48 protein-coding genes and 1 tRNA gene (1 of these 49 running past the window's edge) are annotated in these 57,671 nt (G+C 56.9%); 25 read left to right on the forward strand and 24 right to left on the reverse strand.

Features of this window, described 5'->3' with window-relative positions; translation table 11 throughout:
- On the forward strand, positions 1–227 hold a 227-nt coding region (locus H7F20_RS15830; RefSeq protein WP_221898673.1), incomplete at its 5' end, for a hypothetical protein.
- Between the two features lie 172 nt (positions 228–399).
- Here the strand turns inward: H7F20_RS15830 and H7F20_RS00005 are convergent.
- On the reverse strand, positions 400–2,385 hold the full coding sequence (locus H7F20_RS00005) for a putative porin (RefSeq protein ID WP_185784099.1): 1,986 nt from the start codon (positions 2,383–2,385) through the stop codon (positions 400–402).
- Between the two features lie 166 nt (positions 2,386–2,551).
- Between H7F20_RS00005 and H7F20_RS00010 the strand changes: the two genes are divergently transcribed.
- The 3 genes from H7F20_RS00010 (at position 2,552) to H7F20_RS00020 (ending at position 8,300) form a co-directional block, all read left to right on the forward strand.
- Positions 2,552–6,853: a thrombospondin type 3 repeat-containing protein gene (locus H7F20_RS00010; protein ID WP_185784100.1), complete on the forward strand. Its 4,302-nt coding sequence runs from the start codon at positions 2,552–2,554 to the stop codon at positions 6,851–6,853.
- Entirely contained in the window at positions 6,850–7,566 is a 717-nt protein-coding gene (locus H7F20_RS00015) for a hypothetical protein (protein WP_185784101.1), read from the forward strand. The genes H7F20_RS00010 and H7F20_RS00015 overlap by 4 nt, the downstream gene beginning before the upstream one ends.
- Positions 7,567–7,631: 65 nt before the next feature.
- Positions 7,632–8,300 (forward strand): hypothetical protein, encoded by a 669-nt coding sequence (locus H7F20_RS00020; protein ID WP_185784102.1) that lies wholly within the window; start codon positions 7,632–7,634, stop codon positions 8,298–8,300.
- A 149-nt stretch (positions 8,301–8,449) separates the two neighbouring features.
- Here the strand turns inward: H7F20_RS00020 and H7F20_RS00025 are convergent, their stop codons facing one another.
- From H7F20_RS00025 to H7F20_RS00035, 3 genes are read right to left on the reverse strand one after another with little or no spacing between them, the layout of a single operon-like run.
- Positions 8,450–9,271: a hypothetical protein gene (locus H7F20_RS00025; RefSeq protein ID WP_185784103.1), complete on the reverse strand. Its 822-nt coding sequence runs from the start codon at positions 9,269–9,271 to the stop codon at positions 8,450–8,452.
- Between the two features lie 18 nt (positions 9,272–9,289).
- A complete protein-coding gene (locus H7F20_RS00030) occupies positions 9,290–10,783 on the reverse strand; it encodes a RagB/SusD family nutrient uptake outer membrane protein (protein WP_185784104.1) in 1,494 nt (497 codons plus the stop codon).
- Positions 10,784–10,795: 12 nt separating this feature from the next.
- Positions 10,796–13,765, reverse strand: a complete 2,970-nt coding sequence (locus tag H7F20_RS00035; RefSeq protein ID WP_255443928.1) for a SusC/RagA family TonB-linked outer membrane protein — start codon at positions 13,763–13,765, stop codon at positions 10,796–10,798.
- 269 nt (positions 13,766–14,034) lie between these two features.
- On the opposite strand from H7F20_RS00035, the gene H7F20_RS00040 reads away from it, so the two are divergent.
- From H7F20_RS00040 to H7F20_RS00055, 4 genes are all read left to right on the forward strand, one after another.
- The gene (locus H7F20_RS00040) at positions 14,035–14,628 is read left to right on the forward strand and encodes a ribonuclease HII (protein ID WP_185784106.1); all 594 of its coding nucleotides are present in this window, start codon (positions 14,035–14,037) and stop codon (positions 14,626–14,628) included.
- Between the two features lie 29 nt (positions 14,629–14,657).
- Positions 14,658–17,168: a hypothetical protein gene (locus H7F20_RS00045; RefSeq protein WP_185784107.1), complete on the forward strand. Its 2,511-nt coding sequence runs from the start codon at positions 14,658–14,660 to the stop codon at positions 17,166–17,168.
- Between the two features lie 120 nt (positions 17,169–17,288).
- Positions 17,289–18,635 carry an OmpA family protein gene (locus H7F20_RS00050; protein WP_185784108.1) on the forward strand — a complete coding sequence of 449 codons (1,347 nt, stop codon included), beginning with the start codon at positions 17,289–17,291 and terminating at the stop codon, positions 18,633–18,635.
- Between the two features lie 13 nt (positions 18,636–18,648).
- A complete protein-coding gene (locus tag H7F20_RS00055) occupies positions 18,649–19,362 on the forward strand; it encodes a hypothetical protein (protein WP_185784109.1) in 714 nt (237 codons plus the stop codon).
- On the opposite strand, the gene lipB is transcribed toward H7F20_RS00055, so the two are convergent.
- From lipB to H7F20_RS00070, 3 genes are read right to left on the reverse strand one after another with little or no spacing between them, the layout of a single operon-like run.
- Positions 19,352–20,050, reverse strand: coding sequence for a lipoyl(octanoyl) transferase LipB (gene lipB, locus H7F20_RS00060; protein WP_185784110.1), 699 nt, complete (start codon positions 20,048–20,050; stop codon positions 19,352–19,354). The genes H7F20_RS00055 and lipB overlap by 11 nt on opposite strands.
- A 53-nt stretch (positions 20,051–20,103) precedes the next feature.
- Positions 20,104–20,841, reverse strand: a complete 738-nt coding sequence (locus H7F20_RS00065) for a hypothetical protein (RefSeq protein ID WP_185784111.1) — start codon at positions 20,839–20,841, stop codon at positions 20,104–20,106.
- Between the two features lie 6 nt (positions 20,842–20,847).
- Entirely contained in the window at positions 20,848–21,003 is a 156-nt protein-coding gene (locus tag H7F20_RS00070) for a YqaE/Pmp3 family membrane protein (protein WP_185784112.1), read from the reverse strand.
- A gap of 213 nt (positions 21,004–21,216) precedes the next feature.
- On the opposite strand from H7F20_RS00070, the gene lysS reads away from it, so the two are divergent.
- The 4 genes from lysS to H7F20_RS00090 all read left to right on the forward strand — a co-directional run bounded on the left by lysS (position 21,217) and on the right by H7F20_RS00090 (position 25,615).
- Positions 21,217–22,908, forward strand: a complete 1,692-nt coding sequence (gene lysS / locus H7F20_RS00075; RefSeq protein WP_185784113.1) for a lysine--tRNA ligase — start codon at positions 21,217–21,219, stop codon at positions 22,906–22,908.
- A 133-nt stretch (positions 22,909–23,041) separates the two neighbouring features.
- Positions 23,042–24,472 (forward strand): DASS family sodium-coupled anion symporter, encoded by a 1,431-nt coding sequence (locus tag H7F20_RS00080; protein WP_185784114.1) that lies wholly within the window; start codon positions 23,042–23,044, stop codon positions 24,470–24,472.
- A gap of 447 nt (positions 24,473–24,919) precedes the next feature.
- Positions 24,920–25,081 carry a hypothetical protein gene (locus H7F20_RS00085; RefSeq protein ID WP_185784115.1) on the forward strand — a complete coding sequence of 54 codons (162 nt, stop codon included), beginning with the start codon at positions 24,920–24,922 and terminating at the stop codon, positions 25,079–25,081.
- A gap of 99 nt (positions 25,082–25,180) precedes the next feature.
- Positions 25,181–25,615, forward strand: a complete 435-nt coding sequence (locus H7F20_RS00090) for a hypothetical protein (RefSeq protein WP_185784116.1) — start codon at positions 25,181–25,183, stop codon at positions 25,613–25,615.
- 45 nt (positions 25,616–25,660) lie between these two features.
- Here H7F20_RS00090 and hemL read toward each other — a convergent pair whose 3' ends face one another.
- The 4 genes from hemL to H7F20_RS00110 are packed head-to-tail and all read right to left on the reverse strand — an operon-like array spanning position 25,661 to position 29,005.
- Complete coding sequence (hemL, locus tag H7F20_RS00095; RefSeq protein WP_185784117.1) at positions 25,661–26,944, reverse strand: glutamate-1-semialdehyde 2,1-aminomutase; 1,284 nt, start codon at positions 26,942–26,944, stop codon at positions 25,661–25,663.
- 1 nt (position 26,945) lies between these two features.
- The gene (locus H7F20_RS00100) at positions 26,946–27,764 is read right to left on the reverse strand and encodes a glucosaminidase domain-containing protein (protein WP_185784118.1); all 819 of its coding nucleotides are present in this window, start codon (positions 27,762–27,764) and stop codon (positions 26,946–26,948) included.
- Positions 27,761–28,666, reverse strand: coding sequence for a 1-aminocyclopropane-1-carboxylate deaminase/D-cysteine desulfhydrase (locus tag H7F20_RS00105; RefSeq protein ID WP_185784119.1), 906 nt, complete (start codon positions 28,664–28,666; stop codon positions 27,761–27,763). Before H7F20_RS00105 ends, H7F20_RS00100 begins: the two co-directional genes overlap by 4 nt.
- Positions 28,667–28,669: 3 nt before the next feature.
- Positions 28,670–29,005, reverse strand: a complete 336-nt coding sequence (locus H7F20_RS00110) for a hypothetical protein (RefSeq protein ID WP_185784120.1) — start codon at positions 29,003–29,005, stop codon at positions 28,670–28,672.
- Between the two features lie 193 nt (positions 29,006–29,198).
- On the opposite strand from H7F20_RS00110, the gene H7F20_RS00115 reads away from it, so the two are divergent.
- The 4 genes from H7F20_RS00115 to H7F20_RS00130 all read left to right on the forward strand — a co-directional run bounded on the left by H7F20_RS00115 (position 29,199) and on the right by H7F20_RS00130 (position 34,027).
- Entirely contained in the window at positions 29,199–31,280 is a 2,082-nt protein-coding gene (locus H7F20_RS00115) for a PQQ-dependent dehydrogenase, methanol/ethanol family (RefSeq protein WP_185784121.1), read from the forward strand.
- A 96-nt stretch (positions 31,281–31,376) separates the two neighbouring features.
- On the forward strand, positions 31,377–31,538 hold the full coding sequence (locus H7F20_RS00120) for a DUF5522 domain-containing protein (RefSeq protein WP_185784122.1): 162 nt from the start codon (positions 31,377–31,379) through the stop codon (positions 31,536–31,538).
- 62 nt (positions 31,539–31,600) lie between these two features.
- A complete protein-coding gene (locus H7F20_RS00125) occupies positions 31,601–32,176 on the forward strand; it encodes a DUF4136 domain-containing protein (RefSeq protein ID WP_185784123.1) in 576 nt (191 codons plus the stop codon).
- Between the two features lie 96 nt (positions 32,177–32,272).
- Positions 32,273–34,027 carry an aromatic amino acid hydroxylase gene (locus H7F20_RS00130; RefSeq protein ID WP_185784124.1) on the forward strand — a complete coding sequence of 585 codons (1,755 nt, stop codon included), beginning with the start codon at positions 32,273–32,275 and terminating at the stop codon, positions 34,025–34,027.
- Here H7F20_RS00130 and H7F20_RS00135 read toward each other — a convergent pair.
- From H7F20_RS00135 to alaS, 4 genes are all read right to left on the reverse strand, one after another.
- Positions 34,017–35,729, reverse strand: a complete 1,713-nt coding sequence (locus tag H7F20_RS00135; protein ID WP_185784125.1) for a M1 family aminopeptidase — start codon at positions 35,727–35,729, stop codon at positions 34,017–34,019. The two genes, H7F20_RS00130 and H7F20_RS00135, sit on opposite strands and share 11 nt — an antisense overlap.
- Before the next feature lie 62 nt (positions 35,730–35,791).
- Positions 35,792–36,406: a DUF4230 domain-containing protein gene (locus H7F20_RS00140; RefSeq protein ID WP_185784126.1), complete on the reverse strand. Its 615-nt coding sequence runs from the start codon at positions 36,404–36,406 to the stop codon at positions 35,792–35,794.
- Positions 36,403–37,353: a GSCFA domain-containing protein gene (locus H7F20_RS00145; RefSeq protein ID WP_185784127.1), complete on the reverse strand. Its 951-nt coding sequence runs from the start codon at positions 37,351–37,353 to the stop codon at positions 36,403–36,405. The genes H7F20_RS00140 and H7F20_RS00145 overlap by 4 nt, the downstream gene beginning before the upstream one ends.
- A gap of 18 nt (positions 37,354–37,371) precedes the next feature.
- Complete coding sequence (alaS, locus tag H7F20_RS00150; RefSeq protein WP_185784128.1) at positions 37,372–39,987, reverse strand: alanine--tRNA ligase; 2,616 nt, start codon at positions 39,985–39,987, stop codon at positions 37,372–37,374.
- Between the two features lie 104 nt (positions 39,988–40,091).
- Between alaS and H7F20_RS00155 the strand changes: the two genes are divergently transcribed.
- From H7F20_RS00155 to H7F20_RS00175, 5 genes are read left to right on the forward strand one after another with little or no spacing between them, the layout of a single operon-like run.
- A complete protein-coding gene (locus tag H7F20_RS00155; protein ID WP_185784129.1) occupies positions 40,092–41,069 on the forward strand; it encodes a M23 family metallopeptidase in 978 nt (325 codons plus the stop codon).
- The gene (locus tag H7F20_RS00160) at positions 41,069–41,398 is read left to right on the forward strand and encodes a MerR family transcriptional regulator (RefSeq protein ID WP_185784130.1); all 330 of its coding nucleotides are present in this window, start codon (positions 41,069–41,071) and stop codon (positions 41,396–41,398) included. The genes H7F20_RS00155 and H7F20_RS00160 overlap by 1 nt, the downstream gene beginning before the upstream one ends.
- A 59-nt stretch (positions 41,399–41,457) precedes the next feature.
- A complete protein-coding gene (locus H7F20_RS00165) occupies positions 41,458–42,066 on the forward strand; it encodes a LemA family protein (protein WP_185784131.1) in 609 nt (202 codons plus the stop codon).
- A gap of 3 nt (positions 42,067–42,069) precedes the next feature.
- A complete protein-coding gene (locus tag H7F20_RS00170) occupies positions 42,070–42,507 on the forward strand; it encodes a TPM domain-containing protein (protein WP_185784132.1) in 438 nt (145 codons plus the stop codon).
- Positions 42,488–43,285 carry a YgcG family protein gene (locus H7F20_RS00175; protein WP_185784133.1) on the forward strand — a complete coding sequence of 266 codons (798 nt, stop codon included), beginning with the start codon at positions 42,488–42,490 and terminating at the stop codon, positions 43,283–43,285. The genes H7F20_RS00170 and H7F20_RS00175 overlap by 20 nt, the downstream gene beginning before the upstream one ends.
- Positions 43,286–43,336: 51 nt before the next feature.
- Here the strand turns inward: H7F20_RS00175 and der are convergent, their stop codons facing one another.
- The 4 genes from der to H7F20_RS00195 form a co-directional block, all read right to left on the reverse strand.
- On the reverse strand, positions 43,337–44,638 hold the full coding sequence (gene der, locus H7F20_RS00180) for a ribosome biogenesis GTPase Der (protein ID WP_185784134.1): 1,302 nt from the start codon (positions 44,636–44,638) through the stop codon (positions 43,337–43,339).
- 79 nt (positions 44,639–44,717) lie between these two features.
- Positions 44,718–45,425: an acetyltransferase gene (locus H7F20_RS00185; protein ID WP_185784135.1), complete on the reverse strand. Its 708-nt coding sequence runs from the start codon at positions 45,423–45,425 to the stop codon at positions 44,718–44,720.
- 185 nt (positions 45,426–45,610) lie between these two features.
- Positions 45,611–46,495, reverse strand: coding sequence for a GTPase Era (gene era, locus H7F20_RS00190; RefSeq protein WP_185784136.1), 885 nt, complete (start codon positions 46,493–46,495; stop codon positions 45,611–45,613).
- Complete coding sequence (locus H7F20_RS00195) at positions 46,482–47,846, reverse strand: sodium:alanine symporter family protein (RefSeq protein WP_185784137.1); 1,365 nt, start codon at positions 47,844–47,846, stop codon at positions 46,482–46,484. The genes era and H7F20_RS00195 overlap by 14 nt, the downstream gene beginning before the upstream one ends.
- Before the next feature lie 122 nt (positions 47,847–47,968).
- Between H7F20_RS00195 and H7F20_RS00200 the strand changes: the two genes are divergently transcribed.
- A tRNA-Met gene (locus tag H7F20_RS00200) sits at positions 47,969–48,041 on the forward strand.
- A 321-nt stretch (positions 48,042–48,362) separates the two neighbouring features.
- A complete protein-coding gene (locus H7F20_RS00205; protein WP_185784138.1) occupies positions 48,363–48,554 on the forward strand; it encodes a hypothetical protein in 192 nt (63 codons plus the stop codon).
- Between the two features lie 150 nt (positions 48,555–48,704).
- On the opposite strand, the gene H7F20_RS00210 is transcribed toward H7F20_RS00205, so the two are convergent.
- Genes H7F20_RS00210 through H7F20_RS00220 form a run of 3 tightly spaced genes read right to left on the reverse strand, consistent with a single transcriptional unit; the run spans position 48,705 to position 54,013 of the window.
- Complete coding sequence (locus H7F20_RS00210) at positions 48,705–50,168, reverse strand: c-type cytochrome domain-containing protein (protein WP_185784139.1); 1,464 nt, start codon at positions 50,166–50,168, stop codon at positions 48,705–48,707.
- 42 nt (positions 50,169–50,210) lie between these two features.
- Positions 50,211–51,671, reverse strand: a complete 1,461-nt coding sequence (locus tag H7F20_RS00215; RefSeq protein WP_255443929.1) for a DUF1501 domain-containing protein — start codon at positions 51,669–51,671, stop codon at positions 50,211–50,213.
- The gene (locus H7F20_RS00220) at positions 51,671–54,013 is read right to left on the reverse strand and encodes a PSD1 and planctomycete cytochrome C domain-containing protein (RefSeq protein WP_185784140.1); all 2,343 of its coding nucleotides are present in this window, start codon (positions 54,011–54,013) and stop codon (positions 51,671–51,673) included. Before H7F20_RS00220 ends, H7F20_RS00215 begins: the two co-directional genes overlap by 1 nt.
- Before the next feature lie 303 nt (positions 54,014–54,316).
- Here H7F20_RS00220 and H7F20_RS00225 point away from each other — a divergent pair, with 303 nt between their 5' ends.
- The gene (locus tag H7F20_RS00225) at positions 54,317–55,306 is read left to right on the forward strand and encodes a 6-bladed beta-propeller (protein ID WP_255443930.1); all 990 of its coding nucleotides are present in this window, start codon (positions 54,317–54,319) and stop codon (positions 55,304–55,306) included.
- Between the two features lie 71 nt (positions 55,307–55,377).
- Positions 55,378–56,139: a DUF6090 family protein gene (locus H7F20_RS00230; protein ID WP_185784142.1), complete on the forward strand. Its 762-nt coding sequence runs from the start codon at positions 55,378–55,380 to the stop codon at positions 56,137–56,139.
- Here H7F20_RS00230 and H7F20_RS00235 read toward each other — a convergent pair.
- Entirely contained in the window at positions 56,113–57,447 is a 1,335-nt protein-coding gene (locus H7F20_RS00235; RefSeq protein WP_185784143.1) for a hypothetical protein, read from the reverse strand. The two genes, H7F20_RS00230 and H7F20_RS00235, sit on opposite strands and share 27 nt — an antisense overlap.
- A gap of 98 nt (positions 57,448–57,545) precedes the next feature.
- Positions 57,546–57,671, reverse strand: the final stretch of a protein-coding gene (locus H7F20_RS00240; protein WP_255443932.1) for a sulfatase. 1,302 nt of this gene lie beyond the right edge of the window; the window shows 126 of its 1,428 coding nt (coding positions 1,303–1,428); its start codon lies beyond the right edge, outside the window — the gene reads right to left on this strand; the stop codon is at positions 57,546–57,548.

Genomic DNA, 57,671 nt, shown 5'->3' on the forward strand with positions numbered 1-57,671 from the left:
GTTTATTTATTTTTTGTACAATCACTTCTATCCGTTATCAGGAAATCACGCCTTTCGGCCGACCTCCCCGAACAGAAGCTACGCTGTCTGTCAATATGTCAATGAACTCTCTTTTGCTTATTCGCCCTCAGGTTTACCCCGAAAGCGGGTGCAAATATAGAATGCTTTTTTTGCTTCCACAAACAGGGAGTGAAAAAAATTTGCTTAAAACTTTCCCAATTTCTTAAAGCATTGATATGCTGTGGCTTATAATAAATACTAGCCTAAAAAAATCCTCTTGGGGACAAGTAACCCGGTATCAGCCGGCAGGTGGCTGGACTGCCGGTTGGGTTCCTGCCCGGCAACCCCGGGCGAATCCCTATCCGCAACCCACGGTCAAATCCCGGCTCAAAAGTAACTTCAGGAAAAGAAATTCCAGACCAGCCCGAACCGGATCACAAAATCCCGGTAGGGGTAATTCGGCGCCGAATAGAAGGAATTCCCCGTGAAGGAGGAATTGAAGTGTTCGGCCTTCAGGTAAATGCGGGTTTGCCGCACCTTGGCATTGATAAAAAAGTCCAGCATGGGAAAGCCGCCGAACTCCTCCCGGTCCTGCACGTAGAAGTCGCCCAGCAGCGGGTTGTAGGCATCCATAAAATAGGGTGTAAAATACTTGAGGGTGATCCCCGTCTGTACAAACATCGCCTTCTTGAAAACGTCGCTGGAAAAGTATAGCGTATTCCGGGTGAGCAGCTGCGGGACATTCAGCACCGCGGCATCCTGGTCCACCTCCTGGTATAACAGGGTGTTGTTCAATGCCCATTTCCCCAGGCGGAATTCCTTCTCGTAGCGGACCCGGAGGTGGTTGATCCGGCCCGCCTGCTGAAAAGGCCGGACAAAAGACTGTTCCTCCCCAGCCGCCACCTGCTCGGCATCCGCGATTGAAGCGAAATAGGAGTAGTTATCCGACGAGCTGAACTGGGCGCTGAGGGTGCCCAGCAGGTCCGATCGTACCCGGCCGAAAAGGCTTTGTACCTGTTCGTTTTCGAAAGTGCCGGAATTGTCCCAGTTGTAATTCAGGTAATCCGACTGGTACAGCAAAAAGTTGAAATCGGGTTTCCGGGCGCTGTGGTGGATGCCTGCCGTCAGTTCAAAGCTTTCCCCCAGCGGGAGGGTGACGCTCGCATCCAGGTAGGAGTCGGTCAGGTCACCCCCCAACCCCAGGCCGCCCTCAGCCTCCAGGCGCAGGGAGCCGAAGGATTTCTCCCAGGATGCCCCGGTAACCAGTTCTTGCCCGGACAACTTGTTGGGGATGGTGCCGGCATCGGATTGCAGGATACTGTTGAAGAAATAGGTGTAGTCATACACTGTTACGAATCCTTCCAACCGGCCCAGCCACCGGTTTTCCAATCCCGTGCCCATCCGGTTGTAAAACGTCTTCAGGTAGGCCTGGTCCTTGACCGGGGTCAGGATCAGGTCCCCGAAATAGCCGGAGGAATTGTTGTTTTGAGAATATTGGTACCACTTGGTTTCATAGGCAAAGCGGTGGGTAAGGTAGAGGTTCCCCATACCGGGGATACTGTCCGCACCCCTTCCCAGCAGCCGGAATTCGTGGTCCAGGTAGTACCGTTTCCCGTTGAGTTCATTCTGGACATTGCTGAACCGCACATCGATCCGTGAGCGGTCCTGGAAATCGGGGTTTTCGGACTCGAACTGATCCTCGGCATTGAGCAGGCCACCATTTTCCTGCCCCCGTATGTCCTGGGCGGCCACATGGGCCATAAAGCGGTAGCGGCCATCCCGGGTCACATAGTTGGCTGTAGCCCTGAAATTCCCGGACTGGGCCTCATCCTGCCGGTATTTCCCCAGCGACCGGAACCCTTTGAAGGCAATGGAAAAATTGAGTCGCCGGTTAAAATTGGAGGTAAGCATGGCGTCGAGCAACTGGCCCTGCTCAAAGGTGGTCTTGAAAAACAGGTCCGTCATGGGCGTCGCCACATTGTAATACCGGATGTCGGCTACCTCCAGATAGTTGAAGTGCCGTGCCCTGGCGCCCATCCTGGGGAATATGGATTCCCGGTTCAGGTTTGCCCCCAGCCGGTTATAGGGCTGTCCTACATTCGAAAAGGGCATCAGTTCAAAATCGTCGCGGCGCAGGTAATTGTACCGGTACTCTTTCTGGATGGTCAGGGTGGTGTCCAGGAAGGTGGTGTCCCGGTTGTTCGAAATGATCTTGTAATCCCTGATAGTGATCGCCTCCCCGGGGGTTGCCGGCTTGTTCTTCCGGGCGAGCTCCGCGGCGCGCAACCCGGCCGTATCCTTCTGGCGGACCGGTGGTGCCGGCTTGTCCTGGGCCAGTGCCGGATGCAGCAACAGAGCCGATAAAATCAGCAGGTAGTATCGCATAGGGCTTCGATTCCGGGCAAAGGTACCCTTTTTGTTCCTAAGTAATTGTGAAATTTTGGCAGTGAACGGAGGGGCCGTAGCCCCGTGTAGAACGGAAAAACTGACAGGAATAACCCAAATTTTTGCTACTTTTCAGGGCTTAAGGCATCTTTGTAAAAAAATTGATATGAACCGCTTTTTTGTGATTGCCTGCCTGCTGGCAGCCTGTCCCCTTTTTGCCCAAACCGGGCCTGTCCCTCCCGGATTCGCCCCCCCGGATAGCAGTATGCGAATCACATCCCTGCCCCAGGAAAAACCCCTGAACCTGTTCGAAGCCCGGGAAGCCATTCAGCGCTATGCCGGGCAACGGGACGTCCTTGCCAAAGGCAGCGGTTACAAGCAGCTGAAGCGGTGGGAATACCTCTGGAACCACTTTGCGGACAGCCGGGGCAACCTCCCCACGGCCTCGGAGCTATGGCAGAGCTGGAAAAACAAACAACAGGCCTCGGCCAAGACCCCGAACCCCACCGCCGACTGGAACCCGGTCGGGCCATTGAATGTCGGGGTATATTCCGGGCAACTGCCGGGTACCGGGCGGCTCAATACGGTGGCAGTTGACCCCGTGAACCCCGACATATGGTACGTGGGTGCCCCGGCCGGGGGGATCTGGAAAACCACGGATGCAGGAAGCAACTGGACCAACCTCTTTGACGATTTTCCACAGATCGGGGTCTCCGGAATCGCCATCGACCCGCAAGACCCGAACATCGTTTACATTGCCACGGGCGATGACGATGCAGCCGATTCCTACAGTGTGGGCGTTTTCAAATCGACGGACGGGGGGCTTACCTGGAACGAGACGGGCATCAATCCGGGGAATACGGATGTGAACCTGCTGATGAACGATATCGTCATCGACCCGACGGATTCCCAGGTCCTCTGGGTGGGCTCCAGTGCCGGCCTGTATAAATCCAGCGACGGGGGTTCCTCCTGGAACCTGATGCAGGGAGGGTTTATTTCCGACTTCAAGCTCAAGCCCGGCGACCCGAACACGGTCTACGCCGTGTCCAACGCCCACGTCGGGGGAGGCGGGGGTTCCGCCAGTTATTACAAAACCACCAACGGAAAAGACTTCCAGGCCATTGACAGCCCCGTCCTGCCCGGGACTTCCGGGCGGGTCGTGCTGGGGGTGACCCCGGCCGACCCGGAGGTGCTCTATATCCTGACGGCCAACCGGGCCAGTAGCAACTTTTCCTATCAGGGGCTGTACCGGTCCTCGGATAGCGGCGAAACGTTTACAGAGACTCAGAACAACCAGAACATCATGGAATCGAGCCAGGCCTGGTTTGACCTTGCACTGACCGTGGACCCGGTCAATGCCAATATCCTGTACATGGGGTGCCTGAATATCTGGAAAAGCAACAACGGCGGGGACAGCTGGAGCCGGCTGAACAGCTGGTTCCGGAACAACGCGGCCTACACGCATGCAGACATCCACAGGCTCGAAATCTTTGGCAACCGGCTCTTCGCCTGTACCGACGGGGGCGTGTACGTGTCGGAAAACGGCGGCGGCACCTTCCGGGACTATACAGACGGGATCACCATCGGGCAATTCTACAAACTCTCGGTTTCCGCCCAGGATGCCTCCAAGATGATCGGCGGGCTTCAGGACAACGGGGGGCAGGTGCTCAACCAGGGGCAATGGAACAATTACCACGGGGGAGACGGCATGGACAACGCCGTGGACCCCGTAAACGACAACATCATGTACGGGTTTACCCAGTTCGGAGGGTCCCTGAACATCTCAACCGATTCGGGGCAGTCCATCGCCATCATCGGCCCGCCAACCAACAACCAGGGCAGCCCGGTGCCGGGCAATTGGATTACCCCGATGGCCATTGCCCCGGACGGGAATTTGTACGCGGGTTATGATGCCATCTACCGCCTCAATGGCAACCAATGGGAAAAACGGTATGAAATTCCCAATACGGACGGGCGGATCGAAGACCTGGAGGCAGATCCGAGCAACGCCTCCGTCCTGTATGCGGCCGAGGGCACCTTTGTCTATCGCAGTGCGGACGGAGGAATGAATTTTGCCCCCTTTTTCAACGCCCGGGCAGAAATTACCGATATGGCCGTGAACAGCCGGGACGGATCGGCCATCTACGTGGTTACCTCCAAAAGGGTCGGGATCCCGCAAACCGAACAGCTGCCCGTGGACCGCAAGGTTTTCCGGGTCCCGGTACTACCCAATGGCGACCCGGGCCTGGAAACAGACATTACCTATGACCTTCCCACCGACCAGGCGTTCTTTGCCATCACCCACCAGGGACGGCATACCGAAAACCCGGTTTACCTCGGCACCAACCTCGGGGTATACCGACTGGATGACAACCTGACTTCCTGGGAGGAGTATTTTGCAGGACTGCCCAGTACTGCCGTCAGCGACCTGGAGATCAGCCTGGACGACGAGCGGATCACCGCCTCTACCTACGGGCGCGGAGTCTGGCAATCGCCCATACCGGTACAGGTCCCGGATTCGGACATCCGTCTGCTCTCTCTGAGCCCTGCCAACAGCGCAGTAATCTGCAGCGCGGTGGTCCCCCGGGTCACGGTGGAGAACAACGGCCTGAACCCCATCACCGAAATCGCAATCACTTACTCCCTGAACGCCGGCACACCCGTTGCGCTGAACCAGGTTGTGGACATCCCGGGTGGGGAGACCGCCGAAGTGGAGCTACCCGAACTCACCTCCCTGCAAAAAGGCAAAGCGGTCCTGTCCGTTACCGTAAACGTGGAAGGGGATGCCTTTGAAGACAACAATAGCCAGGAGCACACCTTTTATGTGAATTCCCCGGGGACCAGCGACCAGGTCAATGACTTCGAATCCGGCTCCGCCGACCTGGTTACCTACAACGAGGGGAGTGATACCGAACAATGGGAAAGGGGAACCCCGGCCGGCACCTTGCTGAACCAGGCTGCCTCCGGCTCCCAGGCCTATGCCACCAACCTGGACGGGAACCACGGGGACGGGGTAAAGGCATTCCTGATCAGCGAATGCTACGACTTCTCCACAATCCTTGCACCGGTGCTAAAATTCAATATGGCCTATGACCTGGAACAGGATTTTGATATTGTCTATGTGCAGTTCTCCACGGACGAGGGAAGTACCTGGGAATTGCTCGGATCGGTGGACAGCCAGCCCAACTGGTATACCAGCGACCGCACCAACGAGAGTTCCGGGGAGGCCGATGACTGCCAGAATTGCCCCGGGGCCCAGTGGACGGGGACGAACGCGGAGCTGACCGAATACGCCTACGACTTCGTGCTCAATGCAGCCCTGGGGGAGCGGGACCTGACCGGGGAGCCCAACATCCAGTTCCGCATCGTTTTCCACTCCGACCCCCTGGTGACCCAGGAAGGGGCGGTGGTGGACGACCTCGTGGTTTCCGGGTTTGAGGACGATTTGGATGACGACAACGACGGCATCCCGGACGCGGAGGACAATTGCCCGCTGATCCCCAATCCCGGCCAGGACGACACGGATGGCGACGGCATCGGAAATAGCTGTGACCTGGACGATGACGGGGACGGCATCCCGGATACAACTGACAACTGCCCCCTGACCCCCAATGCGGACCAGGCGGACGCGGATGCGGATGGCATAGGGGATGTGTGTGACGACGACCTGGATAACGACGGGGTGCCCAATGACGCCGATGCCTGCCCAGCGACTCCGGATGGGCAGGTGGTGGGAATTGACGGCTGCCCTGTATTCTCCCTGCCTGCAGCCAACTTCCTGATCCGGACCCGGGGTGAAACCTGCAGTTCAAAGAACGACGGGGCCATTCTGCTGGAGGCGGCAGAGGCCCTGGATTACACAGCTGTGCTCAACGGGGGCACTGTCCTGGATTTCACGGAAACCGCGGAGTTCAGCAACCTGCCGGCAGGAAATTACACCCTGTGCATTACGGTGGCCGGAGAACCGGACTACCGGCAGTGCTACCAGCTGGAAGTGGTCCAGCCACAAGACCTCTCCGTTAGCGGGAAGGTCAATTCCCTGGACAATGCCATCACCCTGGAGCTGGCAGGCGGGGACCAGTACCGGATCCTGCTCAATGGAAAAGACTACCAAACCACATCCTCCAGGATTACCCTTCCCCTGGACCGGCCGGTAAACCAACTGGAAGTCCGCACCGATAAGGACTGCCAGGGCGTTTACCAGCAGGTGATCACCCTTGCCGAATCCCTTACCGTACTTCCAAACCCCGTGGCCGATGGATACTTCGATGTCTTCCTCCCCGGGGACCTGGACGGACGGGTGCAGCTCGGGCTGTTCAATCTGGACGGGCGGCGGATACTGCACAAGGAATACAACGCCATCCAGGGCGAAATCCGCATCCGGATGGACGGCTTTGCCCCCGGCGTCTACCTGCTCAATATCGGGGTGGGCAACCAGTTATTTACCTATAAAATCATTAAGCGATGAGTTACCGTACCTTTTTGAACTTCCTCCTCCCCCTGGGGACCTGCCTCCTGCTGGCAGCCTGCGGGGGCGGGGATAGCGGCGGTGGGGAACCCGAACCCGAACCCGTACCGTCACCCTCGGCAGCCACCCTGGTGTTCCCGGAAAATGATTCCGAATGCACGGAGGGGGAACTACTGAATGAAAACAGGAGCCGGGTATTGTTCCAATGGACGGCATCGGCGGGGACCGACAGCTACCAGGTCAACCTGAAAAACCTCAACACCGGTGGCACAACCATTTCCAACAGTTCGGAAAACCAGATCGAAATTGTCCTGCTCCGGGGCGTTCCCTACGAATGGTTCGTGATTTCCAGGGCAACAGGCACACCGGAGACCGCAAGCAGCCCCGTCTGGCGGTTCTACAATGCGGGCCCTGGGATCGAAAACTACGCCCCCTTCCCCGCCCAGGCCGTATCCCCCGCCAGGGGCATCAACCTCGCCGCAACCCCTTCCGTCACCCTGGAATGGAGCGCCTCGGATATTGACGGCGACATTGCCTCCTATTCGGTTTATTTCGGCACGGACCCGGAACCGCCCCTGTTGGAAGAGGGCCTGACCGAGCCAACCCTCGAGGTGGCAGTTTCGAGCGGGCAAACCTATTACTGGCGGGTGGAAACCATCGATTCGGCCGGGAACGTGACGGTTTCGGAGCTCTTTGAGTTCCGGGTGGAATAGGGGTTCGCTCTGCCTGGTGTTCAGAATGGTTTTTATCCGTATGATATAAATTGAATCCACGAAATATGATCAGAAAATACTTGCTTTTAGGACTCAGCATCTCGGCTGTATCCCTCGTCCAGTCCCAGGTTTCCCTGGAAGTCCCAACAGAATATGTCAATAACAGTACCTCCGGTGGCCTCAATACGCTTCCGCCCAATGTGGAAGGCTCTCCTTACCTCGACGAGGCTTTCAAACCGGGCAGGGTTCACGTGGGGGAAGAACAGGAATATGCCGCCTCCATGCGGTACAATGCCTACAGGGATGAAATCGAAATAAAGGCGGCAGATGGGGTCACCAGCCTGTTCAAGAGGGACTATGTCTGGGCGGACATCGCAGGGGACCTTTTTGTCATTGCCCCTTTCAAGGGCCGGGACGGGATCTCCGAGGGGTACTTTATCCTGCTGAACCAGGGAGATGTCCGGCTGTTGAAGCGGATTACCAAGGAATTCATGGAAAGCCAGCCGGCGGCATCCTCCTACAGCCAGGACCGGCCACCCCGTTTCCTGGAATCCGTGGAATACTACCTCATCGGGGAGGAGGGCCCGGCCAGGGAGGTCCGGTTGCGCAAAAAGGACGTGCTGGAATTCCTGTCGGATTCCGGGGCTGCCGAATCCTTTATAAAGAAAGAAGGGCTCAAGCTGAAATCGGAAGAGGAGGTTATCCGGCTGCTGGGATATTTGAACGGCTCTTAGGAGATATCGCCTGAACGGAGGGAGGGGCTGGAAGGTGCAAAGCCTGACAGGAGATCGGGTTCCTCTAGCCGGATAGTAGTTGCTATAGAGATCAAAACAAAAAAGCCTGCGCTTGGAGCGCAGGCTTTTTTTATGGGTCAGGACCCGGATCACTGTCGGGTCAGGACAAATTCATAGGGGCCGAAGCCTCCAAGGGGTCCAGCCGCCGTGATCGTACGCCCTTCCTCGTTGAAGGATGTCGTCTCAATGGTCATATCCGCAAACAGGGCCACATTGATGGGGTTGGTGGTAAAGCCCACCGTACCCGGGCATGCCTGGAGCTGGATCACCGTGCCGTTCGGCAGGTAGGTATTAAAACCTGCGGTATTGTTGATTACCAGGCGCGTACCAGACGCATCCCCCGGCTGGGCGGAGATTTCCAGCTGGTAGTTCTGCCCGAAGGCGCCGGCTAGGGTTAATCCCTCGTTGGTTCCGGAAGTAAAGACTTCCTCCACACTGAAGGTGCCGATAAAGGCACTCAGGTCTACCGGGCAGTCGTCGTCCACCAGGGTAACGGTTCGGCTGAGGCCTTCGTTGCCCTCGCCACCGATGCCGATCGGCACGCTGCTGCTCGGGAGGAGCTCCAGGACGATATCCATATCCCCGTCCACCTGGAAATTATCAACCGGGGTGATCACGATATCCGCAGAAAACGACCCGGCAGGGATTTCAATGGACCCCCCTGAGGGTTCCACGGTGAAACGGGACGGGTCGGAAGCCGTAATGGTGAAATCCACCGTTACGCCGTTGGGGTTCTCCCCATCGCCCAAAAGAACGGTTGTCACTGAGGGGCCTTCATCGGCTGCTTCCGTGATGGAACCGGACGCGCTCGAAAACTGGACGAATCCCTCCGGGGTATCGTATACAAGCAGGTCTTCCTCACAGGAGGCAAGCAGCCCGAGGCCCATTAATAGGTATATAAACTTTTTCATCTTGATGGGTATTTTGGTTTAGTATCCGGGGTTTTGTTGTTCACGCAGGTCTGGGTTGGCGTTGAACTCCACTATCGGTAGCGGCAACGTGAACCGGTAGTCATCGGCCGGCAGCGTACAGGCCCCGTTAAAGGCGCAATCCACCGGGTCCTTCTCAACCCCCTGCCCGGCGCGCTGCCCAAGGCGTTTCAGGTCGATATACCGATGGCCCTCGAAGGCCAGTTCCACGCGGCGTTCATCCAGGATGGCATCGTAGGCCTCCTGCTGGCTGGAAAAAACAGGCGCCACGGTTGCCGTTCCGAAGCGCGCATCCCGGATCGCCTTGATCAGGGAGGCAGCCTGGTCCAGCTGGTTGTTGGCCACATAAGCCTCGGCCCGGATCAGGTACATCTCGCTCACCCTGAAGACCTTCAGGTCATTCATCAGCGGCTGCCCTTCGGAACCGGGGTATTTCTGGATTACCAGGATATCCCGGGCAGCATTCTGGTTGGTCTCATAGTCCGGGTCGATCACACTGGTAGGCGCGATGTTCACGGTATACCGGATATCCGAGGGGTCCAACAGGTTGAACAGGGACCTTCCCATCTCGAAGTAGGGGGATCCGGTAAGGGTCGCATCCACAAAAGCGAAGCGGGCACCTGCCCATCCCCCGGCAGCCGGGCTGCCTGTAACCCCCTGCCCATCGTAGTTGTCTCCAATGGTCCGTTCCAGTTTAAAGATCACCTCCCCATCGGAAGTATCCAGGAACATCGCTTCGTATTCAGCGCGGTTGGCGAGCGGATAATCGTCGATCAGCTGCTGGCTGAAATTCGCAGCCGCCGTATAGTCTTCACGGTAGGCAGCAATCCGGGCGCGGAGCGCGGTTATAAAATCCTGGTTGATCCGGGTTTTGTCGACGGTGGAGCTACCCAGCAAATTTGCGGCAGTGGCCAGGTCGCCTTCGATCAGGTCGTAAACCTCGCCGTTCGTACTGCGAAGCAACTGCTGGTCGATGGTCGGGACAAAGTCCAGGATGATAACCCCAAGGGCGCTGTCGTCCGAGAGGTCCGTGGAAAAGTACTTGAGCATTTTGTGGTGCCCCCAGGCGCGGAGTGCATACGCCTCCCCGAGGATCTGGTTGTAGAGCGCCTGCTCTTCTGCGTTCTCCGGAATAATGAATTCGGCCGCTTCGATGAGGCGGTTCACAGCGTTCAGGGCGGCATAGCCTCGCACCCAGAAAATCTCCGGAGCGGTACTACCCGCGTTCAGGACAAAACCGTAATCGGCCAGTCCCTGTCCGCCGCTGTCAAACCCGATAGCCAGTTCGTCCGTGAATACAGAACTAAAGGCGATTTCAGGGGTAACGTCAAAATTATCATAGACTCCGAACAGGCCAGCCTCCAGGTCGGATACGTTCTCAAAGGCCGCATCCGCATCCAGACGACCCGGTTGGTCGATCTCGATCGCATCGTTACAAGCCATCAGCCCGAACAATGCTCCAATAATTAAAATAAGTTTATTAAAATTTTTCATCGCTAGTTTTTATTAAAATCCTAATTCAAATCCGACAGAGAGGATCTTCGGTGTCGGATAGATACGAGAGGTATTGTCCTGTGCCTCGGCGTCGAACCCGCGCCATTTGGTAATGGTGAACAGGTTTTCGGCGTTGCCGAAAATCCGCAGGCGGGTCAGCCCGGTGTTTTCCAGGAACCGCGACGGAAAGTTATAACCTACCTGTGCAAACCGCAGCCGCAGGTAATCCGCTTCCGTCAGGTAGCGGTCTGAGGCAAAGGAAGCCCGGTTAAAGGCGTCATAGGCAGGGATATCCGTTACCCGGTTGTCCGGCGTCCAGGCGCGGAGCAGGTCGCGGGAGGTCCGGAACTGACCGATGTTGTTCGGGTTCTGGAAACCGGCCAGGTCGTTGTCGAAACGGTCCACGCCTACCACATAGTTGAACTGGGTAGTCAAGAAGAACCCTTTGTAATCCATATCAAAGCCAAAGCTACCCTGCCAGTCGGGAAAGATGTTCTTGTTGAGCCAAACCCGGTCGGTGTCCGCATTCGGGTTCTCCGTAACATCCCCGTCTGCGGTGTAGAACAACAGGTTTCCATTGGCGGGGTTTACCCCGGCGTAACGGATGGTATAATACTCAAAGATTTTTCCGTCGTTCCGGCCCGTGCCGATGATGACCCCGTCCTCGCTGGGCAGGTTGGACAATTTGGTCTCGTTGAAGTTACCCACACCCTTCAGGGTCAGGTTAAAGCCGTCCGCCACATTGCTGCGGACCACATCGTAGTTGATGGTGAAGTCAAAACCGCGGTTCGACAGGTCCCCGGTATTCGCATTCAGGGCGGTTACCGCATTGATGGCTGAAACCGGCGTATTCTGGAACAGGTCCGTCGTCTTCTTGTCATATACGTCAATGGAACCTCTCAGTCGGCGGTCGAAGACCTCGAAATCCAGGCCGATGTTGGCCGAGGTAACGGTTTCCCACCGCAGCGTGGTATTTGCAATCTGGGAAAGGAAGATGGAGTTGAAGCCCGCATATCCCGCACCAGTTGCGAAGAGGTTTTTGGTGAGGTCCGGGGCCGAGAAATAAGTGGTCCCTGAAATCCGCTGGTTACCAGCCGTCCCGTAGGAGGCCCGCAGCTTCAGCTGATCAAATATCGAGTTGCTCATAAAGGCCTCGTTGTGGATATTCCAGCGTCCGGCCACCGAATAGAAGGTCGCCCATTTGTTACTGCCTGCGAAGCGGTAGGAGGCGTCCCGGCGGATGGTCCCGGTAAGTCCGTACCGGGTATCGTAGTCGTAGTCGGCCTGGCCGAAATACGAAAAGAGCCCTGCATTGAGGATGTTGGCATTTGCCTGGTCCACGAAGAAGTCGTTGGAGGAGTTGTCATCCACAAATCCGGATCCGTCTCCCGGATAGAAGGTTTTCGGATCCAGGCCGTTTGCCCGGAAACCAAAAGTGCGCAGGTGTGCTTTAAAGTACTCCAGATACGCGCCAACATCCACGGAGTGCCTTCCCCAGGCATTCGAGTAATTCAGGGAGGTCACCTGGTTGTAGGTAAACTGCCGCCGGGTCTGCTGGTCGTTGAAACCGGAAGTGGGGTTGGCACCCCCTCCGAATAGCAGGGCATTGAATGAATCAGGCGCTTCTGCCAGGTTCAGGATCTCATTCTGATAGTCGGCGCTCAACACCAGGTTGGCCGTCAGTGCGTCTGTCAGTTTATACGATGCGTTGAAGCTCCCGATAATCTTGACCTCCTCCTCGGTCCGCGTCAGCGTATTGAGGTTGTCCAGTATAAAGAGGGGGGTGTTCGCAAAGAGCAACGGGGACAAAAGGGCCGCACCGTTGGTGTACTCATCCGGAGTAATATAAGGTACGGACTGGTAAGCGGCGAGTACCGGGTTCCGGTTGATCCCCGCAGTCCCGATACCGTTTGGCTCGCCCGAGTTGGAATAGTTGATGGTCAGGTTCGAGGCATAGTTGAAGCGGTCGTTGCCGGAACGGCCCGATACGTTGCTTCGAAGGCTGAAACGCTTCAGGTCGGAGGCCTGCAAAATCCCCTCGGCATTGTAGTAGCCCAGGGAGGTGAACTGCGTGGCATTTTCACTACCGCTCTGCAGGTTCAGGGTATGGTTCTGGGTCAGGGCCGTCCGGAAGAAAAAATCCGCCCAGTCAAAGGTGGGGGCGGCGGCGATTTCTTCATCTGTGAGGCCGTCCCCGCGACCTGCGCCCCTTTGGCGCTCCAGCAGCAACTGCTCCTGGGAATTCATGAGGTCGTAGTCGTTGTCCTGCAGCGTGTTGAAACTCATGATCCCGGTGTAGTTGATCTGTAGGGGGGAGTTGTACTTACCCTGCTTGGTCTTGATCACCACCACCCCGTTGGCACCCCTGTTCCCGTAGATGGCGGTGGCACCGGCATCCTTGAGTACAGAGATGGAAGCGATATCCTGGGGGTTCAGGCTTCGGAAGTTATCCGCATCTACCGGGGTCCCGTCTATAATGAAGAGGGGTTCGACGTTCCCGTTGATGGAGTTCACCCCGCGCAGCCGGACGGTTGAGTTCGCCCCGGGCTGCCCGCTATTGGTGCTGATATCCAGACCGGCCACCTGGCCGGAAAGGGTCTGAACCACGCTGGCATTCGGCCGGTTCTCGATAGTCTCTGCGCTGATGGTCTGGGCTGCGATGCTGGATTTCTCGCGGGCTGCGGTACGATAGCCCTGTACCACCACCTCTTCGAGCGCCTCGGCATCCTCTACCATCTGTACATCGATGGTATTGGACGGACCCACGGTCCGTTCTACGTCCTTAAGGCCCAGGTAAGCGTACCGGAGCACCTCGCCCCGATTAACCTTGATACTGTAGTTTCCGTCAAAATCGGTTTGGACTCCCCGTGACGTCCCTACAACGATCACGGAAACTCCGGGCACCGGCAGGTTGTTCTGATCCACCACGGTACCCGAAACGGTTTTCTCCTGTGCAAAGGAGATAGAAATACTCAACACCATCAATAAAGGTGTTAAGATCCTACGAATTTTCGATCTCATTTAAGTAATTTTTGAATTAGCAGGTTGCAAAAATCTTAATTTCGTATCTATGTGACAAATGAAAAACCCCCTGTTTACGGGGGTTTGTTAAAAAATCGGAAAGAATTATGCTATGTATGCATAATTAATATTTTGGAAAAATATTGTTTAAGTTTTTAACTTATATATTAAACAAAATAATTTTTTTTAAGTTAATTTAAAAGATTATCCGCAAAATTAAACAGAATTTATTGCAGTATTCTTGGTCTGGCCCGAATGAAGCAGGGACAGATGAAGCGGGTCGCGGTTGCCTTGCCGGGCCGGTTACCGCAGCCGCGGTCATCCTCCCGGAAGGGTTTACCCATGCGCTGCTCAACGACAGCAAACAACTCAGCGAGTCGGCCCGGGAAAGCCTTGTTCCGATTATTGAAAAAGAGGCGCTGGCGGTTGGGATCGCCCATGTCCCGCCCGGAGTCATCGACGAGATCAATATTCTCCAGGCTTCCTTCAGGGCCATGCACCTGGCGCTCGACCAACTGGGGACCCGGCCGGAATGCATCGCGGTGGACGGAAACCGCTTTATCCCCTACAGGGATATCCCCCACCAATGCCTCATTAAGGGAGACAGCAGGTTCCTCAATATTGCAGCCGCATCCATTCTGGCTAAAACGGCCCGGGATGCCTATATGGCAGAACTCCACCGGGAATTCCCCCAGTACGGCTGGGACCGCAACAAAGGGTACCCCACAGCCTCCCACCGGGAAGCCATCCGGGAATTCGGCCCCTCCCCCCACCACCGGAAAAGCTTTCGTTTGTTGCCCGAACAATTGAAGTTCCCGTTCTAGATGCTACATTTGCTCCAAAAGGAATCATCTTGAAATCCGCCTGCTGCTTTGCATTGCTTGCCTTTGGTCTGATCGTCCTTGAATCGTGCCGGACAGCTGATGCAGACGAGTTGAGCCCCTGGGACGTGGTCCCCGATTCGGCGGCAATCGTACTGCAGATACACGACCCCGGGCGCTTCCGCTCCGAATTCCGGAACAACAAGCTCATGGAAAACTTCCGGGCAGCGGCACCCGGGAACAAACTCTTCAGGGTACTGGATGAAGCACTCATGCTGGACCCGGCCGGGGAAAGCCTTCTTATCGTACAGGATGCGCCCGAAGATGCCAATTGGTTGTTGGTTTTTCCCGAGAATCGCTACCCGGCCATGGATTCCCTGCCGGAGGTACGTGATGATTCGCCTGCCGGTCCCCGGGCCGATTCCGTTGCAGCAACTTCCTCGATTTCCCTACAGGCCGCTGCCCGGGTGCTGCCGGACTCGTCAAACCTCCTGGAGTCAAGGCGTTCCGGGCTGATTCTCATATCGAATTCCCGGCGCCTGCTTCAGGAGGCAAGTACCCGGGAACCCCTGAAGAACCCGGCCCTGCGACAGGCTGCAAAAACGGCGAACTCCGGGGCATCCGCCTCCCTGTTCCTCCCCCTCGGCCACACCCACCCGCTGGCGGCGTTCCTGCTGGGCTCGTTTTCGGGCAACAGCGGGGACGGCACCGCTTTCTGGTCGGCATTTGACCTGCAGCTCCGATCGGATGCCCTGCTGGTGCAGGGTGTGGAAGTCCGCCCGGACAGCATCTGGGATAACCGGTCCCTCCTGAGGGGCCTGCCTGTGCTGCCCCTGGGTGAGATTGCCCGGATGGCCCCCTCCAATGCCACCGGGCTCTATTCGATTTCCCTCGGGGAGCCGGAAGAATTTTTAAACAACCAGTCGCGCATCCTGGGGAGGCCCGGCAACCGGCCTGTCCTGCTGGAAAGCGTGGAACACCTGGGGGTGTTCACCCTCTCCGGGGAGACCCTGCTGGCTCTGCTGAGCGTGAACCCCCAGGCGGTCCTCGAGGCCCTGAGGCCACAGCTCACGGAACTGCCGGCCTTCCAGGACGCAGCCATATACCGGTTGCAGGAAGACGAGCCTATCCAATCCGCTTTCGCCCCCATGCTGCAGGGCATGGACCCACCCGCGTATATGGGCAATGTGGGCAACTACTTTGTGCTGGGGCCCACGCTCGAAGGGGTACAGAATGTAATCAGCGCCTATAACAGGGAGGACAGCTTCGCGGCAAACGGCACCCTGGGACGCATGGCGCCTTACCTGGCCTCGGAATCCACGGCATTTGTGCTGACGGAGGAGCCCCGGGCGGGAGGATTTACCACCGACAGCCTTTCGGTCCTCAGCATCCCGGAACAGGTGGCCCGGGCCTTGCCCCCTGGGTATTTGTATACGGCCCAGCTAAACAGTTCGGAGTCCTACGACCTGCTGGAGTACCAGTTCCGGAAGACGGAAGACCCTTCGGGGTCGGGGGCTTCGGTCAGCACGGTGTTCACCCGGAAGCTAGAAGGACAGGTCACCGCAGGCCCCTTCATGCTGCGGAACCACCGGACCGGGGGGATGGACCTGGCTGTCCAGGACGACCGGAACCAGCTCTACCTTTTCTCCGCCACCGGCGACCTCTACTGGAAAAAAACGCTGGCCGGGCCCATACAGGGTGGGATCCACCAGGTAGACCTCTTCAAAAACGGCCGGTACCAGATGGCCTTTACCATCCCGGAAGCGCTGGTGGTACTGGACAGGGATGGAAATCCGGTATCGCCTTTTCCGAAGCAGTTCGATGGGGCCAGCCTCGGCCCACTGGCCCTGTTTGATTACGAGGGGAACCGAAACTACCGTCTCGTATTCAATGACGGCCCGAAGATCTACATGTTCGACGGGCAGGGACGGGATGTCCGGGGGTTCAAATACCGGGATGCCGGCAGTCCGCCCATCGGCCCCCCGGACCATATGCGGATCGGGAGCCGGGACTACCTGGTCTTCCGGCTGGAGGACGGTCGGTTGCGCATCCTGAACCGCGTCGGGAATACCCGGATCCGGGTGGATGGCTCATTCGATTTTTCCGGCAACGGGGTTTACCTGTATCGGGATAAGTTTACGTTCACCGAGAAATCCGGCCACCTGGTCACCATTGACACCCAGGGCAAGATCAACCGGACGGCCCTGAACCTGAATGCAGACCACGGTATGCAGGCCACAGCAAACACCCTGGCCCTGATGAACGACAACCTGTTTCAGGTAAAAACCAGCCGGGCCGAGCTTGACCTGGGGGTCTACACGCCTCCCCGTATCTTCTACCTGTACGACATTATCTACGTGGCGGTAACCGACATACAGGGCCAGCAAGTCTACCTTTTTCGCAGTGATGCCTCCTCCATGCCCGGATTCCCGGTCGAGGGCAGCGGCCTGCCGGACATGGCCGATATGGATGGGGACCGCAACCCGGAACTGGGCGTTAAATACCGGGACAGTTCCGTGGCCGTCTACCGGATACAACGGTAAAATTCCTGGCACCAACGATACCCCAATTCCTGCGAACCATACATCTGCTCCCGGGTTGGCAGGCCTGTTTTGTATCTTTAAAAGAATGATCTTAAAACAGAGAACAAAACGATGAACACTATGACGAAATGGTTACGGGTTTGCCTTACGGCAGGGCTTTTCCTGCTGTATTTGCCCTCAGCCAACGGACAGTTTTTAAAGAAATTGGGGAAAAAGGCGCAAAAGGCCGCGGAACGGACCGTGGAGCAGCGCGTGGACGAGGAAGCCTCCAAGACCACCGACCGGGCCCTGGACAGCATCCTCGAGCCCGGCCAGGGCGGTCCTGCCGAAAGCCCGGTACCGCAGGGAGGGGGCGACGATCCCGGCGCGGTTAACGACGGGTCCGCACCCACCACAGGCAACGGCGGGTCTTCCCCCAATGCCGGGGGGGCCGGTAAGGCTTCCGGCAGCAAAAGACTGGAAGTATACAGCAAATTCGATTTTGTCCCCGGGGATGAAACGCTTTTCTACGAAGATTTCGGGGACGACTTCATCGGGGATTTCCCGGCCCGATGGAACACCAACGGCGGGGGTGAGGTGGTCACCTTCGGCGACGACAGCGGCAAGTGGCTGGAACTGGTGTCCGGCAACCGAACCTACTACATCCCGGACCTCAACGACCTGCCGGAGGACTATACCATAGAGTTCGACATGGAGGTTCTGGGCGTGGGCCGGGGGACTTCCTCCTCTGCTACCCTGCGGGTGATCCTGGACGACAACGGGGGTTTCGAAAAAGGCGGCAATAACGTAGTAGCTTATATCCCACTGGTCCAATATACCCCCGGGGGGATCCGCGTGGAAAACCGGATCAACTCGGAGCGGACCATTTCCAATACGGTAAAGCTCGACATACGCGAAAACATCCTGAACAGGCCGCATATATCCATAGCGGTCAACGGGGAGCGCTACCGCATGTACGTGGACGAGAACAAACATATCGACATCCCCCGAATGATCGGTCCCGGCGCCCCGATGACCCATGTGAAGTTCCAGCTGGACGGCGTACAGGACGGAAAGGAAAAAGTGTTTATCTCCAACATAAAAGTGGCTAAAGGAGGGGAGGATCTGAGGCGGAAACTACTCGCTGAGGGATCTATCTCCACCAATGCCATCCTCTTCGATTCCGGGTCGGCCAACCTGCAGCCGACTTCCATGGGGGTGATCCGCCAGATCTCGCAGGTACTCCAGCAGGAGGGTGGCATGAGCCTCCAGATTGTCGGCCACACCGATTCGGACGGGGATGCCGATGCCAATATAGACCTGTCCCAGGCCCGGGCAGAATCCGTAAAAAAAGCCCTGGTTGATATATACGGCATCGACGCCGGGCGCCTGAGTACCCTGGGCAAAGGGGAATCGGAACCCGTGGCCGAAAACAGCAGCCCGGACGGCAAGGCACAAAATCGCCGGGTGGAATTTATCAAACAATAAAAAAACAACACACATGCAGCACACATACCACAAAAACCCAATCGCGATTGCAGTGGCCCTGCTGGGCGCGTTCCTACTACCCGCAACAGTGCAGGCCCAGGAATGCAGCGCCTATTATCCGTTCCGCGAAGGGGTCCGGATGGAATATACCATGTATAACGACAAGGACAAGGTCGAAGGTACGCAGTGGCAGGAAGTAACCGGGGTTTCGGAAACTTCCGAGGGCCTGGAGGCTACCATGAACATGGGCTTCAGCGATGACAAGGGAAAAAACACCTTCGAATCTTCCTACGGCCTGACCTGCACGGGTTCGGCCATCCGCATCGATTACGAATCCCTGATCTCCGGCCCCATGATGGAGCAGTACCAGGATATGGAAATGGATATCAGCGGAACGGATCTGGAGCTGCCCAACAACCTCAGCGAGGGGATGGAGCTGCCGGATGCCAACGTCACCATGAAGATGAAGATGAGCGGCATCAATATGAATATGCAGGTGGATATGACCAACCGGCGCGTAGAGAAAAAGGAAACCGTCAGTACGCCTGCCGGCGATTTTGACTGTTACGTGATCTACAGCGAAAGCCACTCCAAGATGATGATGGCCAACCAGACCTTCCCACAGCGCACCTGGCTGTCCGAAGGGGTGGGCATGGTAAAGACGGAGAGCTACAACAAAAAGGGGAAACTGGTGAGCCGGATGGTGCTGACCTCAATTACGAGGTAACCTCCGCGCCGAACAGTGACTGGAAATGCACCAACAACCGCTCCCTGACTTCTGCGGTGGGGATATGGCGCCCGAGTTCCGCACTCAGTGAAGTCACCGCCTTGTCCCGGATGCCGCAGGGGATCATCAGGTCAAAATAGCCCAGGTCCGTATTCACGTTCAGGGCAAAACCGTGCATGGTCACCCAACGGCTTGCCCGCACCCCCAAGGCGCAGATCTTGCGGGCACGCGGGGTACCCACCTCCAGCCAGACACCGGTTTCCCCAGGGGACCGTTCGGCTTTAAGCCCGTAGTCGGCAAGGGCCAGGATCACCATCTCCTCCAGGAGGCGAAGGTACTTATGGATGTCCGTAAAAAAATTCTCCAGGTCCAGGATGGGATAGCCCACGATCTGCCCCGGCCCGTGGTAGGTGATATCCCCGCCCCGGTTGATGTGGTAGAAGGAAGCGCCCTTCTCGCGCAGGACCGCCTCCCCCACCAGCAGGTTGGATTTGTCCCCGCTTTTTCCCAGGGTATACACATGGGGGTGTTCCACGAACAGGAAATAATTGGGCGTGGGATCGGACGCCCCTTCCCTCCGGTTCCGGATCTTGACATCCAGGACTTGCCTAAACAGCGATTCCTGGTAATCCCAGGTCTCCTTATAGTCCCGGAAACCCAGGTCCTCGAGTAGCACCATCTTGTTCATTGGGCAAAGGTACGCAACCTGTCAGAACCCGCTGGGGCGGTTGCCGTGGGCAGTTACTTTTCGAGCTCCACTTCAAGATCCAGGACACCCGGGTCCCTCAGGTAGTCCATAAAGCCCACCTCGTGGATCAGCGTTTTCCCGTCCATGCTCAGGGTAGCGTTTTGGGCACTGGAGGATTTGACCCTGGAAGGAAAGTGGATTTTCAGCGTGTAGGTGGACCCCGACAGGAACATGGCCGATTGTTCCAGGCTGTCCAGGCGCCGCTGGTGAAGTACCGAATCGGTGATCACCGACTTCCTTCTAAATATACCGTCTTTCAGCGCATAGGAAACCTGGGTGCTTTCATAGATTTCCGGGGCACCGGGCATGGAGGCGGACTCATCGTCCGGGTCCAGGGTCCCGGCCCGCTGGAAGGCATTGAAGGAATCCTCAACCTCCGAGAGGTCGGTGAAATCCCGCTCAAGGGTAAAAAGCATCTCCCCGGCATCCGGGTCGGACTGCATGCGCATCCGGTAGGGCTCCAGATTCCTGAGCCGCTCCTGTTCATCCGCGGGGAGGGTGGCAATGCTGTCCTTTTTCTCCCGCAGGATATCCGAGAAATAAATAACGGAGTCCATCTTCTGTGAGGTGGAATCCGCCAGGCCTTCCGCCATATCCATCATTTCAGAACCGTCAAACTGCAGGGCAATGGATCCCGAGCCGTCGGATTTCAGGTAGATTTCCTCGGTCAGGTTACAGGCAGCAACCCCCGCCAGCAGGCCGAGCATCAGGCAAACGCGTAATGTCTTCAAAAGCGATCAATTTGGATTGTTCAGGATGATCAGGGCCGCGATCACGCCGGGCACCCAACCGCAAAGCGTTAAAAGTAACACAATCAGGAAAGAACCGCAACCCTTTCCGATGACGGCCAGGGGGGGGAAGATGATTGCCAGCAGGACACGTATGAAGCTCATGGTTCGGGTTGATTGATCGATGTATCTATGGGTCGCAAATCCCGCCGGTTTGTTACATGGGACCCGCCGGTTTTTACAATTGGTTGCTCCCGGGTTTTGCTACAGGTGGCTCGCATGTTTCAACTCCGGCGCCGCGGCTAGCTGTTTCCCGCCTACCCGGCATTGGCAGGTTGCACCATTAGGAGTATATTTGCAGGGCTTAAATCCTTGATAATGCAGCTTTCGGAACAAGAAATCGTCCGCCGGGAAAAACTCCGGCAGCTCCGCGAACTGGGAATCGACCCCTACCCGGCCGCCAGGTACCCGGTAAACACCCTAACTGCCGACATACGGGAAAATTACGAGGAAGGGAAGCCGGTGGTTCTGGCCGGCAGGCTTATGTCCCGCCGGATTCAGGGCAAGGCGTCCTTCGCGGAACTCCAGGACAGCACCGGCCGTATCCAGCTGTATTTCAACCGGGACGAGATCTGCCCCGGGGAGGACAAGACCGCCTACAACGAAGTTTACAAGAAACTGCTGGATATCGGGGACATCATTGGGGTCGAAGGCGACCTGTTCCAAACCCAGGTTGGCGAAAAAACGGTACGCGTAAAGGGTTTTACGCTGCTTTCCAAGGCCCTGCGCCCGTTGCCCCTGCCCAAGACCGATGCCGACGGGCAGGTCTTTGACGAATTCAACGACCCGGAGCAACGCTACCGGATGCGCTACGTGGACCTGGTGGTCAACCCCCAGGTACGGGAAACCTTTATCAAGCGCACCAAAATCACCAACAGCATCCGCCGGTTTTTCAATGAAATGGGATACCTGGAGGTAGAAACCCCGATCCTGCAACCCATACCCGGGGGGGCTGCGGCGCGCCCCTTCCAGACCCACCACAATGCCCTGGGCATCCCGCTCTATTTGCGGATTGCCAACGAACTCTACCTGAAAAGGCTCATTGTGGGCGGTTTTGACGGGGTCTACGAATTTGCCAAGGATTTCCGAAACGAGGGGATGGACCGGACCCACAACCCGGAATTTACCGTGATGGAGCTCTACGTGGCCTACAAGGATTACAACTGGATGATGGAAACCACCGAGCAGCTGCTGGAACGGGTGGCCATGGAGGCCAACGGGAGTACGCGTGTCACGGCAAGGGGCAATACCATCGACTTCAGGGCTCCCTATCCCCGCGTCCCCATCCTGGATGCGATTAAGGAGCATACCGGCATCGACGTGGCTGGGATGGACGAAGCCGCCCTCCGGGAGGCTGCAAAAGGTCTCGGCCTGGAAGTGGACGACAGCATGGGTGTCGGGAAACTCATCGACGAGATTTTCGGGGAATGCTGCGAGGACCACTATGTGCAGCCCACCTTCATCATCGATTATCCCAAGGAAATGAGCCCGCTCACCAAGGCGCACCGTTCCAAACCGGGCCTGACCGAGCGCTTTGAGCTGTTGGTAAACGGCAAGGAAATCGCCAACGCATATTCAGAGCTCAATGACCCCATCGACCAGCGGGAGCGCTTTGAGGAGCAGTTGAAACTTTCCGAAAAAGGCGATGACGAAGCCATGTTTATCGACCGGGATTTCCTCAGGGCCCTGGAGTTCGGGATGCCGCCCACTTCGGGGATCGGGATCGGGATCGACCGGCTGGTGATGCTGCTGACGGACAATGCCTCCATTCAGGAAGTATTGTTCTTCCCCCAGATGAAGCCGGAGAAAAAACCCCTCGACCTGAACGAGGAGGAAAAAGCGGTAATGGACCTGCTGCGGACCGTTGGGGAAATGGAATTGTCGGCCCTCAGGGAAAAAGTGGGCCTCAGCAACAAGAAATGGGATAAGGCGACCAAATCCCTTAGCAAAAAAGGGCTGTTCGAAGTCAGTAAGGCCGATGGGGTACTGCTGGCCAGGAGCAAGGCCTGATTGCCGCTGCTCCCGCCACAGGCTGCAACCTATCCGGGCAAGCATCGGTAGGCCGGTCTAACTGACGATCGCATGGGGCCCGTGTCCCGCATTTCCAAAAAAATCCTAGCTTAGGGGGCGCGAAGAAGCCCTTATGAACCGAACCCGTCAGATCGGCCTGCTGGCCGGCCCCGTGATTTTCATCCTCCTCACCTCTTTTTCAGGCAGTCTGATTTCAGATGCCGGCGACAAGGTAATCGCTGTTGCTGCCTGGATGATCCTCTGGTGGATCACCGAAGCGGTTTCCATCTCCGTTACGGCCCTGCTCCCCCTGCTGGTCTTCCCGCTCCTGGGGGTGATGGATCTGGCCGATGTGGGCGCCAACTACGGCAGCCCGATCATCTTCCTCTTCTTCGGCGGTTTTGTCCTGGCGCTGGCACTGGAAAAAGTCAACCTGCACAAACGCATCGCCCTGAGCATCATCCACCGTACCGGGACCAGCCCGGACCGGGTGATCCTGGGGTTTATGATCGCCACGGCTTCCCTGAGTATGTGGATCAGCAACACGGCCAGTACCGTGGTGATGCTGCCCATCGCCATGTCCGTGATCGGCCTTTTGATCAGCGACCCGGACGGGTTTACTCCGAAAGACCAGAATTTTGCGCTCAGCGTCATGCTGGGGATCGCCTTTTCGGCCAATGCGGGGGGGATTGCCACTGTAATCGGCACCCCGCCGAATTCCGTGCTTATCGGTCTGCTGGAAAACGAATACAACACAGAAATATCCTTCCTGAAATGGATGACCCTCGGGCTGCCCGTTTCGATAATCCTAATCGCCATTTCGTACTGGGTGCTGGTTAAATGGATGTTCCCCTGCAAGGGCCTGTCTTTTGGCACTTCCCGGGATGTGATCCGGATCGAACTCGAAAAGCTGGGCCCGGCGAGCGGGCGGGAAAAAATGGTCCTGGTGATTTTCGGCATCACGGTCTTCCTGTGGATATTCCGCACGGTGATCAACGGCCTGCTGCCCGCCCTGGATCTGACCGACACCGCCATCAGCATGTTCGGTGCCCTGGCACTCTTCTGCGTACCGTACAGTTTTAAAAAGGGCTCCTTTATCCTTAAATGGGAGGACACCTCCCGCCTGGCGTGGGGGATCCTGATCCTTTTCGGCGGCGGGCTGGCGCTGGCCCGCGCCATGTCTGCCAGCGGCCTGGTCGACCTGGTTTCGGGCGCCATTGCCGGCAGCCAGATCGGGGTGCTTTTTACGGCATTCCTGTTGATTGCACTGATGCTGTTCATGACCGAACTCATGAGCAACGTGGCCCTGGTGGCGGTGCTGGCGCCGGTGGTTGCCGGTATCGCCATCGGCCTGGATATCCCCATCCTGCACCTGCTCATCCCGGTTACCATTGCCAGCAGCTGCGCCTTTATGTTGCCAATGGCGACCCCTCCCAATGCGATTGTATTTGCCAGCGGCTATATACGGGTACACCAGATGGCCCGGGTGGGCTTTATCCTGAACTGTATTTCCGTGGTATTGCTGGTGCTGCTTTTCCAGTTCGTCGTCCCCTACCTTTTCTGAACCCGCTCCTATTGAGCTAATCACCCCGGCCTGGGTTTTCGGGGTCCCAAAAAAATTAAGCCCCCGCTCTGGCGGGGGCTTAACAGCTGACTAATTCAAATAATTGACAGAAAATGAGATTATTCTATCATCTTCAAAAGCGCCTTGCGTTAAAGGGCCTTCTGAATAAATAGACGTCAGAACCACCCGAATGTTACATAATTTTCACTGTTTAATGCCTTCTTAACCTTCTTTTGGCATTTTTTTAATTCATGCAGAACAGGTTTGTCCGACCAACTGTCAGTTTTTGCCGATAACCGGTAAAGCAACTTCAAAATCGGGCAGGGAGCGAGGCGTATTCCCAACACAATTGGGGCATTTCACATCAAAAAGCGGCAAGCTGACAACATCGGGGCAGCACGCCCGGGGAGATATGCTAACTTTGATAGTAACCAAATCCCCTGCATCATGTCCTACAAAATCAAAAGCCTGCTTTATTTCCTCGCCTTTGTGGCCAGTGCGCTGATCTATTACAACATGGATCATTCGGCCACGGACCCCCAACCCGCCAGCTCCTACGAAATCGCTGCCGATGACGGCGCCCAGGAGCTCCCTGCGGACACTTTCTGAACCGGGTGCCTCCTGTTAAATAAATTGCAATCTTTTCCTGGGAATTAAACCAACCCTTGGGTTCCTGTTCTAATAGGCAGAACCCAAAAACTTCTTCGCATGAAAAAATTGATGATTGCAGGACTCCTGCTGATCGGGATAGGCCTCAGCGCCCAAAAGGGCCCGGCACACCACCGGGGCCTTGCCCCCGGGTCATCCCTTACCGATGAACAGATCGCCACACTGCAAAGTAAAAGGCTCACCCTGGCGCTTGACCTGAGTGAAGGGCAGCAAAGCCAGGTTCAGGCCCTGCTGGAGGAACAGGTAGCCACCAGGCGGGAACAATTTAGGACCCGGGAGGGTTCCCCGGATTCCACACTTGCCCGGGGAAACCGGATGGATTACAGTAGACTGGATGAACGGCTGGATGTGCAAATCGCATTTCAGCGTCGGATGCAGCAAATACTCAGCGAGGAGCAATACCTGCTCTGGAAGAAGCTGAGGCGGGAAAGAAAGCCCCAGAGAGGCGGGCGCCGCATGCACGGTAAACGCTAGGAAGGCCTTCGCGGAGGCAAAAGGAAGGCCTGAAGTCGCTCCCGTTCAGGCACCCAGAGCCGCCGCTGCAGCTTCCACGGCCAGGTCCAGGTCTTCTTCGGTGAGGGCATCGTTCAGGAAATAGCTCTCAAAAGCGCTTGGTGGCAGGTATACCCCCCGGTCCAGCATGCCGTGGAAGTACTTCCGGAAGTGCTCGTTGTTCCCGGTGGCAGCCGATTCAAAATCCCGTACATCCCGGTCGGTGAAATGCACCGAAATCATGGATCCAAACAGGTTGATCCGGTAGGGTTGGCCCGTGGATTTCAATACCTCGTCGAGCCCCTTGTGCAGGTAGGCCGTTTTCGCCGACAACCTGTTGAAAACCCCCGGATCCCTTTCGATGGCCTGCAACATGGCCAGCCCGGCCCCCATGGCCAAAGGGTTTCCGCTCAGGGTCCCTGCCTGGTAAACCGGCCCTTCAGGTGCCAGGTGCGCCATGATTTCGGCCGGGCCCCCAAAGGCACCTACCGGGAGGCCTCCCCCGATCACCTTGCCAAAGGCTACCAGGTCCGCACGGATCCCCAGAGCCTGCTGGGCCCCGCCGGCAGCAAGCCGGAAACCGGTCATCACCTCGTCGAAAATCAACAGGGCACCCGATGTGGTGCACAGCTCCCGGACCCCTTCCAGGAAGCCCGCTTCAGGCGGAATGCACCCCATATTGCCGGCTACCGGTTCCAGGATAACGGCGGCCACTTCCCCGGGGTTGGCATCCAGCAGTTCCTTTACGCTTTCCAGGTCGTTGTACCGGGCCATAAGCGTATCCCTGGCCGTGCCGCGGGTCACGCCCGGGCTGTTCGGGCTCCCGAAGGTTACCGCACCACTCCCCGCTTCGATCAGGAAGGCATCCGCATGCCCGTGGTAGCAACCGGCAAATTTGATGATTTTCTCCCGACCGGTATAGCCCCTGGCCAGACGGACCACAGACATGCATGCTTCCGTGCCGCTGTTTACGAAACGGATTTTTTCAATATGCGGAACCATGGAGACCGCCAGTTCGGCTACCTCGGTTTCCAGGGCGGTGGGCATCCCGAACGAGGTCCCCTTGCGGGTGCGTTCGATCACCGCATCGAGTACCGGGGGAAAAGCGTGACCGAAAAGCAACGGCCCCCAGGAGGATATGAAGTCGATGTACTGGTTGCCGTCTTCGTCCGTAAAACGGGAGCCCCTGGCTTCGCTGACGAAAACCGGGGTGCCACCGACAGACTTGAAGGCACGGACGGGGGAATTGACCCCTCCGGGCAATACCCGGTTGGCCTGCCGGAACAGTTCGCTGCTGCGTTTGTATCGCATCTTATTTGTTGTTGGAATCGATCCTGACTTTGAGCAATTGCCCGATGGCCAGGGCACTGCTGCTCAACCGATTGATTTTCATGAGTTCGTCCACCGACATCCCGTACCTGCGGGAGAGGGCATAAAGGGTATCCCCTGCCTGAACGCGGTGGGTGTTGTAAATCCCTTCGGACAGCGTTACCGGTGCTTCCCGGCGTATGGGGGTGCCCAACACCTCGGAATCGTACTTCTGCAGGCCATAGCGCTCGATGAGTTCGATCAGTTTATGGGGATACCTGCGGTCCGTGGCATATCCGGCTGCCTTGAGCCCCCGGGCCCATCCGCGGTAGTCGTCCGGTTCCAGGGAAAATAGGGATCCGTACCTCGACCGGCTGGAGAGGAAGATACTGTGGTCCCGGAAGGAGTGCATGGGGTGGTTGTATTTCCGGAAACATTCCCCGCGGGCATCGTCGTCATGGTGGGCATAATCCCCCTCCCAGCCCGTATGGCACTTAATTCCGAAATGGTTGTTGGTTTTACGCGTAAGTTCCCCCATGCCAAAGCCGCTTTCAAGCAACCCCTGCGCCAGGGTGATGCTGGCGGGTATCCGGTAGGCCTGCATTTCGCGCTGGGCGATAGGAGCAAAGGTCCGGATGTATTCCTCGGGGGAGGAGATGGCAAAAAAAATGAATTCCCCGGTATCTTCAGGCAGGTCACCGGTGGCAGTGGAAGCTGTTTTTACCCCGGTGGGAACCGGGTCGGGACGCGAAGCCCGTTTCTTGCTCCCGCATCCCGCCAACAGCATTCCGGCCAGGCACGCACAAAACAATATCCCTCTCATAGTTGGAGCAAAGGTAAGTTCTTTTTCCGCAAATTCAGATTCATCCCCCGGATTCCCTGCAACCCCCCTGTATGGATGGCCAGGATCCGGCTCCCCTTTTCAAAGGTTCCCCGACCGACTTCATCGAGGATTCCGTAGAGCATTTTCCCGGTGTAGACCGGGTCCAGCGGAATCCCGGTGTCTGCAAAAAACTGGTTGATAAACCGGACCAGGGATGCATCGATACGCGCGTAGCCGCCAAAATGGAAGGCCGTACACAGGTCCCAGTTGTCGCCCGGGACGAGCGCTTTCAGCGACTCCGACAGATCATCGGCTTTCAGGGCGGAATACCCCCGGATGCGCTGGCCGGGAAAAGATCCCGCAACCAGGCCCGCCAGGGTCCCCCCGGTCCCAACGGGACAACACACCCAATTGAAGGCGGCATCTTCGGGGCCCAGGATTTCCGCACACCCGCGTATGGCTTCCCGGTTCGTCCCCCCTTCCGGGAGCAGGTAGGCTGGGCCATACCGGTCCAGCAATTCCACCTGAAAACCGGGATCTCCACGCCGGGCATACGCCTCCCGGGAAACAAAATGCAGTTCCATCCCTGCTGCCCGGGCATCGGCCAGGGTCGGGTTCAGGGGCCGGCCATCCAGTTCCTCTCCCCGGATGATCCCGATCGTGCGGAAACCGAACTCTTTCCCTGCGGCGGCCGTGGCGTGGATATGGTTGGAATAGGCGCCCCCAAAGGTGACGAGGGTTTTCAGCCCTGCGGCCTGCATCTGCTGCAGGTTATAGTTGAGTTTGCGGAATTTGTTCCCGGAAAGCCCCGGGTGCAGGAGATCTTCGCGCCTGATATGCAGTTCGACACGCCGCCGGGACAGGACGGGCAGCCGTATTTCCTGGGTAGGGGCCGGCTCCATGGATCAGGCGCTCCTGAAAAGGTAGTTGAGGAAGTTGTACGGCTTCCTCCTTGCCAGATAGTCCAGGTCTTTTTCGCAGGCATAGGCCTCCCGTTCAAAACTGATATTCTGGTAGGCCCTGTAGGCGTCCAGGTACCAGAAGGTGCGGAACAGCCATTCCGCCAGGTACCAGGCATAGAAAAATACCAGCAGGAGCTCCGCCTGTTGCCTGAGGTGGATCCGTTCGTGGTTGATGAGGACCCGGTCCTTCCTCAGGGCGGGATTGCGCAGGATGATAAAGGGCCAGAGGGAGAGGCCCACGTAGTTCCGGTAGAAAAAGTGTTTGATGACCAGGATCATACCTTATCCGTAACGAATACCTGTAAAGATAATTGTTAAAATCAGATAATCGGTATCCGGAGGGCTCAAATGCCCCCCGGTTCCGGCCACCCCGCCCCGCAAAATGGCTGGCAGAATTTCCACGGGGGAACGAAAAATTCAATACATTTAATTCATTCCCCGTCCATTAAACCAACCCATCAAACCCAACCAAATGAAATCTGTATTCACAATTGCGATTACGGCCGGTATCGCCCTGGTGCTTTCCGGTTGTGCCGAAACCACCGGGCCGGAAAGCGGCCTGGTCAGCGAGGAACGCCTGTTGCAGGCCAGCGAATCCCCGGGAGAATGGCTCATGTACGGCCGGGACTATTCGGAAACCCGCTTCAGCCCGCTGGAACAGATCAACGCTTCCAACGTGGACAGCCTCGGTCTGGCCTGGAGCCTCAACCTGGGTATCAAGAGGGGTATTGAAGCCACCCCGGTGGTGGCAAACGGCATCATGTACTTCACGGGTTCCTGGAGCCGGGTCTATGCCGTGGATGCCCGGACCGGTGACATGGTCTGGACATATGACCCGGAGGTGCCCAAATCCTGGGGGGAACGGGCCTGTTGCGACGTGGTGAACCGGGGGGTGGCCTTATTCGGGAAACGGCTATATTTCGGGTCCCTGGACGGCAGGCTCATTGCTTTGGATGCGCGTACGGGGGAAAAGGAATGGGAAGTGTTCACCATCGATCCGGAAAAAGCCTATACGATTACAGGGGCCCCTAGGGTCGTCAAAGGCAAGGTGATCATCGGAAACGGAGGGGCGGAATACGGGGTGCGCGGTTATATTTCGGCCTATGACGCCGACTCCGGACAACTGGACTGGCGTTTCTATACCGTACCCGGCAACCCGGCAGACGGTTTCGAAAACAAAGCCATGGAAGCAGCTGCCCGGACCTGGACCGGGGAATGGTGGAAATTCGGGGGAGGTGGCACGGCCTGGGATGCCATGGCCTTTGATCCGGAACTGGACCTGCTCTATGTCGGGACCGGCAACGGGGCCCCCTGGAACCGGGATATCCGCAGCCCGGGAGGCGGGGACAACCTGTACCTCTCTTCCATCCTGGCTCTGGACCCGGACACCGGAGAACTGGCCTGGCACTATCAGACAACCCCGGGGGATACCTGGGACTATACGGCTACCCAACACATTATTCTGGCAGATCTGGAAATCGGCGGCAGCGTCCGCAAAGTATTGATGCAGGCTCCGAAAAATGGTTTCTTCTATGTCCTCGACCGGACAGACGGCTCGCTGATATCGGCCGAAAATTATGTCTACACGAACTGGGCTACCGGGATTGACCCGGACACGGGCCGGCCTGTAGAAACCGAATTTTCAAGATATCCGGAATCCAATACGCAAATCGCCCCCGGGCCCGGGGGTGGCCATAATTGGCAACCCATGGCCTATAATCCGGAAACCGGCCTGGTTTATATACCTGCACGCGAGGATTTCTTCTTTTACGGACAACCATCGGAATGGGAGTTCAATGCCGATCCGCGGGCCTGGAATACGGCCGCCTTTGCCAATCCCGCCCTGGAATCGCGGATAGATACCCTGGCCAACCGGAACCAGGGGGTCCTGCTGGCCTGGGATCCCGTAAAACAGGAAACAGTTTGGCAGGTACGGGAGGCGTTTCCCTGGAACTCCGGCCTGCTGAGCCTCAAAGATTTGATATTCAAGGGAAACGCAGAAGGTGAATTTGCGGCTTTTGATGCCCGGACCGGGGAAAAGCGCTGGAGCACCCCCCTGAATACCGGCATCATCGCTTCGCCCATCACCTATGAGTTGGACGGGACCCAATACATAACCATCCTGGTGGGTTGGGGGGGCGTTTTTGGGAGATGGCTGAGCCTGACGGAGCAGGTCAACCCCGGGACGGTCTACACTTTTGCCCTTGGCGGCAAGGCCCCGCATCCCGAATTTCCAGTGTCACCGGCAAAGGAACTGATCGACCTCCCCTTTGCCGATGATCCCGCCACGTTGGCCCTTGGGGCATCCCTGTATGACACCCATTGCTCTCATTGCCATGGCTATAATGGAGGGCTCGGAGGAGGGGGCATACCGGATCTCAGGTATTCGTCCCCCGAGGTATTCGGGTCCTACGAAGGAATCGTGGGGTACGGCGCCTACCTGGACAAAGGCATGCCCAATTTCGGGGACCGGCTTTCGGGAGGGGATATCGAGGCAATCCGCAATTATATCCTGGCCATGGCCCAACAGGCCCGATCCGCCGCCGGTCCGTAAATGGGCGTTTGAGCATTGGAAACCCGCTCCGTTGGATCTCCCTTAATTCCCGCAAATAGGGTATCTTAGGGGTAAGTTGTTATTTTATTGTCAGGAATGGCGGATAAGCCCCCGTTGGAAAAGGAAGACTATTACTGGTCGGAAGAAGGATATCGCGTTTTTACCGAACGCTACCACCTGAAAAGGGGCTATTGCTGCGAAAGCGGGTGTCGCCATTGTCCGTATGGTTATAATCCGAGAACGAATACCCGGAAATAGACGGGTTTCGGCATGGTATTTGTGCTTTTTGTACTAAAAATTGCTGATTAAAACGACTGTTTATGAGATCCCTATTCAAACTTTCATTCACGCTGGCGGCGCTGTTGCTGCTGGCAAGCTGCAGTTCGGTCCGGGTTGCCTCCGACTATGACCGGGGTGCCGACTTTTCAGGATACAAATCCTATGCCTTTTACAAAACCGGCATAGATAAGGCAATGATCTCCGATCTGGACAAGAAGCGGATCCTTCGGGCCATTGACGGGGAATTAAACGGCAGGGGCTTTGTCAAATCGGAAAACCCCGACCTGCTCATCAGCATCTTCACCACCGAAAAAGACCGGGTGGACATTTACGCCAACTCCTTTGGATGGGGTTGGGGCTGGGGCTGGGGTTGGGGCTACAATCCCTGGTTCTGGGGCCCGGGCGCCTGGAACTATGGCCCGGCGGTGACCACTAACACCGAAGGCACCCTGTATATCGACCTGATCGATGCAGCTACCCGGGAGCTCGTATGGCAGGGAAAAGGCACGGGCATCCTGGGAAACAACCAGAATATGGAAAAGAAGGAGGAGCGGATCCAGGATTTTGTATCCCGTATCCTCGAGCGATACCCGCCTGAGGGCATCGCCCTGAAATAACCCTTTACAACCCTGCAAACGCAGGGTTTTCTTTTGTGTACCCATTTGAGGGGCTTCCCCCATTTTTGTACCTTTAGGAAAGATGAAACCCTTGCTATGAGCTACGAAAGCAACCCCATCCTCGACCGGCTGCCCCGGCATCTGAGGCAATACATCAAACCCCAGAACTACGAGGAATACACCCCTGTTGACCAGGCGGTCTGGCGGTATGTCATGCGCAAAAATGTAGATTACCTGAGCCGGGTGGCACACCCCTCCTATTTGCCCGGCCTTAAAAAAACGGGCATTACCGAAGACCATATACCCAATATGTACGGGATGAACCGGATCCTGAAGGAAATCGGGTGGGCAGCCGTGGCGGTGGACGGCTTTATCCCGCCGGCGGCTTTCATGGAATTCCAGGCCTATAATGTGCTGGTGATCGCCTCCGATATCCGCCAGCTCGACCATATCGAATATACGCCTGCCCCCGACATCATCCACGAGGGCGCCGGCCATGCGCCTATTATCGCAAACCCCGAATACGCGGAGTACCTCAGGCGCTTCGGGGAAATCGGCTGCAAGGCCATCTCCAGTGCCCACGACTACGAGGTGTACGAGGCGGTGCGCCACCTGTCCATCATCAAGGAGGCCCCGGGTACCGACCCGGCGGAAATCGAAAAGGCAGAAGCCCGGATCGATGCGCTCCAAACCCGGGAGGTGGCCCCCAGTGAGATGTCCCTTATCCGGAACCTGCACTGGTGGACCGTGGAATACGGGCTCATCGGCACGCCGGAAGACCCGAAGATCTACGGGGCCGGCCTGCTGTCCTCCATTGGGGAAAGCAGCTGGTGCATGACTGACAAGGTGAAAAAAATACCCTATTCCATCGAAGCGGTGCGGACCTCCTTCGATATCACCAAACCGCAGCCCCAGCTCTTTGTAACCCCGGATTTCGCCTTCCTCAGCCAGGTGCTGGAGGAATTTGCCGGGACTATGGCGCTCCGGCGCGGCGGCCTGGACGGCATCGAAAAACTGATCCGTTCCAATGCCCTGGGTACGGCGGAGCTGAGCACCGGCCTGCAGATCTCCGGCACCTTTTCCGAGGTGATAGCCCACGACGGCAAACCCGTCTACATCAAAACGGCGGGGCCCACCGCCCTCGCCTACCGGGAAAAGGAACTCATCGGGCATTCCACGGCCCACCACAAGGATGGTTTCGGCTCCCCCATCGGGAAACTGAAGGGGATCAACCTGGCCATCGAGGACATGAGCCCCCGGGACCTTAAAGCCTACAATATTTACGAGGGGGAACGGGTGCGCCTGGAGTTCGAGGGACAGGTCGTTCTGGAAGGCGACATCGTGACCGGAACCCGTAACCTGCAGGGCGAAATCATCCTGATCACCTTTGAGAATTGCCTGGTAACCCATAAGGACACCGTCCTGTACGAACCGGAATGGGGGCTCTACCACATGGCTGTGGGCGAAAAAGTGGTCTCGGCCTTTAACGGCCCGGCCGACAACGCGAGTTTCGACCGGGTAACGCACATCCCCGGCTCCACGACCATCAAAGTGAAAAAGAGCCCGGAGCAGCAACGGCTGGAACGCCTCTACGGACAGGTCCGGGAGTTCCGTGAAGGCACAAATACCACCATTTCCAGGAACAAGGTGCTGCGGGAAATCAAAAACCACTATCCGGAAGACTGGCTGCTGTCCGTGGAGCTCTACGAACTGGCCAAAGGCCGGAAGGACGCCTCCTTTGCCGAAGAGATCCTGGAGCACCTGGAGGATGTCAAAGGCCGGCGCCCGGAAATCGGCCACCTAATCGATGACGGGGTAGCCCTGGCCAGGGGGGAAACGGTTACTTACTGAGCAGTTCCCGGTTCCCGGGAGTGTCCAGGATTTGAGGAATGGATTCCTTCCGCTTTGGAAGGTACCTGACGGGCACCGTCCTGCCGTCCCTGCGCAGCACGAGTTCCACTTCCCGGTCCGTCGCCCCCATATAAATGCTGCGGGAGACCACCGCATCCCCGGCCCGCACGCCGGACGCATAGGCCGCCGATTCAGGGTCCACCGCAACCACGAAATCACGCTCCGGGCTGAAGTCAAAACCGAGGTCAAAAAGGTCGGCTCCCAGGCGGTACTCCAACCCCAGATCCCGGAACAGGGCTTCCAGCGGCAGGGGTTTCCCCTCTTCGATATGCCGTCGGTAAAAGGGTCCGAGTTCCTCCACCAGGTACCGGTTTGCCTTTTTTACAAAATAGGGCCCGTTGAGTTTGGCGCCTTTCCCCCTGCTCTCCCGTAACAGGTCGCGCATCAGGTTGTCCAGGCTATTTGCCCCTTCCGATACGGCGCGTATTTCCTGGTCCAGGTAAAAGGCAAACAAGAAGCCGCGGTTATAGGGAAGCTCCTGGTAGTCCCGGTTGGTCCAGAAATTCTCATAGTTGATTTCGCTGTTGGGCGCCCCCTGGACGGTGGACGCCGCCATCTGCCGGATCTTGTCATTCACGGCTTCGATGTAGTATCCCCAGTCGTTGCCGGCAATACCAAATGCGGCGATGTTCTTGGCGGTATAGTATTCGGTGAACCCCTCGCTGAACCAGTACTGGGCCTCTTCGGCCTCATTTTCGATGCTATGCCCCACCCAGTTGTGCATCAGCTCATGGTTGAAAAGGTAGACCAACTGCTGGAAGTCGGTGAATTCATTGTTCGATACGGAAGCTGCGAAGGAATTGGTCAGGCCGGTCCCCTGGAAACTGCTGCCCTGTTCCAACTCAAAAGGTCGCATGGTCACCGTAAAATAGGGCTGGCTGTGGTCCTTCCAGAAACTGCGTTGGGCGGCTACCGTCTCCGTAAGCATGTCCATGGCCTCCTGCTCCGTAAAGGGGATCCACTCCCCCCGGATCGCCAGGTGGATCGGATTGCCTTCAATAACCCGGCTGTATACCCGGAAATCGCCCCCTGTATAGATTGCGCTCATAAACTGGTCCAGGTCCAGGATGCCGAGGTCCTGATCCCGTTGCCGGCTGCCAAAGCTGTTGTGGATTACAGCTGTTTCGTCCCACCCCCTCCAGGAAATCCGGATGGCGGCCCTGGCGCCCTCCTGCTGCCGGTAATGTCCCGGCACCATCAGCAGGTTATGGGCAAATACATGGAAATAGTCCTGCTGCACCACCGGGCGGTACGCCAGCCCCGGGTTGTCGGAAGCAACATGATCCTGAATCACCTTGTAACTGACCTCCACCGGACTGTCTGCCTCCCCCCGGGGGATGACGGCCCAACCGCTGTCCCGTTCGACCAGGGGATGGCCCGCTCCGGATAATACCCTGAAATCCCGGATGGTATTCCAGAGGCTGTCCTGCCCCCAGGCGGTATCCGAAAAATCCAGGCGGCTGGCTTCATTGGCGGCGGGTTGGAATTTTATACGAACCTCCAGAGCCGGGAGGGAATCCCACTGGCTTTTTGATATCTGGTAGTCGAGCTCGGGTACTGCCGGTTCGGTCTGGCAAGCGGCCAGCAGCACAAAAAATATAGCCAGGGCGACCCCCCGGCTGATTTCAGTAAAGAGGTGCATGGATGGTCTGTTTACCCTTAATAGACGCCATCCTGGTAAAAATGTTTCAGGCCAGGGGCCATTTAGTCCAGGAAAAACCCGGGGCCGGGAAGCGAATCCAGGGGGCGGTCCCGGTAAGTAAGCGTCCAGCCCATCGAACGGGTTAGCACCCAGAAACCAGAGAGCTCTTCCAAAAGGCGGCCCCTGGCGTTGCCCCTGAGGGAAGAGGCTTCGACCTTTTTCCGGATGGACGCACTTACGCGGTTCTTGATGGTGTTGTAATCCGCAGCCCCGAAGGGGTTCAGGTAATCGGCAGTCACGTCGTAATACGATAGTTCCGGGTAGATGTCGATCTCCGCTTCCGGGATTTCCAGAATGTGCAGCGTACGGGCCTCCGGATCCAGGCGGTAGGTGAGCTGCTTCAGGTCATAGCTGACCGTGGCCCGGGCATTGACCACTACCAAAGCCCGTTTCCGGGCCGACCAGAGGGATCCGAGCAGGTCCCGGGAATCCTCATAGGTATACACTTCGGCATAATGGCCTTCGGTGACCACCAACTTGGCCACCTGGTCAATCCGGGACTGGATCAGGGAGGATTCCTCCCGGATCTTAGATGCTTCCTGCCCGTCGCCGGCGCACGACCGGTAGACCAGAACCGCGGTTAGTGCCAGCAGGACGCCTGCCAAAAATCGTTTCATATTTCAAAATCCATGTGGGGGTGCCTTTCTTTTAGATACGCAATCCGTGCCTCCAAAGATGTCCTGAAGGACCGATATGTCTCCGAATCCGGATGCATTGGCCGGTGCGCGAGCCCTTTGCGGACCGCCTCCACTTCCTGCATATCCGAATGGGCGCCGGGTGCGATCCATGCACCTGCAAAACGCTCCCAGATATAATCGACGGCCACCTGGTTGGGGTGGACCAGATCCCTGTCGTAGAACCGGTAGTCTCTGAGTTCGTCCAACAGGATTTCATAAGCCGGGAAATACCCTGCCCCGCCGGATGTACATACCTCATGGGCGGCAGCGACCAACAGGGCCTTGCTGAGCTGGTTGGCAACCAGCCCGTCCCGGATATGCCGCACCGGGGAAACCGTCAGGATACACCGGATGTCTGGCCGGAAACCCCTAAGGATCCCCAGCATCGCATCCACGAAGCCCGCTACTTCCGAATGGGTACTGAGTTCCCTTTCAAAGTGGGATGCGGGCAGTTTCTGGCAATTGGCCGCCAGCATCCCCGACTCCCTGTGCCGATAACCCCGGGCGCTCCCCAGGGTCAGTACGACGTGTGTGGACGAAGACAGGGCGGCCCGCAGTTGATGAAGCGCCTGATTGAGGGCTGCGAGGGCGTCTTCCTTTTCGGGTTTTGCCAGGGAAGAATGCGCCCAGAGGGAACGCCAGAGCCCCTGGTGGCAGAAGAGGTCGGATTCCCCGAAATCCCGGTTATCCCGGGCTCGCTGCAGCAAAGCCAGCAGGGGCGCGGGGTGGTAGATCACCCCAAATGGATTCGTGCAATGCCGGAATTGGTAATACCCCAGCTTTTCGCCCATGGAAGCGGCAAAACAGGAGCCCAGCAAGAGGATGGCACCGCTGTAGTCCAACGGCTTGTCTGCCGGAGTTATAGGTACTTCGGTACTCCACTTCATGGGGTGTGGGTTTTTGGGCTAATTCAAATACTGACGGGCTGCCTTAAGGGCTTCCCCGATGCCTCCGGGGTTCTTCCCGCCGGCCGTCGCAAAGAACGGCTGGCCGCCGCCGCCTCCCTGAATGTGCTTGCCGAGTTCCCGGATGATGGTTCCGGCATTCAGGTCCCTTTCCTTTACCAGATCCTTGGCGATGAACAGTGTCAGCAGGGCCTTCCCGTCCTGTTCCGACCCCAGCAGCAGGAACAGGTTGTCTACCTCCCCGCCCAGCTGGAAGGCCAGATCCTTCATGGAACCCGCATCCAGGTCCACCTGCCGTGCGTGGAAATGTACCCCATCCAGGGTTTCGAGGTCTGATTTTATCTGGGATTTGAGGGCCCCGGCCTGTTCGCGTTTGAGAGCCTCCAGCTCCTTTTTCAGGGCCGCGTTCTCCTGTTGCAGGCTCTCTACCGCCTGCAAGGGGTCCTGGGCATTTTTCAGCCGCTCCCGGATCGTTTCCAGCACCTGCTCCTTTTGGGTGAAATAGTCCCGGACCGCATCGGAGGTGATCGCCTCGATCCGCCTCACCCCGGCCGCCACGGCCCCTTCCGATACTATCTTGAAATGCCAGATTTCGGCCGTATTCCGAACATGGGTGCCCCCGCAGAGTTCAATGGAATCCCCGAAGCGGATGGTCCGTACCCGGTCGCCGTACTTTTCCCCGAAAAGGGCCATCGCCCCGGATTCCAGCGCCTCCTTTACCGGGACGCTGCGGTGCTCCTCCCGGTCCAGGCTTTCGGCAATCCGGTCGTTCACAAAATCTTCCACCCGCTGGAGTTCCTCATCGGTCATCTTCGAAAAATGCGAAAAATCGAAGCGCAGGTGCCCCGAGTGCACCGCGGAGCCTTTCTGCTCCACGTGGGTGCCCAGGACTTTCCGCAACCCCTGGTGCAACAGGTGGGTGGCGGTGTGGTTCCGCGCGGTCCGGGAGCGCTGCCTGGCGTCCACCACCGCGTGGAATGCCGCCTCCGGGTGGGCCGGCAACTCCCCGGTAATGTGCAGGATCTCGTTGTTTTCCTTCCGGGTGTCAACGATGTAAGTGACTTCCCCGCCCGGGCCTTCCAGATACCCTTTGTCCCCTACCTGCCCACCACCTTCGGGATAAAAAGGGGTCTGGTCCAGGACCAGCTGGTAGCGGGTCCCTCCCTTACGGGTTTCCACCCGCCGGTACTTCCGCAGCTTCACCTGGGACTCAAGCTTGTCGTAGCCCACAAAATCGGAACCCGTTCCCGGGTGTACGTTCACCCAGTCGTCTGTGGCCGTTTCGGACGCCGCCCGGGAACGGTCCTTTTGTTCCTGCATGGCGCGGTCGAACCCTTCCTGGTCCAGTTCAAAGCCCCGTTCCCGGAGGATCAGGGAGGTCAGGTCGATCGGGAAGCCAAAGGTGTCGTACAATTCAAAGGCACGGCTCCCGTCAACGGTATGGCCGCTGGTCTCATCGATTACGGCATCCAGGCGGGAGAGGCCCTGCTCCAGCGTCTTCAGGAAGGAAACCTCTTCTTCCCTGACCACGTTTTCGATCAGGTGGCGCTGTTCGGCCAGTTCCGGGAAGGCTTCCCCCATCACTTCCCCCAGGGTACCCACCAGGCGGTGCATAAAGGGTTCCTTGGCGTCCAGGAAGGTGAATCCGTAGCGGATCGCCCGGCGGAGGATACGGCGGATCACGTAACCGGCCCCTGTATTGCCGGGCAGCTGGCCATCAGCAATGGTAAAGGATACGGCGCGGATGTGGTCCGCGATAACGCGGAAAGCAATATCGGCATCTTCGGACTCCCCGTATTTCTTCCGGGTGATGTTGCCGATCTCCCGGATCAGCGGGGTGAACAGGTCGGTGTCGTAATTGGAGCGGACCCCCTGCATGACCATGCAAAGGCGCTCAAAGCCCATGCCCGTATCGATGTGCTTCTCGGGCAGCGGTTCCAGACGGCCGTCGGCTTTCCGGTTGTACTGGATAAAGACGAGGTTCCAGATTTCCACCACCTCGGGGTGGTCCTGGTTGACCAGTTCCGCTCCCGGGGTTTTGGCCCGCTCGGCATCCGCGCGGATATCCACGTGGATTTCCGAACAGGGGCCGCAGGGCCCCTGATCGCCCATCTCCCAGAAATTGTCCTTCTTGGAACCCATCAGGATGCGCTCTTCCGGCAAAATGGCCTTCCACAGGTCCCAGGCTTCCTGGTCGCGATCCAGGGCATCCGCATCCCGGCTCCCTTCAAAAATGGTCACGTAGAGCCGGTCCCTGTCAATCCCGCAAACCCCGGTAAGGAACTCCCAGGCCCATTCGATGGTCTCCTTTTTGAAATAATCGCCGAAACTCCAGTTGCCCAGCATTTCGAACAGCGTGTGGTGGTAGGTGTCCCGGCCCACCTCTTCCAGGTCGTTGTGCTTGCCGCTGACGCGCAGGCATTTTTGGGTATCCGCCACGCGTCGGTCCCCGGGCTGGCTGACCCCGAGAAAATATTCTTTGAACGGGTTCATCCCGGCGTTGACAAACAAGAGGGTGGGGTCGTCCTTGACCACCAGGGGGGCCGAGGGGACGATTCGGTGTCCGCGCTCTTTAAAAAAAGTTAAAAATTGGCTTCTTATCTCTCTGGAAGTCATATAAAAACGCGCGCTTACTTTAAATTTCAGTTATTGTGCCAAACAATTTTTATATTTGTTGGTCGGCCTTGCTGGACGGCACAAAAATAGGATAAAATCCCTTCATGACTAAGGTTAAGTACTATTACGACCCGGACACCTTATCCTACCGGAAAATCGAACCGAAAAAATCCCGGAAGTACCGGAATATCGCGCTTTTCATGATCGCGTCCGCCCTCTTTGGGCTGATGGGCATGCTCGTCCTGCTCAATACCAACCTGCTCAACACCCCGAAGGAGCTGGCCCTGCAGCGGGAGGTGAACAATTTTGAGCTGCGCTTTGAGCTGCTCAACCGGAAAATGGACCAGATGGAACAGGTACTGGCCAATATCGAGGACCGGGACAACAATATCTACCGCCTCTATTTCGAAGCCAACCCCATCCCCGAGGAACAGCGCCGAGCAGGCTTCGGGGGTGTCAACCGCTACCGCGAACTCGAAGGGTTTAACAATTCGGACATGATCATCGCCACTACCAGACGGATGGAAATCATCCAGAAAGAGATGGTGATCCAGTCCAAATCCCTGGACGAGATTACCAAACTGGCGGCCGAAAAGGAAGAATTGCTCGCGGCCATACCGGCCATCCAGCCCATAAACAATGAAGACCTGACGCGCATGGCCTCCGGATACGGCTGGCGTTCCGACCCCTTCACCAAAGCCCGGAAAATGCACTGGGGCATGGATTTCACGGCACCCCGAGGCACCCCGATCTACGCCTCCGGGGACGGGACGGTATCCCGGGCGGACAACAACGCCTCCGGGTATGGCAAACACGTTCGTATCGAACACGGGTACGGGTACATGTCGCTGTACGGCCACCTGAGCAAATACAATGTGAAAAGGGGGCAAAAAGTAAAGCGGGGCGACCTGATCGGCTTTGTGGGCAGTACCGGCAGGAGCGAAGCCCCCCACCTCCACTACGAGGTCTGGAAGGACGGGGACCGGATCAACCCCATCAACTTCTACTACGGCAGCTTGACGGCCGAGGAGTTTGAAAACATGCTCATCTACGCCAACCAGGAAAACCAATCGCTCGACTGATGCATGTAGAACTCCCGGAAAAACGCTATTACGGCATTGGCGAAGTGGCCAGGGCCTTTGAGGTAAACACCTCCCTGATCCGCTTTTGGGAAAAGGAATTCGACGTGCTCCAGCCCAAAAAAAATGCGAAAGGGAACCGGAAGTTCACCCCTGCGGACATCAAAAACCTCGAACTCATCTACCACCTGGTAAAAGAACGCGGCTTCACCCTGGAAGGCGCCAAAACCCACCTGAAGGAAAACCGGCAGAAAACCCTCAGCAATTTCGAGATCATCCGGAAACTGGAGCGGGTAAAAGCCGAGCTGATCAAGATCAAGGACCAGCTCTGATGTAACTTTTCGGCCATTTCGGCTACCTATAGAGTACTAACCTTAAATTGATAAATAGCATGAAAAAGTGGCTTATCCCTTTGCTCATCGTGGGCGTTCTCGTCTTCTTTGGAATTATCATTTTTTCCTGGTCGGTGAGATTCAACAACACGGCCGTCACCTACGAGGCCAATGCCAAAACGGCCTGGTCCAACGTGGAGAGTTCCTACCAGCGACGCAACGACCTGATCGGCAACCTGGTGAAAACCGTACAGGGGGCTGCGGATTTTGAACGGGAAACCCTGCGGGAAGTGATCGAAGCGCGGTCCAAGGCGACCTCCACCACCATCGATGCGAATAACCTGAGTGCGGAGCAACTGGCGGAATTCCAGCAGGCCCAGAGCGGGCTTTCCTCTGCCCTTTCCAGGCTGTTGGTCACCGTGGAGCGGTATCCCGAACTCCGGGCCAACCAGAACTTCCTGGAACTGCAAAGCCAGCTGGAAGGCACGGAAAACCGCATCAACGTGGCCCGGGACCGGTTCAATGAGGCGGTGAACACCTACGACATCCACATTAAGAAATTCCCGAATTCCCTGTTTGCGGGCTGGTTTGGCTTTGATGAGATGCCCCGTTATGAGGCAGACGCCGGATCTGAAAATGCCCCGGATGTGAATTTTGAATTCGACTAGGCCATGTCCGAAGTCGAAGAACTGCTGACCCCAGAAGAAGAAACCGAGGTCGTCGAAGCCATCCGGGAAGCGGAACGGGAGACCTCGGGCGAAATCCGGGTGCACCTGGAGTATTCCGTAAAAGGCGAACCCCTCAAGCGGGCAGGTGAGCTGTTTTACGCCCTCAAAATGGAGAACACCCGGGAGCGAAACGGGGTATTGATCTACATCGCCGTCCACGACCACCGGTTTGCCATCTACGGGGACAAGGGGATCGACAAGGCGGTCCCGGAAGGGTTCTGGGACACCACCCGCGATGCGATGCAAAAGAACTTCCGCAAGGGCGCGTTCAAGGAGGGTATCTTGGCCGGGGTACGCAGTGCGGGCCGCGAATTAAAAGCGCATTTCCCGTGGCGGCCGGGAGACGAAAACGAACTGAGCAATGAAGTTTCCAAAAGCTAGCATCCTGTTTTTTATTGCCTTCCTCCTGGCCGGAAGCTGGCTGCAAGCGCAGTTCCAGATCCCGGAAAAACCATCGGTATCGGAACAAACCAGCCTCTACGATTATTACGGATTGCTTACCGAGGCCCAGGCCAACGCGCTGGAACAAAAACTCATCCGGTATTCGGACAGCACCTCCACCCAGATCGTGGTGGCCATCATCGCCTCTACGGAAGGGGAGAATATCCAGTACCTGGGGGCCCAGTGGGGACAGGCCTGGGGGATCGGGCAGGAGAAGGAGGACAACGGCATCCTGATGCTGCTCGCGCGGGACGACCGCCGAATCGGCATCAATACGGGGTATGGCCTGGAGGAGTTCCTGACCGATGCGCTGTCGCGGCGGATCATCAACCAGGTTATCATCCCAGAATTCAAGGCCGGGGACTACTATGCCGGCCTGGATAAAGGCACGGATGCCATCTTTGAGGTCCTGACGGGTCAATTCCAGGGCAGTGGCCGTTCCGGGTCCGGTGGAGGGTTCCCTTTCCGGGCATTGCTCCCCTTTATCATCTTCATTGTCATCATCATAATCCTGGCTTCGCGCAAAAACCGCGGGGGCGGGCGCGGCGGCAGGCGCCGGGGGCTCGATATCTGGGATGTGATCATCCTGAGCAACATGGGGCGCTCCGGTTCGTCCCGGGGCGGGTTTGGCAGCGGCGGCGGCTTTGGAGGCGGTGGCTTCGGAGGCGGTTTCGGCGGGGGTGGCTTCGGCGGAGGCGGCGCTTCCGGCGGGTGGTAATCCATCTGTTTTTCCCGGTTCAGGGTGACGTACCCCTATAAATAGCAGGATTTACTTCTTCCGCATGTAGATATCCATCGGCACGCCGGTAAAGTTGAATTGTTCCCGGATTTTGTTCTCGAGGAACCGCTTGTAGGAGTCCTTAACGTACTGGGGCAGGTTGCAGAAAAATGCAAACTGGGGAAAGGGCGTCGGCAGTTGGGTGACGAATTTGATCTTGACGTATTTGCCCTTGATAGCCGGGGGCGGGTACTTCTCGATGATGGGCAGCATCAGGTCGTTCAGTTTGCGTGTCGGTATCCGGCGCGAGCGGTTTTCGTATACCTCAACGGCCGTCTCAATGGCCTTGAAGATCCGCTGCTTGTTCAGGGCAGAGATAAATACGATGGGGATATCCGTGAACGGCGAGGTGGCCTCCTTGATCATTTTGGTATACTCCTTGACCGAAGAGGTATCCTTTTCCACCAGGTCCCATTTGTTGACCAGGATCACAATGCCTTTGTGGTTCCGCTGGGCCAGCCAGAAGATATTCTGCACCTGCCCGTCAAAACCCCGGTTCGCATCCACCAGCAACAGGCAGACGTCCGCGTTCTCGATGGTGCGCACCGAACGCATCACCGAGTAAAATTCCAGGTCCTCCTTGACCTTTGCCTTCCGGCGGATACCTGCGGTATCCACCAGGTTGAACTCAAAACCAAACCGGTTATAGCGGGTATCGATGCTGTCCCGTGTGGTCCCGGCAATGTCGGTGACGATATACCGTTCTTCCCCGATGAGCGCATTGATGAATGAGGACTTGCCTGCATTGGGGCGGCCCACAACCGCAAAGCGGGGCACGTTTTCCTCCCTGGGGGGACGGTCCGGAAGGGCGGGGATCAGGGCGTCCAGCAATTCCCCCGTGCCGCTCCCGTTGATACTGGATACCGGGTAGTATTCGCCCAGCCCAAGGGAATAGAATTCTACGGCATCCTCCAGACGGGCTGCATTGTCCACCTTGTTGACCACCAGAAAAATGGGTTTTTCAACTTTCCGAAGCAGCTGGGCCACCTCTTCATCCATCCCGGTTACACCTGTAGCGGCATCCACCATAAACAGGATGGCATCGGCCTCGTCGATGGCCAGGCGGACCTGCTTGTCGATTTCCTTTTCGAATACGTCGTCGCTGCCAATCACGTAGCCGCCGGTATCGATCAGGGAAAATTCCTTGCCGTTCCAGTCGCTCTTGCCGTAGTGCCGGTCGCGCGTCACCCCGCTGACAGCATCCACGATCGCCTCCCGGCGCTGGATCATGCGGTTGAAAAAAGTGGACTTCCCGACATTGGGTCGCCCTACAATGGCTACGATTGCGGACATAAACGTGGTTCAGGCCACAAAGGTAGTGTTAAAGGGCTTACTATGAAACGGGATAATATGAGATTGGAAATAACGGATCCTAAAGTTCGTCAGGAACAGTCCTTTTTACCTGGGACCGGTTTAAGGCCAGATAGGATTCGCCAATTTCCCTGTTCCGGATGATTTTAGCAGGGCTTCCATAAGCCACCTTATAACCAGGGATATCATTAATTACAAGCGACCCGGCACCGACTACTGTATGCATTTCAATTGAAACGTTTTCTATCACGTTGGTTCCTATTGAAATGGCCGAGCAATAACCCAACTGGAAGTTTCCGCCAACACCGACACGGGGGGCCAAAGAAGAAAAATCAGCCATTTGCCCGTCATGGCCAAGAGAAGAAAGGGTATTAAGGATGCAATGCCGGCCAATGACCGAATTCGCATTTACAATTACACCCGGCATGATCACTGACCCATTCCCAATCCGGACATCCTTCCCGATGTTTGCCGTTGGGTGCACGGCACTTACAAAACGAAATTCGGGTATCACCTTTTTAATCCGGTTTACCATAGCCTGGCGGATCCAGTTATCCCCTATGGCGACAATACCACCATAGATATTGAACTTTTCGATTAAATAGGGTAAATCTTTGGTATTGCCCAATATCTCATAACCGTTCTTTTTTGGTCCTTTGCGCTTGTAGGTATCCAAAAAACCAATGGGCTTGTATTGTCCCTGCGATTCAATAATATCCAACACGACACTCCCATGTCCTGAAGCGCCGAAAATTAGTATATTATTCATAGGGACAGGGGGACTTTTATGCATTTCATCGATGAAATCGAACCGTTTATCGATTGTGAAGATAAAATTAATTATAGGACAATACTACACTTTCTTTCTGGATTGTCAGAAAATTCGGGGTGAATGCATCCGCTTTATACCGGATAAAGCCAATTCGAAACTTTTCGGCGCTGGCCCGGCCAGGTTTAGGAGTCGTACCCAAAGCGACGGAGCTGGCGGGAGTCGTTCCTCCAGTTTTTGTTGACCTTCACAAAGAGTTCGAGGAATACCTTTTTGTCGAAAAACGTCTCGAGGTCCTTGCGGGCCGCGGTACCCACCCGTTTCAGCGCACTGCCCTTATGCCCGATCAGGATGCCCTTCTGGGTGTCTCGTTCCACCATGATGACCGCGCCAATGCGGATGATCTCCTCGGTTTCTTCAAAAGTTTCCGTTTCGATCTCCACCGCATAGGGGATTTCCTTCTTGTAATTGAGCAGGATCTTTTCGCGGATGATCTCGTTAACGAAAAACCGTTCCGGCCGGTCGGTGAGCTGGTCCTTGGGAAAATAGGGCGGTGCTTCCGGCAACAGTTCCAGGATCCGGTCCAGGACCTCCCGCACGCCGAATTGTTCCAGGGCCGAGATTGGTATTACCTCGGCATTGGGGAACTGTTCCTTCCAGAAGGCCACCTGGGCCTCCAGGGCTTCCTGGGCAGAGGTATCTATTTTGTTGATCAGCAACAGAACCGGGATCCTGCTGTTGCGGATCTTGTCGGCAAACGCCTCGTCCTTCAGCCCCTTCTCCCCTATTTCGACCATGTAGAGCAGGATATCCGCATCCACCAGGGACAACCGTACCGCATCCATCATCGATTCCTGCAGGCCATAGGCGGGTTTGATGATCCCAGGGGTATCCGAGAAGACGATCTGGAAGGACTCCCCGTTGACGATGCCCAGGATGCGGTGCCGGGTGGTCTGTGCCTTCGAAGTGATAATGGAGAGCCGTTCCCCCACCAGGGCGTTCATGAGGGTGGACTTGCCCACGTTGGGGTTCCCGATGATGTTCACGAAGCCTGCTTTATGCTTTTCCATGGCGAAGTTCTTTAAAGTAAATTTTGGCTGCTGCATTCACCTTTGGCGCCAGCCACAGGACGGCAATCATGTTTGGGATGACCATCAGGGCATAGGACAGGTCGATCAGGTTCTTGACAAGCTCCAGGGAGGCCACCGCCGCAAAAACAATCATGATCACAAAGTACCAGTTGTAATACTTCCCGATCCGCGCCGTGGTCAGGAAGGAAAGGCTTTTGACCCCATAGTAGGAATAGGTGAAGAGCGTGGAAAGGGCAAAAGCCGTGACGATGAGCATCAGGAGTTCGTCCCCGTAGCCGAAAAGAGTGGTCCGGAAGGCATTCAGGGTCATCACAATGCCGCTCCCGTCCTCCAGATAGGCCCCGCTGAGGATGATGACCACCGCAGTGAAGGTACACACCAGGATGGTGTCGATAAACGGGCCAAGCATGGCCACGAGCCCTTCCTTGATCGGCTGGTCGTTCCGGCTCTGCCCGTGGTACATGGGTGCACTCCCCAGACCGGCCTCATTGGAAAACATGGCCCTGCGGATCCCGATGATCACCAACCCCCAGAAACCCCCGGTTACAGCCGTCTTAAAGTTCCACGCCTCCCGAAGGATCATTTTCAGGGAGGGCCAGACGAGTTCCGAATTCAGCACCATCACTACGATCACCGCCACGAGGTAGAGCAATACCATAAACGGCACAATGGCAGATGCCACTTTGGCAATCTTGGTCAGACCCCCGAAGATGACAAAGGAGGTAATGAGCGCCAGCACCAGGCCGATGAGCAGTTTCCAGTTGAATTCGGAGGTGGCCCAGATGGTCTCCGTGGGCTCGACCACGCTCATAAAGGTTTCCGTAAACTGGTTGGCGGTGAATACCCCGAGGAAACCGAACAGGCCGCATATGCAGAAAAACACGGCCAGCGGTCGGGCTTTGGGACCCATCCCCCGGGTAATATAGAACATGGGGCCTCCCTGCAATTTCCCGTCCGAATCCGTACCCCGGTACATGATGGCAAGGCTGCAGGAATAGTATTTGATGCACATCCCGATCAGGGCGGTCATCCAGATCCAGAACACCACCCCCGGGCCGCCATCGTGGATGGCGATGGCCACCCCCGAGATATTGCCCAGACCCACCGTGGCGGCAACCGCCGCCGACAGCGCCTGGAAGGAACTCACTTCCCCCTGGGCGTTTTTATCGTCGTATTTGCCGGCCGTGATGGCCAGGGCATGCCGAAAGTACCGGTAAGGCGCGAAGCCCGAGTAGAAAACCAGGAAAAGGCCGCCCCCGATAAGCAGCAGGAACATGGGCCACTCCGTGTAGGGTATCAGGGCCGATAAGAAATCGTTGATTGCTTCCATTTACAGTACCTGAATCGCCGAAGTTAGGGATTTTCAGAAAAGGAGCTCCTGAGCAACGCAATAATTCCCTGAGCCAATTCCTTGACAAAACCAATAAAGCTTCGTATATTTGCCGTCCACATCGCGGGGTAGAGCAGTAGGTAGCTCGTCGGGCTCATAACCCGAAGGTCGCTGGTTCGAGTCCAGTCCCCGCTACAAGGAAAGCCATCAACGGAAGTTGGTGGCTTTTTTCATTGGAATCAGGCGGAGCTTGCTCCAGCCTGAGGACGAGGAAAAAAGCCAACGTCCCGCGCCAGCGGGGCAGGTGGCTTTCCTTGTAAAGCCACCCCAGAGGCCGCTTTCGAGCGAAGCGAGAAAGCAATCCAGTCCCACGGAGGGGTCCGGATTTCGAGCGAAGCGAGGAAGCAATCCAGTCCGATGAAGGGGCATAGAAGCTATGAGAAAAAAAGCAACTGGGCACAACGAGGGCACGCATCTTTCAACAAAAGTTGGTACCTTGAGAACAAAGATACCATCATGGGAATATTCTGGGACCTGTTGCAACAGGACGAGCTGGACAAGCAGGAAAAAAAGGCCAAAAGCCTTGAGGAACGCATCGATCTACTGGAGAAGGACCTGGCAGCTACGCGCGGTCTCCTCAAAAAAACACTGGTGGCCCTGGAGAAGCACCTCGCCACCGATATCGACGGGGACGGGAAAACCGGCTAATGCCCGAAACATTTTAAAATCCTCCCTGGACACCATAAACATCATAACGCTGATTGCCATCATCCTTTTTGCAAGGCTGGGCATCCGCTTGCTGATGCGTTACCGCAAAAAAGGGGATAAAAAAAAGAAAGAAGATCTATGATCCCGGAGTTATAGGTCTTCCTTTTTTTTTCCGGCCGGGACCCTGGCAAGGGAACCCTGTCCCGCGAGGGAATCCTTTTCCCCGACAATGGGCCCCTCGGCATCGTGATCTGGAAAAGGAAGATTCTCAGGATCGATGCCTGTATGGAGGGTTACCTCCGGCCGCTGCTGCCGAAAGATGTCCAGGGCGCGGCCCGAAAACTGAGTGCCGTACAAATAGACATGCCGCAAGCCGCCCATACCCATCAGGATAGGCAGGCTGGCATCCCCCAAACCGGTTTCGTAAATTTTTAAAACCTCTAGTTTTAACAGGTTGGCAAGCGGTCTGAATGTGCTGTCGGCCACTGGCGTCCGGTCGATCTCCAGCCATTCCATGTTCGGGCAATTCCCGACCCATTCCAGTTCGGTCCGCCCAATGGGCAGGCCGCTCAGGTCGAGTTCCACGATATTGCCCGATAATGCCCTCAGGGAGGTGACTGTAGTCGAATCGTAGGTCGGAGGAAGGTAGATATTAACGCTCAGCGCCTCGGAGTTCCCGGAGATCCGGCGGATAGTGGTGTAATCGTTGCCCAGGTTTTCAATCGTCGAGTCGGCGACCTTCGGGAGCCCGGCCCACTTATCCTCCCGTTTCGGTTCCCGGAGCTCCTTCAGCAGGCCCAGCAGCGGCTCCTGTATGGGCAGATCGTTCATGCGAAGCGTGTCCGGGGCCCCCAGGGCGACCCATCTTTCGATCATCCGTATCTGGGATTTGTCCAGCGGCCGTTCGCCCTGAGGGGGCATGTGCGCCTCGTCAGCCAACGGTAGGTGCAGGCGCCGGATGATTTCGCTCCGTTCCATATCCCCTGGGACAATCACCGGGCCGTTTTCACCCCCTGTGCGCAGCCCATCGAGGGAAGTCAGCAACAGTTCGCCTTTTTGCTTGCTGGGGTTGTGGCATTTCACGCAGTGATCATCCAGGATTACCTGGACCACATCCTGATAGATCAAGGGGTTTTCGGGAAGTTCCCGCTTGGCCTTTTCCCCCGGAAAAGCCAGAAAATCCTCCCCGTGCGTGGTCATCCCCCCGTAGTGGCCCGCGGCCAGGATCAGGGCCAAAAGAATGACCTGGATGCCCCATTGGAGATACGTACGCTGCTGCATTTCCCGCCGAAAGCCATACCAAAACGCGGCCCCCAGGGCTACTCCGGCCCCGAGGTACTGGTGCCACCAGAGCAGGGAACCTTTGACCACGACATCCCGGGCAAGGAAAAAACCGGTGATGGCCGTTAACAGGGCGGAAACCACGGCGATTTCAAACAGCAGGACCGGGAAGTTCCGGCGGGTAAAACCCAGGAAGATCACACCTAGCAGGAGGACGATCGGGAAATGGACCAGGACGGGGTGCCACCGGCCAATCCATACAACCCATTCGGGGACGACCAGGTAGGATTCGAACAACAGGCAGAAACCAAGGAAGACCGAAAGGCCCAACACAAGGTATCCCGTAATTTGACGTCTATTCGTTTGGGGCATGGCTCAGGCTAAAAGATCATCGATGACATTTCCCGCCACGTCGGTCAGGCGGAACCTCCGCCCCTGGTATTTGTAGGTCAGCTTTTCGTGATCCAGCCCCATCGCGTACATGAGCGTCGCGTGAAAATCATTGATATGTACCGGGTTCTCCTCGATGTTATAACCGAATTCGTCGGTCCTCCCGTAGGTGATCCCCGGTTTGACCCCCCCACCGGCCATCCAGATGCTGAATGCCCGGGGATGGTGGTCCCGCCCGTAATTTTTGGGGTCAAAGTTCCCCTGGCAATAGTTGGTCCGCCCAAATTCTCCACCCCAGATCACCAGGGTATCTTCGAGGAGTCCCCGTTGTTTCAGGTCGATGATGAGTGCGGCCGAAGCCTGGTCCACATCCCGGGCCTGGCCTGCCATCTCGTCCGGCAGGTTCCCATGCTGATCCCATCCCTGGTGATAGAGCTGGATAAATCGGACCCCATTTTCAGCGAGCCTTCTGGCCTGTAGGGCGTTTGCCGCATAGGTGCCGGGCACCTGGCAATCCTCTCCATACAATTTGACGATATGCTCAGGCTCCTTGGTAACGTCCATCACTTCGGGCACGGACATCTGCATCCGGTACGCCATCTCATACTGGGCGATCCGGGATTCGATTTCGTCATCCCCCGTAGCGTTCTGGTGGAGTTCATTCAGGGTCGCCACGTGGTCGAGCATATGCCGCTTGTCCGACCGCGATACCCCATCCGGGTTATTGAGGTACAGGACGGGGTTATGGCCCGAACGCAGGAGTACCCCCTGGTGTTTCGAATCCAGGAAACCGCTCGACCACAGCTTGGAATACAGGCCCTGGCTGTTCCCTTTGCCGCGGGACGTAAGCACGACGAATGAAGGTAGGTTCTTGTTCTCGTTACCCAGGCCGTAACTCATCCAGGACCCCATGCTAGGGCGGCCTGAAATCTGGCTGCCTGTCTGGAAAAAGGTGATCGCCGGGTCGTGGTTGATCGCTTCGGTATGCATACTTTTTACGAAGCACAAATCGTCCACGATCTTTGAAAGGTACGGGAAATAGTCGCTCACCCAGGCACCGCTCTCCCCGTACTGTTTGAATCCAACAGCTGCGGGCATGAGTGGGAACCGTTCCTGTTCGGAGGTCATTCCCGTAAGGCGCTGTCCCTGGCGGACCGACTCGGGAAGATCCTCGCCCATCCGTTGGAGCAGGGTAGGTTTGTAATCAAAGGTCTCCAATTGGGAAGGTGCTCCGGCCTGGAACAGATAAATGATGCGTTTCGCCCTGGGGGCAAAATGCGGTAAACCCGGTGCAGGGGACACCTGGGTGGGTCCGCTCCGGGTAAACAAGTCGGGGATCAGCAGGGATCCCAGGGCCAGGGACCCGATGCCGACACTCAGTTGGGAAAAGAAGTGCCGCCGGTTTACTTTGAGCGGATGCTCGGATAGGGGATTGTCATTCATCATTATTCCCGGGTTATGGTTTCTGCTAGATTATAGATGACCTGGGCCGTCAGCATCAATGCCGCCGTCCGGGCCCGGTCCGTGTCCTTTAGCTGGTAAGACCCGACCTGCAGCAACGGGTCGGCATCCTCAGGGCGTGTCGCATACCGTTGGTACATGTCCCGGTAAAACCGGCCGAGCGCCTCGCGTTCCCCCTGGCTGGGGTGCCGCATAAGAATCGTCCGGAAAACCTCCGGCACCCAGGTTCCTTCGGCCTGCCCACTCCCTATAATGCGCTGTGCAAGGACCCGGGATGCCTCCAGAACCTGGATATCGTTTTGCAAGGCGAGTGCCTGAAGCGGGGTATTCGTTTGCTGACGGCGGACTTCGGAAAAGTCACGGGTCGGGGCATCGAAGATGGTCATATTCGGGGGCGGCAAGGTCCGTTTCCAAAACGTATAGAGCGAGCGCCGATAGAGCTTTTCCCCGGAATCGGCCTCGTATTTCGTCAGGATGCCACGGTTCCCTCCGGCGTTGGTTTCCTCCCACAGCCCGGGTGGCTGGTAAGGTTTAACGCTCGGCCCGCCAATGTCCCGGTTCAGCAAGCCACTGGTGGCCAATATGTAGTCCCGGATCATTTCCCCGCTCAGGCGAAAGCGCCCGGCCCGCCCCAGGAGGAGGTTCTCCGGGTCCGCCTGCCTCAATTCCGGGGTAAGCCGGGATTGTTGCTGATACGTTGCCGACAGCATGATTTTCTTCAGCAGGTAGCGGATATCCCATCCGTTCTCCACAAAGTCCGCTGCAAGCCAATCCAGGAGCTCCGGATGGGTGGGCAAACTACCCTGTACCCCGAAATCCTCCGGCGTTCGCACCAATCCCTGCCCAAAGAGCAGTGCCCAAATCCGGTTGACAAACACCCGGGCAGTCAGAGGGTTTGCCGGGTCTGTCGTCCAACGGGCCAGTCCGAGCCGGTTCTTTGGCAGGGAATCCGGGAAAGGCAGGATTTCCTCCGGGGTACCCGGGAACACCGCGTCGCCCGGCTCGTCGTAGTTTCCGCGGTTTAGCACATAGGTCTGGCGGGGCATGGAGTCATTCATAACCATTACGTTCACGGATTCCGTATCCTCCATATTGACAATGGACAGCAATTTTTCCGTTTCTTCCCGGGTGATCGTGATAAAGGGGGGATCGGCGAAAAAATGGTTTTGGGCCGCCTGTACCGCATCCATCTGCAACCCCTTTTCATCCACGTTGTTGAAAAAGGCATAAACCTGGTAATACTCTTTCTGGGAGATCGCATCGTACTTGTGGTCGTGGCATTTGGCACATTCCAGAGTGACGCCCAATACCGCCTTGCCAAAGGTGTTGGTCCGGTCCACCACGTAGGCCGATTGATACTCCTCCTGAATAACGCCCCCTTCCTGGGTGATCGGGTGGTTCCTGTTGAAGCCTGTCGCCAGTACCTGCTCCCTGTTTGCACCGGGGAGCAGGTCCCCTGCCAGTTGCCATTTCAGAAATTCGTCATAGGGCATATTCTCATTGAAGGCATGGATGACCCAATCCCGCCAGGGCCACATGGACCGGTAACTGTCGTCCTGATAGCCATGGGAATCTGCGTAGCGCGCTATATCGAGCCAGTTCTGGGTCATCCGTTCCCCATAAGCAGGTAATTTCATGAGGGAGTCGATGTAGTCGGAAATCCCAACCCGCTCCGCCGGGATATCGGCAAACTTCAGGATATCCGGGGACGGCGGCAATCCGTTAAGGTCCAGACTGATGCGCCGGTACAAGGTAGGTAAATCCGCCCGTGGCGAAGGTTGCAGCCCGTTTTCCTCCAGTTTCCGCAGGACGAAAACATCAATTTCATTTTGTATGAATGCCGTATCGGTCACCGTTGGCAAGGGAGCTTTTTCCGGCGGCATGAAGGCCCAGTGCCGCTCGAATTCCGCCCCCTGTTCAATCCATTTTTCCAACAACTTCTTTTCGCGCCAGGTGAGGCTCAATTTGGAATCAGGAGGCGGCATCACCTGGTTTTCATCCCGGGAATGAATCCGCACATGGAGCAGGCTGCGCGCGGGTTTTCCCGGAACAATGGCAAACTTTCCAGGGTTTTCGGGCAATTCCCCAAGCGCCTCTTCCTCCATATCCAACCGCAAACCCGCTTTGCGCTTGTTGGCATCCGGCCCGTGGCAGGTATAGCAGTTATCGGAAAGGATCGGTTTGATGTGGAAATTGTAATCCACCACTTCGGGCAGCGGGGCCTGGACCAGATCGCTTTGGGGTGCCTCCCGTTTTACCTTGAGGTACCCAACCATCAGGATTCCCAGGCCGGCTAAAATGGTTGCAATGCCAATTCGCTGCTTCATGGACGAAATCTGGTAAACACTGGATAACCACCAGCGATTCAGGCACCCGGGCAGACCCCGGGAGCACTATTCTTCGGCTTTCCGGCACGCCGGGGATTTCGAAGAACTCTTAAAATTAGTATAATTTTATTTCTGTTTAAGGGATCGGACCCCTTATCTTAGGATCTGGCTCCCTGGGCATTTCATCCATGGACCCCTACCAAACTGCAAATGAAAACAACCCAACCATCGCGCCGGTCCTTTCTCAAAAACGCAGGGTGGATCGGCGCGGGTGCCTTCTTGGTGCCAAAAACCTTTTATCCCATGAAAGCCACATCATCCAACCCGGATTACCGAAAGCAACCGACCGACACTATCATCGGACACGGGGATTTCCGTTACAGGCTCCACAAGGATTGGGGCACGCAGGACCTGCGGAATTTCCCGGTAAGGAATTGCCACGAAATGGTGCAGGACCAGCAGGGACGTTTGCTATTGCTGACGAATCACCCGGGGAACAATATGCTTATCTACGACCGTTCCGGCAAGGTCCTCGACACGTGGACCCTCAACCTGACGGGCGCTCACGGCCTGACCCTGTCCGAGGAGGGCGGGGAGGAGTTCCTCTATATCACCTCCACGGACGAACACCGCGTAATCAAGACGGATCTTTCGGGCCGGGTGTTGAAGGAATTCCCCTTTCCACAGGAAACCGGTCGCTACGATGCCATCGACAAATACCTGCCCACGGAGACCACCGTCGGGCCCAATGGGGATATCTATATCGCCGATGGATATGGTGAAAACCTGATCCTTCAATACACGCAAAAAGGGGAACTGGTTCGCTTTTGGGGTGGAAAAGGCGATACCGAAGACACCTTTGACTGTTGCCACGGGGTTACCCTGGATACGAGGGACCCAACGAACCCGACCCTGCTGGTCACCTCCCGTTCCAAACAGGAATTCAAGCGTTTTTCCCTGGAGGGCAACCACCTGGAAACTATCTCCCTTCCCGGTTGTTGGATCTGCCGGCCGGTGATCCATGGCGACCAGCTCTATTTTGCCGTGATCGTAACCCGCACCTGGGGTACCTACGACGGATGCCTGATCGTGCTGGACCGGGATAACCGCGTCATTTCCTGTCCGGGCGGCACTGCCCCGGAATATGCCAGCGGCTCCTTGATTCCCCCGACATACGACGATTACAGTTTCCTCAATCCCCACGACGTCTGCGTGGACCAGGACGAAAACCTCTATGTTCCCCAATGGGCTTCGGGCAGGACCTATCCCGTTATGCTGGAACGAATAAATTGATTTACCGGCCATACCTGGCCGGGCAAATTCAGTTCAGTGGCCCCCTGAGTGTGGACTAAAAAACATTCGTTATGACACCTTTTTTTCGCAACCTACGGAAAACAATGCTCGGCCAGCGCCGGATATGGGGCTACCTGGGATACGCCCTCGGGGAAATCCTACTGGTAGTCATCGGTATTCTGCTGGCCCTGCAAATCGACGACTGGCGAGAGGAACGCGAACTTCGCGAAAAAGAAAAGGTATACCTGCAGGAGATCCGGAACAACCTGGATGAGGATCGGGAGAACCTGGAAGCCACCCTGGGATTTAACTCCCGGAAGGATTCCGTAATCACGGCAACCATAGAAGGGATCTTCGCTTCCGGGTCCGAGACAGAGGCCATGCAGCAGATAGTTGCCAATATGCCCGTACTGGCCGAATTCAGCATCTTTACACAAAACCGGGTGGCATTCGACAACATGCTTTCGGCCGAGAGCATCGACCTGATCACGGACGACAGCCTTCGACTGAAGCTGTCGTCCTATTACTCCGTGCAAACGCTCACTTACGGGACCCAGGACCGGGTCAAGGAACTCACCCGCGATTTTGTGGATTACATCACCCCGATGTTATTGAACCGGGAAACAATAAGCGGGTTTTTTGGAAGGGAGAATAATCTCGAATCCGCAGAATCGTTGAATTTCAGCAAGAACCGTTACATCTTCGGGCATTTGTTCGGCACGCGACAGAATCTCGACTCCCACTCCCTGTTCCTCGAGGGGTACCTGCTCCAGGTCGACGACCTTATAACCCACATAGACCAATACCTACTCGTGGCTGCCAAAAAGGGATAGCCAGGCATCCCGTTTCAGGTAGGGGGCAAATGCCGGGTTTGCCTCAAGGGTCCCCGTGTTTGAAAACCCCAGGGAAAGGGCCTGCCGGAGCGCCTGAAACATGGCCTCATCCTGCCTTAACCGGGCATGGTCCTCGGCCATCCGGATAAACGCATAAGCCCTTTCCGGGAATGCTTGGGTAAGCAAGCGGCTCAACACAAGGGATTGCTCGTATTGGCCCGCTGCCCGGTAGGCATTGGCCTTTTCAATGCCAAAGGCCATTACATACCCTTCCACCCGGGCTTGCATAGCACGAGTCTCTGCGTTTTCCGGATTTCCACCTGTCTCGTATTTCCTCCGGAATCGCTTCCAGGCCGCTTTCCATTTTGAAAGGGCACCATTCGATTCCCTATCCTGAAGCGCCTTGTCGGCCAGTTGCCAAAACCCGGAGGTCCATTCCTCCTCCTCAGCGAAAAGTTGTTCCTGCCCTGCTGCGGCATCCCGGTAGGCAACCGATTCACGCATGGCCTGCATCTTCAGCCGAAGCGTATCCAGGGCGTAAACCTCCTGGTACCCTTCATAGATGGTTGTGTATTCCCTGAGCGCCGCAAGGGGTAGTCCGTCCGCCTCGTAGTTCCGGGCCGCGGCCAGGGCCCTGTGGAACCCCGCTTCCATCCGGCTGGGGGACAGGACAATCCTCCCCTGATTGTGGGCCGTGAGCGTGAGCCAGTCCATCGCCCGCAGGAGCTCCGGGGGCGGTGGCCACCGGTGGGGGCCATCAAAGGTGATCAGTTTGTTGCGGATGGATAGTTTATCGAGCCAGTCGCGTGTATGGTGCATCTCCGGGTAATTCATATCCTGCCTGCCGACAATGCCCGCGTACAGAAAATCCGCCCCCGGTCCGGGCAGGTAATTTGACGACGTATCAAACCCGGCCCCGCAGCCGATGACACCGGCCATCTGCCCGGTCAGCACGGCTATGGAAGCTGCCAGGCGGGACCCCCCGCTGAAGCCTGACAGGTAGATCCGCCTTTCATCGATGGGGTAGCTCCCGAAAATCTCGGAAAACAGCCGGTTGGCAATTTCAAAGTTCTGCTCGTAGGGGCCGTTCCGGCAATTGTTGGACCCGACCAGCAGCATCCCGTGTTCCTCTGCTACCGTCCGGAACGCATCCACGGCCAGGGCGCCCCGGGCCGCCGGGTCAAAAAGGATCAGGATCGGGAGCGGCTGGGTTGGATCTGCAGATCCGGCCAGGTAAGCGGCATAACTTTCACCGGCTGCGGATGGGACGGGGATGGAATCCACCAACGTCCCGACGGAAAGGGGCATGGCCGTTCCTGCACCTGTTTCCTGCGAAAAAACCGGTGAGCCTACTCCCAGGAAGCAAAAAAGGATGATGCAACCTGCCCGGCAATTTGGTATCGTCCTCATCCCCTGTCCTTAAGCATATCCGGCCCTTTGACCATGGTGGCCTGATGGCTACGGACCGCGTTTCGGATTTGTTGGAGGATTTGCGGGTGCGACTGGTTCAGGTTGTACTGTTCCGACGGATC

Origin of the sequence: Robiginitalea sp. SC105 (genome assembly GCF_014243345.1) — a bacterium.
GTDB lineage: Bacteria > Bacteroidota > Bacteroidia > Flavobacteriales > Flavobacteriaceae > Robiginitalea.

Excerpts from the sequence above, each read along its gene's own strand:
- H7F20_RS00005 (WP_185784099.1), bottom strand. The coding sequence starts at position 2,385 with ATGCGATACTACCTGCTGATTTTATCGGCTCTGTTGCTGCATCCGGCA.
- H7F20_RS00010 (WP_185784100.1), top strand. The coding sequence starts at position 2,552 with ATGAACCGCTTTTTTGTGATTGCCTGCCTGCTGGCAGCCTGTCCCCTT.
- H7F20_RS00015 (WP_185784101.1), top strand. The coding sequence starts at position 6,850 with ATGAGTTACCGTACCTTTTTGAACTTCCTCCTCCCCCTGGGGACCTGC.
- H7F20_RS00020 (WP_185784102.1), top strand. The coding sequence starts at position 7,632 with ATGATCAGAAAATACTTGCTTTTAGGACTCAGCATCTCGGCTGTATCC.
- H7F20_RS00025 (WP_185784103.1), bottom strand. The coding sequence starts at position 9,271 with ATGAAAAAGTTTATATACCTATTAATGGGCCTCGGGCTGCTTGCCTCC.
- H7F20_RS00030 (WP_185784104.1), bottom strand. The coding sequence starts at position 10,783 with ATGAAAAATTTTAATAAACTTATTTTAATTATTGGAGCATTGTTCGGG.
- H7F20_RS00035 (WP_255443928.1), bottom strand. The coding sequence starts at position 13,765 with ATGGTGTTGAGTATTTCTATCTCCTTTGCACAGGAGAAAACCGTTTCG.
- H7F20_RS00050 (WP_185784108.1), top strand. The coding sequence starts at position 17,289 with ATGACGAAATGGTTACGGGTTTGCCTTACGGCAGGGCTTTTCCTGCTG.
- H7F20_RS00055 (WP_185784109.1), top strand. The coding sequence starts at position 18,649 with ATGCAGCACACATACCACAAAAACCCAATCGCGATTGCAGTGGCCCTG.
- lipB (WP_185784110.1), bottom strand. The coding sequence starts at position 20,050 with ATGAACAAGATGGTGCTACTCGAGGACCTGGGTTTCCGGGACTATAAG.
- H7F20_RS00070 (WP_185784112.1), bottom strand. The coding sequence starts at position 21,003 with ATGAGCTTCATACGTGTCCTGCTGGCAATCATCTTCCCCCCCCTGGCC.
- lysS (WP_185784113.1), top strand. The coding sequence starts at position 21,217 with ATGCAGCTTTCGGAACAAGAAATCGTCCGCCGGGAAAAACTCCGGCAG.
- H7F20_RS00080 (WP_185784114.1), top strand. The coding sequence starts at position 23,042 with ATGAACCGAACCCGTCAGATCGGCCTGCTGGCCGGCCCCGTGATTTTC.
- H7F20_RS00085 (WP_185784115.1), top strand. The coding sequence starts at position 24,920 with ATGTCCTACAAAATCAAAAGCCTGCTTTATTTCCTCGCCTTTGTGGCC.
- H7F20_RS00090 (WP_185784116.1), top strand. The coding sequence starts at position 25,181 with ATGAAAAAATTGATGATTGCAGGACTCCTGCTGATCGGGATAGGCCTC.
- hemL (WP_185784117.1), bottom strand. The coding sequence starts at position 26,944 with ATGCGATACAAACGCAGCAGCGAACTGTTCCGGCAGGCCAACCGGGTA.
- H7F20_RS00100 (WP_185784118.1), bottom strand. The coding sequence starts at position 27,764 with ATGAGAGGGATATTGTTTTGTGCGTGCCTGGCCGGAATGCTGTTGGCG.
- H7F20_RS00105 (WP_185784119.1), bottom strand. The coding sequence starts at position 28,666 with ATGGAGCCGGCCCCTACCCAGGAAATACGGCTGCCCGTCCTGTCCCGG.
- H7F20_RS00110 (WP_185784120.1), bottom strand. The coding sequence starts at position 29,005 with ATGATCCTGGTCATCAAACACTTTTTCTACCGGAACTACGTGGGCCTC.
- H7F20_RS00115 (WP_185784121.1), top strand. The coding sequence starts at position 29,199 with ATGAAATCTGTATTCACAATTGCGATTACGGCCGGTATCGCCCTGGTG.
- H7F20_RS00120 (WP_185784122.1), top strand. The coding sequence starts at position 31,377 with ATGGCGGATAAGCCCCCGTTGGAAAAGGAAGACTATTACTGGTCGGAA.
- H7F20_RS00125 (WP_185784123.1), top strand. The coding sequence starts at position 31,601 with ATGAGATCCCTATTCAAACTTTCATTCACGCTGGCGGCGCTGTTGCTG.
- H7F20_RS00130 (WP_185784124.1), top strand. The coding sequence starts at position 32,273 with ATGAGCTACGAAAGCAACCCCATCCTCGACCGGCTGCCCCGGCATCTG.
- H7F20_RS00135 (WP_185784125.1), bottom strand. The coding sequence starts at position 35,729 with ATGCACCTCTTTACTGAAATCAGCCGGGGGGTCGCCCTGGCTATATTT.
- H7F20_RS00140 (WP_185784126.1), bottom strand. The coding sequence starts at position 36,406 with ATGAAACGATTTTTGGCAGGCGTCCTGCTGGCACTAACCGCGGTTCTG.
- H7F20_RS00145 (WP_185784127.1), bottom strand. The coding sequence starts at position 37,353 with ATGAAGTGGAGTACCGAAGTACCTATAACTCCGGCAGACAAGCCGTTG.
- alaS (WP_185784128.1), bottom strand. The coding sequence starts at position 39,987 with ATGACTTCCAGAGAGATAAGAAGCCAATTTTTAACTTTTTTTAAAGAG.
- H7F20_RS00155 (WP_185784129.1), top strand. The coding sequence starts at position 40,092 with ATGACTAAGGTTAAGTACTATTACGACCCGGACACCTTATCCTACCGG.
- H7F20_RS00160 (WP_185784130.1), top strand. The coding sequence starts at position 41,069 with ATGCATGTAGAACTCCCGGAAAAACGCTATTACGGCATTGGCGAAGTG.
- H7F20_RS00165 (WP_185784131.1), top strand. The coding sequence starts at position 41,458 with ATGAAAAAGTGGCTTATCCCTTTGCTCATCGTGGGCGTTCTCGTCTTC.
- H7F20_RS00170 (WP_185784132.1), top strand. The coding sequence starts at position 42,070 with ATGTCCGAAGTCGAAGAACTGCTGACCCCAGAAGAAGAAACCGAGGTC.
- H7F20_RS00175 (WP_185784133.1), top strand. The coding sequence starts at position 42,488 with ATGAAGTTTCCAAAAGCTAGCATCCTGTTTTTTATTGCCTTCCTCCTG.
- der (WP_185784134.1), bottom strand. The coding sequence starts at position 44,638 with ATGTCCGCAATCGTAGCCATTGTAGGGCGACCCAATGTCGGGAAGTCC.
- H7F20_RS00185 (WP_185784135.1), bottom strand. The coding sequence starts at position 45,425 with ATGAATAATATACTAATTTTCGGCGCTTCAGGACATGGGAGTGTCGTG.
- era (WP_185784136.1), bottom strand. The coding sequence starts at position 46,495 with ATGGAAAAGCATAAAGCAGGCTTCGTGAACATCATCGGGAACCCCAAC.
- H7F20_RS00195 (WP_185784137.1), bottom strand. The coding sequence starts at position 47,846 with ATGGAAGCAATCAACGATTTCTTATCGGCCCTGATACCCTACACGGAG.
- H7F20_RS00205 (WP_185784138.1), top strand. The coding sequence starts at position 48,363 with ATGGGAATATTCTGGGACCTGTTGCAACAGGACGAGCTGGACAAGCAG.
- H7F20_RS00215 (WP_255443929.1), bottom strand. The coding sequence starts at position 51,671 with ATGATGAATGACAATCCCCTATCCGAGCATCCGCTCAAAGTAAACCGG.
- H7F20_RS00220 (WP_185784140.1), bottom strand. The coding sequence starts at position 54,013 with ATGAAGCAGCGAATTGGCATTGCAACCATTTTAGCCGGCCTGGGAATC.
- H7F20_RS00225 (WP_255443930.1), top strand. The coding sequence starts at position 54,317 with ATGAAAGCCACATCATCCAACCCGGATTACCGAAAGCAACCGACCGAC.
- H7F20_RS00230 (WP_185784142.1), top strand. The coding sequence starts at position 55,378 with ATGACACCTTTTTTTCGCAACCTACGGAAAACAATGCTCGGCCAGCGC.
- H7F20_RS00235 (WP_185784143.1), bottom strand. The coding sequence starts at position 57,447 with ATGCCCCTTTCCGTCGGGACGTTGGTGGATTCCATCCCCGTCCCATCC.